This window comes from Chryseobacterium sp. Leaf404 (genome assembly GCF_001424145.1).
Taxonomy (GTDB): domain Bacteria; phylum Bacteroidota; class Bacteroidia; order Flavobacteriales; family Weeksellaceae; genus Chryseobacterium.
Genome location: NZ_LMQM01000003.1, coordinates 57,672 through 100,728 on the forward strand (window position 1 = coordinate 57,672; position 43,057 = coordinate 100,728).

General features: G+C 35.2%; 46 protein-coding genes, 3 tRNA genes and 1 pseudogene (1 of these 50 running past the window's edge). 26 read left to right on the plus strand and 24 right to left on the minus strand.

What is annotated here, in order from left to right:
• The 5 genes from ASG31_RS04480 to ASG31_RS04500 form a co-directional block, all read left to right on the plus strand.
• Positions 1-467, plus strand: the 3' portion of a protein-coding gene (locus tag ASG31_RS04480) for an SDR family NAD(P)-dependent oxidoreductase (RefSeq protein WP_056028669.1). The gene continues 271 nt to the left of window position 1, outside the view; only the last 467 of its 738 coding nucleotides appear in the window; its start codon lies off the left edge, out of view; the stop codon is at positions 465-467.
• Between the two features lie 74 nt (positions 468-541).
• Positions 542-1,453 carry a helix-turn-helix domain-containing protein gene (locus tag ASG31_RS04485; RefSeq protein WP_056028536.1) on the plus strand — a complete coding sequence of 304 codons (912 nt, stop codon included), beginning with the start codon at positions 542-544 and terminating at the stop codon, positions 1,451-1,453.
• 35 nt (positions 1,454-1,488) lie between these two features.
• Complete coding sequence (locus ASG31_RS04490) at positions 1,489-2,061, plus strand: Crp/Fnr family transcriptional regulator (protein ID WP_056028672.1); 573 nt, start codon at positions 1,489-1,491, stop codon at positions 2,059-2,061.
• A 78-nt stretch (positions 2,062-2,139) separates the two neighbouring features.
• Complete coding sequence (locus tag ASG31_RS04495) at positions 2,140-2,529, plus strand: RidA family protein (RefSeq protein WP_056028539.1); 390 nt, start codon at positions 2,140-2,142, stop codon at positions 2,527-2,529.
• Between the two features lie 378 nt (positions 2,530-2,907).
• Entirely contained in the window at positions 2,908-3,654 is a 747-nt protein-coding gene (locus tag ASG31_RS04500; RefSeq protein ID WP_056028542.1) for an SDR family NAD(P)-dependent oxidoreductase, read from the plus strand.
• Between the two features lie 172 nt (positions 3,655-3,826).
• Here the strand turns inward: ASG31_RS04500 and ASG31_RS04505 are convergent, their stop codons facing one another.
• Entirely contained in the window at positions 3,827-4,180 is a 354-nt protein-coding gene (locus tag ASG31_RS04505; RefSeq protein ID WP_056028545.1) for a winged helix-turn-helix transcriptional regulator, read from the minus strand.
• A gap of 139 nt (positions 4,181-4,319) precedes the next feature.
• Between ASG31_RS04505 and ASG31_RS04510 the strand changes: the two genes are divergently transcribed.
• From ASG31_RS04510 to ASG31_RS04525, 4 genes are all read left to right on the plus strand, one after another.
• The gene (locus ASG31_RS04510) at positions 4,320-4,628 is read left to right on the plus strand and encodes an antibiotic biosynthesis monooxygenase family protein (protein ID WP_056028550.1); all 309 of its coding nucleotides are present in this window, start codon (positions 4,320-4,322) and stop codon (positions 4,626-4,628) included.
• Between the two features lie 268 nt (positions 4,629-4,896).
• Positions 4,897-5,472: a TetR/AcrR family transcriptional regulator gene (locus ASG31_RS04515; RefSeq protein ID WP_056028553.1), complete on the plus strand. Its 576-nt coding sequence runs from the start codon at positions 4,897-4,899 to the stop codon at positions 5,470-5,472.
• Positions 5,473-5,528: 56 nt separating this feature from the next.
• Positions 5,529-6,158 carry a nitroreductase family protein gene (locus ASG31_RS04520; RefSeq protein WP_056028556.1) on the plus strand — a complete coding sequence of 210 codons (630 nt, stop codon included), beginning with the start codon at positions 5,529-5,531 and terminating at the stop codon, positions 6,156-6,158.
• Between the two features lie 45 nt (positions 6,159-6,203).
• Positions 6,204-6,980, plus strand: a complete 777-nt coding sequence (locus tag ASG31_RS04525) for an oxidoreductase (protein WP_056028559.1) — start codon at positions 6,204-6,206, stop codon at positions 6,978-6,980.
• A 772-nt stretch (positions 6,981-7,752) separates the two neighbouring features.
• Here ASG31_RS04525 and ASG31_RS04530 read toward each other — a convergent pair.
• The 5 genes and pseudogenes from ASG31_RS04530 to ASG31_RS04545 all read right to left on the minus strand — a co-directional run bounded on the left by ASG31_RS04530 (position 7,753) and on the right by ASG31_RS04545 (position 11,402).
• Positions 7,753-8,997 (minus strand): NAD(P)/FAD-dependent oxidoreductase, encoded by a 1,245-nt coding sequence (locus ASG31_RS04530; RefSeq protein ID WP_056028562.1) that lies wholly within the window; start codon positions 8,995-8,997, stop codon positions 7,753-7,755.
• Positions 8,998-9,135: 138 nt separating this feature from the next.
• The gene (locus tag ASG31_RS18850; protein WP_231433806.1) at positions 9,136-9,501 is read right to left on the minus strand and encodes a helix-turn-helix domain-containing protein; all 366 of its coding nucleotides are present in this window, start codon (positions 9,499-9,501) and stop codon (positions 9,136-9,138) included.
• A 225-nt stretch (positions 9,502-9,726) separates the two neighbouring features.
• Positions 9,727-10,017, minus strand: a pseudogene (locus tag ASG31_RS19155) (AraC family ligand binding domain-containing protein); the annotation flags it as partial.
• A gap of 315 nt (positions 10,018-10,332) precedes the next feature.
• The gene (locus ASG31_RS04540; protein ID WP_056028568.1) at positions 10,333-11,028 is read right to left on the minus strand and encodes an ABC transporter ATP-binding protein; all 696 of its coding nucleotides are present in this window, start codon (positions 11,026-11,028) and stop codon (positions 10,333-10,335) included.
• The gene (locus ASG31_RS04545) at positions 11,022-11,402 is read right to left on the minus strand and encodes a DUF3526 domain-containing protein (RefSeq protein ID WP_157844439.1); all 381 of its coding nucleotides are present in this window, start codon (positions 11,400-11,402) and stop codon (positions 11,022-11,024) included. The genes ASG31_RS04540 and ASG31_RS04545 overlap by 7 nt, the downstream gene beginning before the upstream one ends.
• A gap of 8 nt (positions 11,403-11,410) precedes the next feature.
• Between ASG31_RS04545 and ASG31_RS04550 the strand changes: the two genes are divergently transcribed.
• Both ASG31_RS04550 and ASG31_RS04555 read left to right on the plus strand, forming a co-directional pair.
• The gene (locus ASG31_RS04550) at positions 11,411-12,076 is read left to right on the plus strand and encodes an SDR family NAD(P)-dependent oxidoreductase (RefSeq protein WP_056028573.1); all 666 of its coding nucleotides are present in this window, start codon (positions 11,411-11,413) and stop codon (positions 12,074-12,076) included.
• Positions 12,077-12,150: 74 nt separating this feature from the next.
• Positions 12,151-13,065 carry a helix-turn-helix domain-containing protein gene (locus ASG31_RS04555; protein WP_056028577.1) on the plus strand — a complete coding sequence of 305 codons (915 nt, stop codon included), beginning with the start codon at positions 12,151-12,153 and terminating at the stop codon, positions 13,063-13,065.
• A 335-nt stretch (positions 13,066-13,400) separates the two neighbouring features.
• Here ASG31_RS04555 and ASG31_RS04560 read toward each other — a convergent pair whose 3' ends face one another.
• Positions 13,401-14,129, minus strand: coding sequence for a metallophosphoesterase (locus ASG31_RS04560; RefSeq protein ID WP_056028579.1), 729 nt, complete (start codon positions 14,127-14,129; stop codon positions 13,401-13,403).
• Between the two features lie 351 nt (positions 14,130-14,480).
• Between ASG31_RS04560 and ASG31_RS04565 the strand changes: the two genes are divergently transcribed.
• The 3 genes from ASG31_RS04565 (at position 14,481) to metQ (ending at position 17,165) form a co-directional block, all read left to right on the plus strand.
• Positions 14,481-15,509, plus strand: a complete 1,029-nt coding sequence (locus ASG31_RS04565) for a methionine ABC transporter ATP-binding protein (RefSeq protein ID WP_056028582.1) — start codon at positions 14,481-14,483, stop codon at positions 15,507-15,509.
• Positions 15,502-16,158 (plus strand): methionine ABC transporter permease MetI, encoded by a 657-nt coding sequence (metI, locus tag ASG31_RS04570; RefSeq protein ID WP_056028585.1) that lies wholly within the window; start codon positions 15,502-15,504, stop codon positions 16,156-16,158. The genes ASG31_RS04565 and metI overlap by 8 nt, the downstream gene beginning before the upstream one ends.
• A gap of 197 nt (positions 16,159-16,355) precedes the next feature.
• Positions 16,356-17,165: a methionine ABC transporter substrate-binding lipoprotein MetQ gene (gene metQ / locus ASG31_RS04575; protein WP_056028588.1), complete on the plus strand. Its 810-nt coding sequence runs from the start codon at positions 16,356-16,358 to the stop codon at positions 17,163-17,165.
• A gap of 164 nt (positions 17,166-17,329) precedes the next feature.
• On the opposite strand, the gene ASG31_RS04580 is transcribed toward metQ, so the two are convergent.
• The 3 genes from ASG31_RS04580 to ASG31_RS04590 form a co-directional block, all read right to left on the minus strand.
• Positions 17,330-18,616, minus strand: coding sequence for an adenylosuccinate synthase (locus tag ASG31_RS04580; protein WP_056028591.1), 1,287 nt, complete (start codon positions 18,614-18,616; stop codon positions 17,330-17,332).
• Between the two features lie 70 nt (positions 18,617-18,686).
• Complete coding sequence (locus ASG31_RS04585) at positions 18,687-19,421, minus strand: RloB family protein (RefSeq protein WP_056028594.1); 735 nt, start codon at positions 19,419-19,421, stop codon at positions 18,687-18,689.
• Positions 19,396-20,754 carry an AAA family ATPase gene (locus ASG31_RS04590; RefSeq protein WP_056028597.1) on the minus strand — a complete coding sequence of 453 codons (1,359 nt, stop codon included), beginning with the start codon at positions 20,752-20,754 and terminating at the stop codon, positions 19,396-19,398. The genes ASG31_RS04585 and ASG31_RS04590 overlap by 26 nt, the downstream gene beginning before the upstream one ends.
• Before the next feature lie 311 nt (positions 20,755-21,065).
• On the opposite strand from ASG31_RS04590, the gene ASG31_RS04595 reads away from it, so the two are divergent.
• The 4 genes from ASG31_RS04595 to ASG31_RS04610 all read left to right on the plus strand — a co-directional run bounded on the left by ASG31_RS04595 (position 21,066) and on the right by ASG31_RS04610 (position 24,139).
• Positions 21,066-21,620 carry a phosphoribosyltransferase gene (locus tag ASG31_RS04595; protein ID WP_056028600.1) on the plus strand — a complete coding sequence of 185 codons (555 nt, stop codon included), beginning with the start codon at positions 21,066-21,068 and terminating at the stop codon, positions 21,618-21,620.
• A 153-nt stretch (positions 21,621-21,773) separates the two neighbouring features.
• A complete protein-coding gene (locus ASG31_RS04600) occupies positions 21,774-22,352 on the plus strand; it encodes an adenylate kinase (protein ID WP_056028606.1) in 579 nt (192 codons plus the stop codon).
• Positions 22,353-22,431: 79 nt separating this feature from the next.
• Positions 22,432-23,415, plus strand: coding sequence for a GTPase ObgE (gene obgE, locus ASG31_RS04605; RefSeq protein WP_056028609.1), 984 nt, complete (start codon positions 22,432-22,434; stop codon positions 23,413-23,415).
• Positions 23,416-23,500: 85 nt separating this feature from the next.
• Complete coding sequence (locus ASG31_RS04610; protein ID WP_056028612.1) at positions 23,501-24,139, plus strand: porin family protein; 639 nt, start codon at positions 23,501-23,503, stop codon at positions 24,137-24,139.
• 33 nt (positions 24,140-24,172) lie between these two features.
• On the opposite strand, the gene ASG31_RS04615 is transcribed toward ASG31_RS04610, so the two are convergent.
• Entirely contained in the window at positions 24,173-24,925 is a 753-nt protein-coding gene (locus tag ASG31_RS04615; protein ID WP_231433805.1) for a class I SAM-dependent methyltransferase, read from the minus strand.
• 186 nt (positions 24,926-25,111) lie between these two features.
• On the opposite strand from ASG31_RS04615, the gene ASG31_RS04620 reads away from it, so the two are divergent.
• Together ASG31_RS04620 and ASG31_RS04625 are read left to right on the plus strand one after the other, a co-directional pair.
• The gene (locus tag ASG31_RS04620; protein ID WP_056028615.1) at positions 25,112-25,600 is read left to right on the plus strand and encodes a DUF6438 domain-containing protein; all 489 of its coding nucleotides are present in this window, start codon (positions 25,112-25,114) and stop codon (positions 25,598-25,600) included.
• 165 nt (positions 25,601-25,765) lie between these two features.
• Positions 25,766-27,025 (plus strand): DEAD/DEAH box helicase, encoded by a 1,260-nt coding sequence (locus ASG31_RS04625; protein ID WP_056028618.1) that lies wholly within the window; start codon positions 25,766-25,768, stop codon positions 27,023-27,025.
• A gap of 25 nt (positions 27,026-27,050) precedes the next feature.
• Here ASG31_RS04625 and ASG31_RS18305 read toward each other — a convergent pair whose 3' ends face one another.
• The 9 genes from ASG31_RS18305 to ASG31_RS04665 form a co-directional block, all read right to left on the minus strand.
• The gene (locus ASG31_RS18305; protein ID WP_117585815.1) at positions 27,051-27,482 is read right to left on the minus strand and encodes a methyltransferase domain-containing protein; all 432 of its coding nucleotides are present in this window, start codon (positions 27,480-27,482) and stop codon (positions 27,051-27,053) included.
• A gap of 10 nt (positions 27,483-27,492) precedes the next feature.
• Entirely contained in the window at positions 27,493-27,858 is a 366-nt protein-coding gene (locus ASG31_RS18310) for a hypothetical protein (RefSeq protein ID WP_117585816.1), read from the minus strand.
• Between the two features lie 5 nt (positions 27,859-27,863).
• The gene (locus ASG31_RS04635) at positions 27,864-28,637 is read right to left on the minus strand and encodes a TatD family hydrolase (protein WP_056028676.1); all 774 of its coding nucleotides are present in this window, start codon (positions 28,635-28,637) and stop codon (positions 27,864-27,866) included.
• Between the two features lie 5 nt (positions 28,638-28,642).
• Complete coding sequence (locus ASG31_RS04640) at positions 28,643-29,155, minus strand: DUF4269 domain-containing protein (protein WP_056028621.1); 513 nt, start codon at positions 29,153-29,155, stop codon at positions 28,643-28,645.
• Positions 29,148-30,107 carry a GSCFA domain-containing protein gene (locus tag ASG31_RS04645; protein ID WP_056028679.1) on the minus strand — a complete coding sequence of 320 codons (960 nt, stop codon included), beginning with the start codon at positions 30,105-30,107 and terminating at the stop codon, positions 29,148-29,150. Before ASG31_RS04645 ends, ASG31_RS04640 begins: the two co-directional genes overlap by 8 nt.
• Positions 30,108-30,200: 93 nt before the next feature.
• Positions 30,201-31,172, minus strand: coding sequence for a polyprenyl synthetase family protein (locus tag ASG31_RS04650; protein ID WP_056028682.1), 972 nt, complete (start codon positions 31,170-31,172; stop codon positions 30,201-30,203).
• 313 nt (positions 31,173-31,485) lie between these two features.
• Positions 31,486-32,628, minus strand: a complete 1,143-nt coding sequence (locus tag ASG31_RS04655; protein WP_056028624.1) for an inorganic phosphate transporter — start codon at positions 32,626-32,628, stop codon at positions 31,486-31,488.
• A 15-nt stretch (positions 32,629-32,643) separates the two neighbouring features.
• Positions 32,644-33,282, minus strand: coding sequence for a DUF47 domain-containing protein (locus ASG31_RS04660; RefSeq protein ID WP_056028627.1), 639 nt, complete (start codon positions 33,280-33,282; stop codon positions 32,644-32,646).
• Positions 33,283-33,510: 228 nt separating this feature from the next.
• Entirely contained in the window at positions 33,511-35,241 is a 1,731-nt protein-coding gene (locus tag ASG31_RS04665) for a DEAD/DEAH box helicase (RefSeq protein ID WP_056028630.1), read from the minus strand.
• 271 nt (positions 35,242-35,512) lie between these two features.
• Between ASG31_RS04665 and ASG31_RS04670 the strand changes: the two genes are divergently transcribed.
• The 3 genes from ASG31_RS04670 to ASG31_RS04680 all read left to right on the plus strand — a co-directional run bounded on the left by ASG31_RS04670 (position 35,513) and on the right by ASG31_RS04680 (position 38,706).
• Positions 35,513-36,181, plus strand: coding sequence for a DUF2461 domain-containing protein (locus ASG31_RS04670; RefSeq protein WP_056028633.1), 669 nt, complete (start codon positions 35,513-35,515; stop codon positions 36,179-36,181).
• Positions 36,182-36,426: 245 nt separating this feature from the next.
• Positions 36,427-37,221, plus strand: a complete 795-nt coding sequence (locus ASG31_RS04675) for an FkbM family methyltransferase (RefSeq protein ID WP_056028636.1) — start codon at positions 36,427-36,429, stop codon at positions 37,219-37,221.
• Between the two features lie 9 nt (positions 37,222-37,230).
• On the plus strand, positions 37,231-38,706 hold the full coding sequence (locus ASG31_RS04680) for a lipopolysaccharide biosynthesis protein (protein WP_056028639.1): 1,476 nt from the start codon (positions 37,231-37,233) through the stop codon (positions 38,704-38,706).
• On the opposite strand, the gene ASG31_RS04685 is transcribed toward ASG31_RS04680, so the two are convergent.
• From ASG31_RS04685 to ASG31_RS04695, 3 genes are all read right to left on the minus strand, one after another.
• Positions 38,699-39,724, minus strand: coding sequence for a hypothetical protein (locus ASG31_RS04685; RefSeq protein ID WP_056028642.1), 1,026 nt, complete (start codon positions 39,722-39,724; stop codon positions 38,699-38,701). The genes ASG31_RS04680 and ASG31_RS04685 overlap by 8 nt on opposite strands.
• Positions 39,725-39,801: 77 nt before the next feature.
• Entirely contained in the window at positions 39,802-40,656 is an 855-nt protein-coding gene (locus tag ASG31_RS04690; RefSeq protein ID WP_056028645.1) for a glycosyltransferase family 2 protein, read from the minus strand.
• 113 nt (positions 40,657-40,769) lie between these two features.
• Positions 40,770-41,795 (minus strand): N-acetylmuramoyl-L-alanine amidase, encoded by a 1,026-nt coding sequence (locus tag ASG31_RS04695; protein WP_056028648.1) that lies wholly within the window; start codon positions 41,793-41,795, stop codon positions 40,770-40,772.
• Positions 41,796-41,929: 134 nt separating this feature from the next.
• Between ASG31_RS04695 and ASG31_RS04700 the strand changes: the two genes are divergently transcribed.
• The 3 genes from ASG31_RS04700 to ASG31_RS04710 all read left to right on the plus strand — a co-directional run bounded on the left by ASG31_RS04700 (position 41,930) and on the right by ASG31_RS04710 (position 42,211).
• Positions 41,930-42,016 (plus strand) — tRNA-Ser (locus ASG31_RS04700).
• Positions 42,017-42,030: 14 nt separating this feature from the next.
• Positions 42,031-42,105: transfer RNA gene (locus ASG31_RS04705), tRNA-Pro, on the plus strand.
• A gap of 32 nt (positions 42,106-42,137) precedes the next feature.
• Positions 42,138-42,211 (plus strand) — tRNA-Arg (locus tag ASG31_RS04710).
• A 239-nt stretch (positions 42,212-42,450) separates the two neighbouring features.
• On the opposite strand, the gene ASG31_RS18315 is transcribed toward ASG31_RS04710, so the two are convergent.
• Complete coding sequence (locus ASG31_RS18315) at positions 42,451-42,648, minus strand: transposase (RefSeq protein WP_056028651.1); 198 nt, start codon at positions 42,646-42,648, stop codon at positions 42,451-42,453.
• Positions 42,649-43,057: the final 409 nt, after the last annotated feature.

Here is a 43,057-nt window from a genome sequence, read left to right on the forward strand (position 1 = left end):
GTGGATTTCCTCAGACAGCTCTGGAAGCATCGGCAGAAACTTTTCAAAAAGTAATGGATACCAATCTTTACGGGGTGATAAGGGTTACCCAGACATTTATGGATCTACTCAGAGAATCAAACCAACCGAGAATTGTCAACGTATCATCCAGCGGATGTTCACTAGCACTTCATTGCGATCCGGATTGGAAGTATTACAGTCATAAGGCAGCATTATACCCGGCATCCAAAGCAGCAATGAATATGTACACGATCAATCTGGCATATGAGCTACGGGATACCGCTTTCAAGGTAAATGCCGTCTGTCCCGGTTTTGTCGCGACCGATTTCAATGGTCACAGAGGTACGGGCACCGCCGAAGAGGGAGGAAAAAGAATAGCCAAATACGCAATGATTGGAAATGACGGTGTTACCGGTAAATTTATCAGTGAAGAATATAATCCTGAAACAGGGGAAACACCCTGGTAATTAATTCAGTATTTTTGTAAGATATAGCAGTATCATCCATAATACCAATTATTATCTGTAATTTTTTTTAAAAGATGAAAGGCAAAGAAAATAAAATATACAAATTCAACTCATTATCAGAATTCCATCAGGTATTTGGTCTTTCCAAGCCCGAAAACCCGCTGGTGAGTTTTATTCGTATTGAAGACATGGAAATGCCTAATGAACCCCTGCCCGATTTTCTGGTGCTCGATTTTTATAAAATCGCCTATAAAGATACTATCGGGCAGGCAAAATACGGACAGCATCACTATGATTTCGGTGAAGGAGGCCTGGTTTTTACAGCGCCGGGGCAGTTATTTGAAAAACCCTTGAATAAGAAAAGTAACGGGTACATTCTGTTGGTGCATCCTGATTTTTTCTTGTCTTACACTCTTTCAAAAAAAATCAGGCATTATGGCTTTTTCTCCTACAATACAGATGAAGCATTACGGGTTTCCGAAAAGGAAAAGGAGACCTTGTTTTCCGTTTTTAAAATTCTAGACGAAGAGCTCAAAAGCAGAATTGATGATTTCAGTCAAGATGTTATCGTTTCGCAAATAGAGCTGCTCCTTAACTATAGCAGCCGGTTCTACAAGAGGCAGTTTGCAACCTACAAGGCTGTAAACCAGAATATCATTCAGCGGTTTGAAAATGCTTTGGATATTTATTTTAATAATGAAAATGAGGAACAAAACGGAATTCCAAGTGTTCAGTATTTTGCCGAACAGTTAAATGTCTCTGCAAATTATCTGAGCGATATGTTGCGTTCATTAACAGGACTCAACACACAACAACATATTCATCAGAGAATTATTGAGAATGCCAAAGAAATATTGTCTGCAACAGATCGTTCTGTTTCTGAAATTGCATATCAGCTGGGATTTGATTACCCGCAGTCGTTTACAAGACTCTTTAAAAGCAAGACAAACCAAACGCCGCTGGAATTCAGGCAATCTTTTAATTAATAGAAGAGAAACCTGTAACTTAAAGATAAAAGATGATGGACGACGACTATACTTCACTAAGAAAACATATCGAAAAAATTGTACAGCTCACGGATGAGGAATTTGCTTTTGTAAGCAAACATTTTAATTTTGAAAAATTTAAAAAGAAAGAGTCCCTTTTTACTGGAGGCGATCCGGTGAAATACGTATATTTTGTTATTTCTGGCCTTCTAAAACTTTTTTATACCGATAAAGAGGCTAAAGAGCACATTGTTTCATTCGCTATGGAAGATTGGTGGGAAACAGATTTTCAGGCTTATTATACCGAAAGCAATGCTCTGCTTACATTGGAATGTCTAGAAGACACCAGGGTTCTAAGTTTATCGCTGGAGGATTTTGAAAAGCTTTGTAACGGTTTGCAGAAGATGGAACGTTTCTTTCTAAAAAAATCCATTGCAGGGCATATTGGTTCCGAGAGACGTATTTTATCCTTTCTGACGTCTGGAGCCAAAGACAGATATGAACAGCTGCTTGCGAAAAGTCCATCATTAATGCAGAGAATTCCAAAGTCGCTTCTTGCCTCATACTTAGGAGTTTCAAGAGAAACCCTCAGCCGCTTAATTTCTTGATAGCTACAAATTGTGAGGTTTGTCACACGCCCTGCAGCAAAAATATCCTGAGCTTTGCATTACAATAATTTTAAAACAATGGAAAAGAAAGTAATCAATCCTTGGAAATGGCAGGACGCCAGAAACTATGTGCAGGCAGTAGAAGTTAAAAATAATGAAGGAACGCTTTATGTATCAGGACAGACCGCCATCAGTGATGACGGAATTTCGAGTGATGCAGATATGAGAACCCAAATTTTTCATACGATTGAAAATTTGGAAAAAGTAATTCTTGCAAGCAGTTATGAGATAAAAAACATTGTCCGTCTCAATATTTACCATACCAATTCTGCCGAGTTATTTGAAAACTTTGATGTGATTCAGGAATGGCTGACCAAAAATGAGATACAGCAAACTAGCACTGTTTTGGAAGTCAAGACCCTTTTTGAAACTCTGAAAGTGGAGTTCGAAGCAACTGTGGTGAAGTAATTAGTATTTTTGAAGCTGGTCTAAAAGGTCAGCTTCTTTTTTTTGAATGATTTGCTGACAATTTATGTATTTGCAGATACGTCCGCTTTTTATTTATAACGCCTCAATGACCACCCTTTTCTAATCTTTAGAAATTAAAACATAGTAACATTGAAGTTACAAAGTATGGATTTTGTTACAGTAACTTTTAGTTACAAAGTTACTAAAGTAAATTTAAATGATTTACATTTGCCTCAGAATTTATAACAGCTAAACAGAGCTTCTATCGGATCACAATAAAGCATTTTTACATACTCAGCTTTTTAAATAATGAAGATAAGTGTCAAAAAAATCAATTACCCTGATAAGATATTTCCGTTTAGATTTAATTAAAATAAAATGAACAAATTAAAAGACAAAGTAGCCGTTATAACAGGCGGAACTACAGGAATTGGATTTGCCACTGCGCAAGCATTCATCAATGCTGAAGCGAAAGTTTGGATCACTGGAAGAACCGCAGACAAACTGGAAAAAGCTGCCGCTGAAATCAACAGTCCAAATTTAAAAACCGTTACATCAGATACATCCAAGCTGGAAGAAATTTCCATTTTGGAAAAAGCTATTGCTGAAAGTGGCCATAAAATAGATGTACTATTTTTAAATGCTGGAATAGGAACATTTAAAGGAATTGAGCAAATGACAGAAGAAGATTTTGATGGGCAATTTAACACCAACGTTAAGGGACATTTTTTCACACTACAGAAATTAATTCCTCATTTGGCTGATGGTGCTTCGGTCATAATTACCTCTTCAACAGCGGCAACAGCGGCAAATGTTGGTACAAGTGTATATGCCGCTACCAAAGGAGCCTTAAATAAAATTGCTCAGGTTGCTGCTAATGAGTTGGCTGGAAGAAATATCCGGGTAAATGTTGTAAGCCCTGGATCAACGGCTACTCCCGGACTGACCAGTGTGATCTCTGAAGAAATCAAACAGCACTTTGCTAGCGTGACAGCATTGAAAAGATTGGGAGAACCTTCGGAAATTGCTCAAACCGTTTTATTTCTTGCTTCTGATGCCGCAAGTTTCATCACCGGAACTGAAATTATCGCTGACGGTGGTTATTTAAATTATGCAACTAAATAATTCCTTATAATTAATTCAAGATGGGGAGCGCAAATATTGCTCTTTTTCGGTTTGAAAGAATATTATAAAAAAACAGGAGCTTTTTAAAACAACTTGTTTAAGCGAAACTTGCAACATTAAAGTAGATCCCCAATAAGAAAATGTTGGGGATTTTTACTTTTTTTCGTCTGTTTTAATCTTTGGTAATTTCTTTTCGATGTTCTGTTCCCCAATCTGAAAGATTCCGAATCACCGATGTCAATTTTTTGCCGTGAGGCGTCAGTTCGTACAACACACTCACAGGATGGGTATTCAGAATATTTCTTTGGGCGAGTTTATTAATTTCTAATTCTTTCAATTCTTTACTCAACATTTTATTGGATATTCCGCTTACATCATTAAGCAGATCGGTGAATCTCCTTTTTTCGTTAAAACAGAGTGACGCCAAGATTGAAATTTTCCATTTGCCACTCAGCACATACATTGCGTCATTTACGGCTCTCACGTGCGCGTCACACGAATTGCTTGTTGTTTTTATGTCTGTCATTTGTTACTTTGTTACCTATACGTTACAGTTACTTTTTGATACTTCGTTACAAATTTAAACAAATAGTTGGTATATTTGCATAAGAAAATGAGACGAATTATAAAACGTTGATTAATACAATTATAAACCCTTATAAAAAATGGAAAAGTTTACATTAGCAATTAAATTTACAGCAAGACCGGATAACCACGAACAATTTAAACAAGCCCTTACTGACCTTTTTGAAACAGTAAGCCAGCAGGAAAATTTTGTACACGCAACCATTCATCAGAATATTCAGAAGGCAGAAGAATTTCTTGTTTATGAAGTTTGGAATGAGGACATCGACCACTTTATGAATGTAACCCTTAAACAACCTTACGTCCTGGAATGGGAACAACTATTGGTAGATATGGAAATCGTACGTGAGCCGTCGGTTTATAAGTCTTTTGCAAAATTCAAAAAGTAGATAAAAAACGTCTCAAAATAATTTGAGACGTTTTTTATTTTAAAGTTCGAAATTAACCGATTTTAAAGTTTAGGGGAGATCTTTTGGTTATAGCATCTAAAAAGATGTGCTATTAGAAATTCTTAATGATTGGGCTTATTCTGTACTATACTTTTACATTTTTTAATTAATTAAAAATAGATAGATACGCAGAGTTTGAGATCAAATTGCTTACAAAACACCTATTTAAAACAATCATTTCAAAATAAGTTGTATATTTGTAACCGTTATGGCAAGAAATGTAGAATTCAGCGAGGAACGGGCGATCGATAAAGCTATGGAAGTTTTTTGGACCAATGGGTACACGGCTACATCTATGCGTGACCTGACGGATGCTATGAGAATAAATAGTAGTAGCTTATACAATACCATTGGGGACAAACATACATTATTTATCAGGTGCTTGGAGAAATACACAGAACAACGTCAGCAAAGATTTCTTGAACTGACGCAGGGGCAGGCATCTGCACTGGAGCAGCTAAAAGATCTGATCAAAGTAGTTACGTTAAGTATAGACCAGACACCTGCTGCCTGTATGGCTATCAAAGCTTCTTTCGAGATGGCGGAACGTGATCCACAGATTCATTCGATCCTTAAAACTGATGCTGAATTTTCTTATAACCAAGTCAGAGGTTTGCTAGAAAGAGCAATAGCTGAGGGGCAGCTACATAATGATCTGGATATGGAAGCCACCGCACATTATATCGTCAACAGTTTTACTGGTTGGTACGAAATGTATATTCTAAATAAAGATAAGAAGCAGATCCAAAAGATGGGCGATTTTTTGATCAAAACCCTTCTTTAATTTTTTTTATTAAAATCTGAAACAATCATTTTAAAATACATATTAAAATTATATATATGAAATTATTAGAAAATTTGAACTGGCGTTATACCGTGAAAAAGTTCAGCAACCAAAAAGTAGATCAGGAAAAAATTGACAAGATCATTGAAGCTATCAATCTGTCTGCTTCCTCGGGTGGGTTGCAGCCTTATAGGATCTTCATTATTGAAAATAAGGAACTTCAAAAAAAATTGAGAGGAGAATCTTTTAATGCGCAGATAGAAGAAGCTTCACATGTGATCGTTTTTGCTTCCTATCATAAAATGACAAAAGGATATATTGAAGAATTCATGAATTTGAATGCTAAAGTACGCAATATGCCGATTTCTGAATTGGAAGATTACAAAAATGCATTAGAATTTTATCATCTTAATAAGACTGAAGAAGAAAGTGCTATATGGGCTGCAAAGCAAGCTTATATCGGCCTGGGTACTGCACTAATTGCAGCTGCTGAATTAAAAGTTGATGCCACACCAATGGAGGGTTTCGATTCCCAAATTGTAAACGAAGCTCTAAGTCTGGACGGAAAAAGTTTAAACAGCGTTCTGTTATTAGCCTTAGGTTACAGAGATTCAGAGAATGACTGGAATATAAAGCTTAAAAAAGTACGTCTTCCCATAGAAGAGTTTTCCACAATCATCAAATAATTTTTTTCATTTAATCTGAAACAATCATTTTAAAATTTTCGTTACATGTCAAATCAAAAATTAACTGGTAAGATTGCCCTTGTTACGGGTGGGACCAAAGGAATAGGCAAGGCTATCGCCGATCAATTAAGTGCTCAAGGAGCAACTGTGATCGTCACAGCTAGAAATGAACCTGAACTACCTGATCATGAATTTATAAAAAGTAACGTTACCAATGCGGAATCTGTCGACACGTTAGCAGAAAAGATAATTAGAAAATATGGTAAAATTGATATACTGATCAATAATGCTGGAGGCCTAACTGGTCCCGGAGGTGGTTATCAAACACCAACGGATGAGCAATGGATGAATGAATTTAATTTTAATGTATTGTCCTGTATTCGTGTAGACCGAGCTTTTATCCCAAGCATGGTCGCACAAAAAAGTGGTGTTGTCATCCATATTACAACTGTATCAGCCTATAAGCCATTTCATCAGTTCAATTTGACCTATGCTACAGTAAAATCTGCATTAAACACTTATAGTAAAGGTTTAGCTAATGAATTAGCTTCCAGTGGTGTGCGTGTTAATTTAGTTTCTCCAGGAATAATCAATACAGAAATGACAGAGCTGTTTATTGAAAATAAAGCTAAAGAAAGTAACATCTCAGTGCAGCAAACAACAAAAGAATTTATCGAATCTGCTGGAGGTATTCCAATGGGAAGAATGGCTTCTACAGATGAAGTAGCAAATGTAGTTTCATTTTTAGTGTCAGACGCTGCAAGTTATGTCACAGGTTCAAATTACTATGTGGACGGAGGCCTTTTTCCTGTTGTACAATAATGCTGAATTGATATAATAAGAAAGGTTTAAACATTAATTTAAACCTTTCTTTCCTTTTATTTTTAAGTTGATAACTAAAAATCCATTATGAATTGTCAGTAACAAAAGTATGAAATCCCTATCACACGAATCAGTAAATTTATCTAAGACTTCAAGATTTTATCAAAAGAGGAGTTGTTGGTTTTTATATTGTAATCAACTTTTTTTTAAACCTCCTGAAACTAACTCTAAAGGAATTAGTTTATCAAGCCCTAATTAATAGCATCAATCGTAGAATAATGCCAAATTCTTTCTTTCTGAGATTTTTTTTGACTTTTAATAGGCTGTTGTGCAATACCCGAAACGGAAGAAAACAAAGCAAAAAGAGACAGATTAAAAATTGATTTTTTCATAATAATAAAGGGGTAAGGTTGATTTTTAAACTTTTAGATAAACCTATTTCTTTTCATAATAATTATCCTTTCCCTCTATCCAATCTTTTCTTGCCGGACTGAAAAAATCGATATCGATGGTATCATACTCCAACGCTGTAATTGTTATCTATACACTTTTTTTCTTCTTTTTTTATCTTAGATTTCTTTAAGAGAACACAATATGAAAATAAGGTATTGGTGAATCTTATTTTGGTAGATGCGAATATTGCAATGACCTATTTTGCACGGTATGATCGCCAAAAATACTACACAATTTTTTGGGTCGAATCGATACCTGTTGTGTGGTTGATACTCATCAACATCACAACTTAAAACTAAATGTTGATAGTTTTTAAAGATTAATCTTTTGATTTATGTCTTATCAGCAATCGCAAAGAAGGATTGTTTGTCGTAAAGCTAATTACCCAATTAAGTGCTAATTTCAGACGATTACCGTAACCAACTAACGGAATGATATGAATAAATAGCCATACCAGCCACGCAAAGAAGCCTTTAAGAAATCCTCTTGGTAGATCGACAACCGCTTTATACTTCGAAATGATAGCCATACTTCCCTTGTCGTTGTATCGGAATTGAGAAGTTCTCTTACTTTGACTGATCGCTTCCAAATTTTTTGAGAGCAACAATCCTTGTTGTATTGCAACTTGTGCCAACTGAGGATGACCATTTACAAATTTACTATCATGGTTTTGGATACTCTGGTCACCGATACAAAAAATATTTTTAGTTCCGATAACCTGATTCACCTCATCAACCATAATTCGGCGTCCTCGTCCCAATATTTCAGATGAGAGTCCCGGAGCCTGTTTAGCAATAACACCGGAAGTCCAGATCAGGATCTTTGTTTCAATTGTGAAACCATCGCCAAGAATTACTTTGTTGTCAACATAATCTTTGACCAACGTATTGGTAATAATTTGTACTCCAAGATCTTCCAGAACCTTATGTGTTTCAGACTGCGCTTTTTGGCTCATAGGTCCCAACAGAGTCGGAGAACCTTCGATCAGGTATATCGTGGCTAATTTTGTAGGATCGACCTCAGGATATTCCTTATTTGAAAGATAGTTTTTCATTTCAGCAAAGACTCCCGCAAGTTCTACTCCAGTAGGTCCTCCACCGGCAATGACGATATTGACACTTTCGTTGTTTTCCGCACATTCCTCTATCGTAAGCAATACATGATTTCTCAAAGCCAAAGCATCAGGAATGGTCTTCATTGGCAGAGAGTTTTCTTCGATATTTTTATTTCCGAAAAAGTTAGATTCTGTCCCCATTGCCAGAACGAGATAATCATAATCTAATTTTGTCTTCTCTGTTTCAATGTAGTTTTCGTTTGTATTGATATTTTTTAGAGATCCCATGTGAAAACGCACATTATCATGACCCTGAAAAATTCTCCTAAAGGGATAACTGATATTTGACAGATCTATAAATGAAGATGCTACCTGATACAATAGAGGAGGAAAAAAATGATAGTTATTAACGTCGACCAACTTGATCTCAAAATTTTTGTTTTTAGATAAATTCTTTGCCAGATTCAAACCGGCAAATCCTCCTCCCACAATAACCACTTTCTTTTTCATGCAATTTTAGTAAAGATTTTAATTGATTTTAAAAGTAAATGATCAATTGATCTTTAAACATCAAAGATCTTACTTTCATGATGCAAAGTAACGTACAGAATCAGGGAAATAGAATGTGTATAAGTCGTCAGAATATGTTTAAAGGTCAGATTCCAACCGGTGTTGAGTTGGTGTCTTTCGGGTTTTCCTTTTAAAAAACTGACTGAAATGAAACTGATCTGAAAAACAAAGCTCGTCAGCAACAGACCTAACGCTATTCTGCGGATTATCCAACAGCATTTTCGCTTCCATTATGACCGCATCGTCAATATATTCCTTAGCAGATTTTCCTGTTTTCATGCTGAGCAATTGGCTCAGATATTTCGGGTTGACAGATAGCTTTTCAGAATAAAATTTCACATCTCTTCTTTGTTTGTAATTGATGGAAACCAGATTTAAAAACCGATATATCAGATCATTTTTATTAATAGAGAGGTGTTGATCATCCATATTGAAGTAAGCCATCAATTGCATTATAAATATTTGAAAAAGTAATTCACAAATATTTTGATCTTCCTTTATGTTAGAATTTTCAGCTAGTTTAGCCTGCAATGGTCGAAGAAGTGATATCATAAAGAGCACTTCGTCACCCTTAAGTTTAAAAGAAGATAAGATCTCATGGTTGAAAAAAGGATACAGTTTAAAATGCTTCTGAAAAAACACTGAATTATTGATATATTTCTCAGTAAAAAGAACAGCATAATATTGAACATCTTTTCTAACATTCAATTCCAGATTCTTTCCAGGTGGTATAATAAAGATATTATTTTTTGTCAATTTATAATCCGTCGAGTTTACCTTGACATCCAATTGCCCCTTTTTAATAATCAATATAGAAAAATGATCGGGTCTAAATGATAAAACCTCATATTGCTCCAAATTGGATTTAAATAAAACTGCGAGATTCTTTAGATTTTGTTTTAAACCTAAATGATTCAGAATTTGAGCAATTTGAAAGAAATCACTGTTTATGTCCCTCATTATTGAAATTTATAGTTAAAATAAAGTCTCAAAACTATCAAAATTAAAACATTTTCTTAAATGCAGTTGATGTTTTAAAGACTATTGAATTAAAGGTTACAAAGAGTCAAAGGTTACAAAGAGTCAAAGACTTATAATTCCCTTATATCAATAAATAAGAAAATTTGGTTTTTCAAATAAGAAAGGCACTAAACAAAGGAAACTTAGTGCCTAATCTATAATTAATGTTTTGTAAAAAGATAATTAGAACCATTCTTGGAAATGACAATTTATGAATGATTTACCGCATATAACATTCCTTTTTCACTTCCAATATTAAATTGTTTTTAGATATAAGTCCTGCAATTCCTCAGCAGAAAAAGCTTTTGAAGGAAGATTTTGAACCAATTCGCCCTGTTTCATAATTCCGATATTGGTCGCGACACTTACGGCGTTAAAGATATCGTGCGTCGCCATTAAAATGGTTCGTCCCTCTTGTCCCAATTGGCGAATAATTTCTGTAAATTCTGCGGTTGCGATCGGGTCGAGTCCACTTGTAGGTTCATCGAGAAGGAGAACTTTGGCATCTTTTGCAAGTGCGATGGCGATTCCCACTTTTTGACGCATCCCTTTTGAATAACCGCCCAAAGGTTTTTCGTGAGCGATCTCCTGTAATCCTGTACGTTTCAGTAATTCGGAAAGTTCGTTTTTGTTATAATTGAAACCTGCAATTTTAGAGAAGAAATCAAGATTTTCAATTCCGGTAAGATTTGGATACAGCAATACGGTTTCCGGGATATAAGCCAAATGTTTCTTGATCTTTTCAGGATGGTCTTTTACCGAAATATTATTGATAAAAGCATCACCCGATGTGGCCTTGATTAAACCTAAAAGAATATTGATGGTGGTACTTTTTCCGGCTCCGTTTTGTCCGAGAAGAGCGAAGATCTCACCTTCCTGAATTTCGAGATCAAGGGATTTTAATGCTATAAAATCGTTGTATTTTTTATGGAGATCGATGGTTTTTAACATAGCTTTCTGAATTTTATTTGTGAAAGGATTAGGAGTAAAGAAATGAGAATTAAATAAGGGAAAAACACTATAAAAAGATTGATTTTCTGGAGGTCATTATAGATTTTTACAGTTTGTTTCGCCCAATCAACAATGTTAGCATTGGCATTTTCAAAAATATACGGATAGAAATACAGCCTCTGTTTTTCGTGGAAATTTTTCAGACCTTGGGCATAATTTAATTGGTTTTCCATTCCTGTTTTGGCAATTTGGCTTTGAACCAATTGTGTCTGAATGTTCGGCAAAAGATAGCCTAGGTAAATGGCTGCATCATTTCTGCTTTGCATTTTAGCCTGAAATTGTTTTGAAGACCCGGCAGATTCGACATCTGCCATATGTTGCATTGCATAATACCAAGTGTAGGAATAACGAAGAAAGATTAAAAATCGAAGCTTCACGACTGAAAAATGCGTCTTACATTGTCTGTGACCTCTCTCAACCAGCTCAGCATGAGTCATTGGTAAAAGAAGTGAAGGAGAAATATCCTGATTTAAATATGGTTTTTCTTAACGCAGGTATTGCAACAAATTACACTCTGCTTGATAACGATGACGCGTTTGAAATCAGCAAAAAAGAAATGGTAACTAATTACCATCCCGTAGTTTACCTTACGCATCATTTAGAACCAATTTTGGCATCTAAGAAAAATGCGTCATTTATTATTACAACTTCAGGGGTTGCCTTTGTACCGGATATTCTGCATCCCACCTACAGCGCCACAAAAGCAGCTCTCCATAATTATATTGTGGGACTTCGTCTTGTACTTCAAAGGAAAAACTCATTGATTGAAGTTTATGAATTGATGGCGCCGTTGGTAGATTCTCCTTTTTCGAAAGCTGTAGAATCAGACTTAAAAGTGTCTCCGGAATCAGTTATTGAACAATTAATTCTTGGAATTAAAAATAAAGAATTTGAAATCAGACCAGGCTTGACGCAAGATATTTATCAGACTTATCTCCGTTCACCTGAAGAGGCTTTATTATTACTCAATAACTCGACAGGTGCATAAATTCCGTACATTTGAAACTTTGTTAAGCTGCTTATTTTTAGGCAGCTTACTTCTACATTAAAGATTACCGTGTTATGAAATCTAAACACACTCATCAATTAATTACTAAAAGTGAAAAGCTTGAAGATTTTCAGTCAACTAAACTTGCGGTAAAAAAAGAAATCAGAGATTCAACTCAGTTTCGTTTTTTCAGTTCTGCAGATTGTTTATCGGGAAATACGATTGCCTACAGAAGAAGAGATTTTTTCAAAATCAGTTTACTGGAAGGCGATTACATCGTTCATTACGGTGATGAAAGTATTAAAGTTTCCGGTTTGTCATTATCGTTTTTCAGTCCTAAAGTTCCATATACGATTGACGTACTAAAAGAAGAAAGCAATGCGGGTTATTTAATTTTTACTGATGTATTTTACGACAATTATTTTAAGCAGGGAATCAATCAATTTAGTCTTTTTCTTGAAAATGTTAAACCAATTTTTATTTTGGAAGGTGATCAGGTTAATGAAGTGAAAGATCTATTTTCAAAAATTGAAGAAATGAATCATTCAGATTATCCTCTTAGAAATGACCTGATCCGCAATTATATCAATCAGCTGTTGCATCTTGGCAACAAACTGAGTCCTGTCTCCGAAAGGAATCATCAGTTGACATCAAAAGATAGAATTTATACTATTTTCAATGAGTTGTTAGACCGTCAGTTTCCAGTAGACTTACACAATCAAAAACTTCTGCGTACAGCAAGCGAATATGCAGATTTACTAAATGTCCACGTCAATTATCTCAATCGAATCATAAAAGAAATTACAGGAAAATCTACAAGCACCCTTCTCTATGACCGGCTTTTAAAAGAAGCGATCATTCTTTTAAAACACACCAATTGGACGGTTTCAGAAATTGCTTTCAGTTTAGGATTTAAAGATGTTTCTCATTTTCATCATTTTTTTCGAAAGCAAACAGACAATACGCCTGCAAGTTTTAGAGTCCAGTAAAAGAGTTCCCTTCTTTGTCACGATTTATAATTACTCTGTTGCAATGCCCTCTGATAAAATGTTTGATTGCCGATTTTATGCTTCATCCTTATTAATAAAAAATAAAAAAACTCATCTTGTAAATGACCGATAGAAATTGTGATACCGGCAATGAAATGATCTAATAAAGTTTAATTTTTCGAGTCTGATAGTTGAGAAATTCTTTCTAGATCTTCCACCAAATGTTTCGATATCTCTTCGGTTATGGGTACAAGACCTCTGATTTTTCAGAGGTTTTTTTTTCTCATCTTTTTGTGCTCATTTCCAGACACAAAGGTTCATATTTCGATAATTAATTATTTTTCAAAGCCATTATATTTTTCGCCTATATAACCGTGCGGATTACTGATAATTTCTGTCTTTCCTATTTTATATCTCGAAGATGTGTGAATGTGCCCATGAATCCAGTACAGAGGTTGATGCAGTTCAATAAAATTTTCTAAGTTCGAAGCGTATGCAGAAGTGACAGGATCAGTTTGAAAATGTTCCGGGACAGATTTTAAGCTTGGTGCGTGATGGGTTACGACAACATTTTTCATTCCCTTAGAATTTTCCAGACTTTCTTTTAAACAATGTTTTGAGATTTGATGTATTTTAAATGTATCAATACTTCTCATCTTCGAGTAAGAGAGATCAAGTCTGATTTTCTTGTAATCGTTCATTTCAGACTGACAAAGACTTCCGTAAGCCATAGGACTCCCAAAAATAGAGAAATCTGTCCACAAAGTTGCCCCGTGAAATCTTACATCTTCAATATCAACAGAACAATCTTCCAACACAGACACTTTAGAATTTTCAGCAGCTGCTTTGATTTTATTTAAAGTTTTCGGGTAAGAACCTTTATAATACTCATGATTTCCTAAGACATAAATCACAGGTTTATCCGGAATTTTAGTTTTGATCCATTCAATTCCTCTCGTTCCTAAATCTACGTCTCCTGCCAATATCACCACATCAGCATTTTCAAAAGACAGATCAGTGGAACCAAACTCCCGATGCAGATCACTGATAATTTGAATTTTCATGTTTTAAAAATAATTTAATTTAATTAAGAATCTCAAACAAAAACTAAATTTTAAAATTAAAAATCTAAAAACCAACTCTTTAAATTTAAACATATAAAAAGTCCACTAAAAAAGTAGACTAATAAAAATATATGTTCTATCTTTGCCACCGTAATAAGGTTTAATAATGAAAATGAAGACAAAATTCAGATACAATTCAATGAGGGAGATGCACATCAGTTTTACGATGATGTACTGCTGTATGCCTTTGTATGTGGATTTTTGTGGATGAGCTTAAACTTTATTATGACATTTTTATAAAGGCTTTACCACGTTGTAGAGCCTTTTTTATTTAAAAACTATTCAGGAAACATGATAGAAATTAAAAATATATCGAAAACATTTTATCAGAAAAAACAGTCTTTCAAAGCTTTGGATGATGTAAATCTGAGTATTGAGAAAGGCGATATCGTCGGAATCATCGGATTTTCGGGAGCAGGAAAAAGCACCTTGATAAGGACCGTCAATCTTCTGGAAAGGCCTGATAACGGACAAATGATTATCAACGGAAAAGATTTCACCAAATTAAAATCAAAACAACTCGCCAAAGAGCGCAAAAAAATCGGAATGATTTTCCAGCATTTCAATTTACTTTCTTCGAGGACGGTCTTTGAAAACGTCGCACTTCCGCTGGAGCTGGACAATTTAAGCAAAGAAGAAATCAGGCAAAAGGTAAATGAACTTTTGCAGATCGTTGGACTCGAAGATAAAGCCAATGATTATCCTAAAAGCTTATCAGGAGGGCAAAAACAAAGGGTTGCCATTGCAAGGGCTTTAGCCAACGACCCGTATCTTTTGCTTTGTGATGAAGCGACAAGTGCACTCGATCCGGCAACAACGCAATCTATTCTGCAGCTTTTGAGAGATATTAACCACAGGCTTGGAATCACGATTTTGCTGATCACCCACGAAATGGAAGTCATCAAAGCGATCTGCAACCACGTTGCCGTTATTGACAAAGGACAATTAGTAACAAAAGGAACTTTGAGCGAAATTATTTCCAACAAAGACAATCCTATCATCAAACAATTTTTAAACTCAGGTGTTATGACTATACCACAGGAACTCAATAAAAAACTACAGAAAGAGCCGCAGGCCGGACTTTTTCCGCTGGTTGAAATCGAATTAAACGAAAAAATAAGCGTTGAAAAACTGCTTTCAGTGATTTATGATCAGTATAAGATTCCTTACCAGCTTCTGAAGGCTGATGTGGAATATCTGGGCGATTCCAATTTTGGCAAACTTCTTCTTCATCTGAAAGGAGAAAGCGAAGAAAACCAAAAAGCCATCTATTATTTTAATCAGAATAACATTCAAAATACTTTAAAAGGATATGCTTAGTGACACTGTAATTTCGCTCCTGTCAAAGGGAGTCTGGGAAACTGTTTACATGACTTTTGTGTCTGGATTTTTCGGTTTTGTGCTCGGTCTTCCGGTGGGAATTCTGCTTTTTGTGACTCGCAAAGGACAACTTTTAGAGAATACCATTTACAACAGAATTCTTTCGGTTTTGGTTAATATTTTCAGGTCAATTCCTTTCATTATCCTGATTGTCTGGATGATTCCTTTCACAAGATCTATCGTAGGAACTTCCATCGGAATGAATGCCGCACTGGTTCCTTTAAGCATTGGCGCAGCGCCGTTTATTGCAAGACTGGTCGAAAACAGTCTTCTGGAAATTCCAAATGGTCTGATTGAAACCGCAAGAGCTCTGGGAGCATCTCCTTTTCAGATTATAAAAAAGGTTTTGTTGCCGGAAGCCCTGCCTTCACTTATCAATAATGCAACGATTACTTTAATCACATTAGTCGGCTATTCCGCCATGGGTGGCGCTGTCGGAGCCGGTGGATTGGGACAGATCGGTTATCAGTACGGCTATATTGGCTATGATGCTTTGATTATGAATCTTGTGCTTGGACTTCTCGTGGCTTTGGTGTTCATCATTCAGTTTTCTGGAGATCGATTAGCGAAGAGGGTGGATCACAGGTGAGTTTTTGTGTGGGAGAGATAGAGGGTTTGAGCGTTTGAGCGTTTGAGCGTTCGGCAAATGTGTAGGCGACAGGATTTTTCCCATCTCACTTCTCCCATCTTCAGTCTTCCATCTCCAATCTCCCATCTCCCATCTTCCATCATCCAACACCCAACACCCAACATCCCTCACCCAGCATAACAAAAAAATAATCTACAATGAAAAAAATAAAAATTCTAAGTTTAGCAGCAGGACTGCTTTTGTTTGGAGCGTGTAATTCTCCTAAAAAAGATGATCCTAATTTCATCAAAGTAGGAATCACTTCCGGACCGGAACAAAAGATTGCCGAAACTGCCAAAAAAGTGGCAAAAGAAAAATACAATCTTGAGGTGGAACTGGTTTCATTCAATGATTATGTAGTTCCAAACGAGGCTTTGAACAACGGCGACATCGATGCAAATGCATTTCAGCACGTTCCTTATCTTGATGAGCAGTCGAAGCAGCGCGGGTATAAATTAGCTGTGATTGGAAACACCTTTGTCTACCCGATTATTGCCTATTCAAAAAAGATAAAAAGCATCAGTGAACTTCAAAACGGAAGCACGATTGTCATTCCCAACGACCCAACCAACGGCGGACGTTCTCTCCTCCTTTTGCAGAAAAATGGTTTGTTAAAATTAAAAGACGGCATCGGATTGCTACCGAAAGTTACCGACATTGCAGAAAATCCAAAACAGCTGAAAATTCTGGAAATTGAAGCTCCACAATTACCCAGAGTTCTGGATGACAAAGAAGTTGTGATTGCAATTATCAACAATAATTTTGCTGCCCAGGCAGGTTTGGATGCCGATAAAAACGGAATTTTTAAAGAAGATAAAGATTCGCCGTACATGAATGTTGTTGTTTCAAGAGAAGACAATAAAAATGCAGAAAAAGTGAAAAATTTCCTCAAAGCCTATCAGTCAAAAGAAGTGGAAGACAAAGCCAGAGAAATCTTTAAAGGTGGCGCTGTGAAGGGATGGCATTAGATATGGGTAATGAGTGATGGATAATGGGTAATAATTGATGAATGATGATTGATGATTGATGATTGATGATTGAAATTAATTTGAACACTTTTTAACCCTAAAAATTTGACAACAAAAAACCGCTTTTCGAAAAAAGCGGTTTTTGTATTTTTAAAAAAGATTCCTTAGAATAATTCTTTTCTGATAATGTTCTGACTTCTTTCAGGACCTACAGAAACCAAATAAACATTGATTCCCAGATACTTTTCGATGAACTCGATGTATTTCTGAGCCGTGTCCGGAAGTTCGTCGTAGCTTCTTACTTTGGTAAGATCTTCGTTCCAACCTGGTAAATCCTGATAAATTGGCTCGTAGTTGTACAATTTTTCTGTTGAAGAAGTGAAATAATCGATGATTTTTCCGTCTTCAGTTTTGTAATGTGTAACTATTTTCAGGTTTTCAATTCCTGTAAGAACGTCTAATTTAGTAATTACTAAGTTATTGATACCATTGATCATACAGGCGTGCTTCAAAGAAACTAAGTCTAACCAACCTGTTCTTCTTGGTCTACCTGTAGTCGCTCCGAATTCACCACCGATTTGTCTGATACTTTCGCCTAACTCATTGTCCAATTCAGAAGGAAAAGGTCCGTTTCCTACTCTTGTGCAATATGCTTTGGCAACACCAATCAAATTCTGAAGTGAAGTTGGCGGAACACCAGCTCCTGTACAAACTCCTCCGGTTGACGGAGAAGATGAAGTTACGTACGGATACGTTCCGAAGTCGATATCCAACATCAACGCCTGAGCGCCTTCAAACAACACGTTTTTACCGTCTCTGATCGCTTCGTTCAGTTCCAGTTCAGTGTCAACGATTCTGTCCTGAAGCTGTTTTCCGATTTCCAGATATTCGTTGTAGATTTCTTCAACGTCTAAAGTTGGTTTGTCGTAATATTTTTCGAAAAGAGAATTCTTGATTTTTAAGTTTTTCTCAATTTTGTCTCTTAAAATCTCAGGATTGAGAAGGTCGATCATTCTGATTCCCACTCTTGCGATTTTATCTTCGTAGCAAGGTCCGATTCCTTTTTTGGTCGTTCCGATCTGCGTTCCTCCGTGCTCTTCCTCACGGTAAGTATCCAAAAGAATGTGGTAAGGCATGATGACATGCGCTCTTCTGCTGATGAAAATGTGATCAGTTCTCAGGCCTTTACTTTCGATCTGATTCACCTCCTTAATGAAAGATTTAGGATTTACCACTACCCCATTGGCAATGATACACTTCCCTTTGCACTGAAGAACTCCCGATGGAAGAAGGTGCAAAACGAATTTCTCTTCACCCACATAAACCGTGTGACCAGCATTGTCGCCCCCCTGGAAACGTACAACGTAATCAGATTTTGCCGATAAAACATCCGTGATTTTTCCTTTACCTTCATCTCCATACTGAAGACCTACAACTACGTAAGTTGACATATTTTACTTTTATTTTAGATTCATGCAAAATTACTTTTAAAAAATTGGGTGGGCAAATTTGAGGGGAATTTTATTTTTTGGAGATATTTTTTTTATTTTTTTTACCGTTTTTTATAGATTCTTTGATCAATTGTGGATGCTTTTCTTTAACAAATTCCGTAAATTGTTTTTCGCTTACAAATTTTAGAATAGACTCCGCAAGTTTATAAACTTTTGTTTCCTTTAATGAAGGGATTTCATTAACTGGGTTAGTATCCAAAGCTTTTGCATTAATGACTGCATCTTTTATAAGTGTTATGAAATTTAAAGGATTGTATCCTTCAGAATCGAAACTAGAAATTTCCTCCTTGAACTCGTTACATTGGTTAGATTTAGAATTATTGAAATTTTCTTTTTTATGTAAAAATAACCAAACTTCAAAACAAGGGTTACTTAAAACAATATTCCAAATAGGTTTATCCAAACAATAGTTTATCATTTCTCTTATCTGTTTTAAGCTCCATCTGTCAATATCCATAACAAACCATAGCTCATCTTCGTCAATCAACCCTTCTTGTTCAATGTATTTAACAGCTCTATCTAAAACCCATTTTGGTGCAGATTTAGTTTCAAATTTTTGTAACAATTCTTCATCTTGAATTTTTTCTTCAATTATATCTACTTTGATTCTTGTTGATAAAAATTCAAACAATCGAAAATATTGAGGCTCCCTCTTTCCTCCTTCACAAGCTATTGCAAATAATTTATAATCGCGAAGCAAATTATTTTGAGTTTCTCTTTTATACCCTCTCTTTCTCTGAATCATAATTATTCCAATTTAGTTCATCTAAATTTGCCAGAAATGGTATCCCTCCAAATCGTCCTTTCAAATATCCTTTTCTAATATCTAAATCATATCGAGGTTTATAATCACTTAAAGAATAAATCGCAGATCCTCCAGTTAACTTATTTTTTTCAACAAACCAAATTTCGTCTTGTCTGAAAATATCCAAATCTAATAAATTTGACTCATGAGTAGTGAATATCAATTGTCCTTTTGTGTTTTCTTCCAACATTATTTTACTAATTACTGCTTTTAATAAAACAGGATGCAAACTTTGATCAATTTCATCAATAATAAAAGTCATATCTTGAGTCAGAACTCCATTAAAAGCCGGTATAAAATCTAGTAGTCTTTGCGTTCCATCTGATTCTTCATCCAACTCGAAATTAATAGAATTACCATTATTATCGATATGTGAGGATGTCAGTTTTTTAACTGTAAATTTATTATCTTCTTTGTTAATAAAGATTTCATTGTTTTTATGAAACATTGTAATTCCACCGGAATTTCCTGATTCCAAATCTCGAATTATGGACTCCTTTAAATCTTCATCATCCTCTCCAAAAAATTTATTAAAATCAAAAGTTTCAACTTTCAATTCTTTTATACCAGTATCGAAAGACTTTAATAATGTATTAGAAAACTCATAAAAAACCTTAGAATAAGCCATAAAAACTATTAAATTACTAACTTTACTGTGAGGATAAATAATAATTATCTTATCTGTAATTTTGTATTTAATTTGAGATAATAATTTAATTTTAAGTTCAAATTCTTTAGATAAAAGAGTTTCATTAGGCTTTAATAAATTTTCTTCTAATATTTCAATAATTATTTTCTGTTTATTATTCTTAATATATTCTTCATGAAATCTAATTTTTGTTTTTCCCTTAATTGATGTTGTTCTTTCAAAAATAATTTTATCATCCCTTCTAATGCCAGATTCAATCAACCACTCAGACAATATTATATTATGATCAAAGGTAAAACCATATCTATAGATTTTTCTTCCTAATAAAAATTCGAGTTCAAATGTAATAGGCTTAGTCTTATTTATACTATTAAGTTTGAACTTAAAATTATGTATAGGTTGAAAAATGCCATCATCCTTAATTATATCCTGAAAAAACTCAATCGCCTTGACAATATTTGATTTTCCAGCACCATTAGCACCATAAATTGCTGCTGCCCTTAATGTTTTTACTGAACCTGGATAAACATGGTTTTTGTGAGTCTTAAAATTACCTACTAACATATTAAACTCCGTCTCTTTATCAAAAGATAGGAAATTTTCAACAACAAATCTAATTAACATATCATATAAATTTAAATTTCTTAACTAAAATACGGAAAATTCTCTTAATTAAAACAATAGTAACAAAACTATGAAAAAACAAATATGTTTTAAGAGAAAAAATCACTTCGGTGAAAAATTGATCTGCGAAATCACAACCATATTTCCATGATAATACTTTAAAAATTCGTCAGAATTTCCACATTTTGAAGGTCTAAATTATTCATTGCTTCATCAAAAAGAATTATTGAAAGTCAAGTTTTACAAACCTGATACACCTCACAAAAAACTTTCATCAAAATTCCGTAACTTTGCCGCCTACTAAAAATTTTATGGAAAGTATTCAAGTTCACGACAAAACTTTTGTGCCTTATTTAGAGGATGCCGAAATTCAGGAGATTGTAAAAGCTACCGCTCTGAAAATTTATGCAGATTATAAGAATGAAGTTCCTGTTTTCATTGGCGTTTTGAACGGTGTCATTATGTTTTTCTCTGATCTTTTAAAACATTATCCGGGTGAATGTGAGATTGCATTTATCCAAATGAGCTCCTACGCCGGAACTGAGTCTACAGGAATTGTTTACCAGAAAATGGAGCTTACGAAAGATGTAAAAGACCGTCACATTATCCTGGTAGAAGATATTGTGGATACGGGAAATACGGTTGAAAGCCTTTTCAAATATTTTAACGAAACCCAAAGGCCGAAATCTGTGAAAATCGCTTCATTTTTATTGAAACCTGAAGTTTACAAGAAAGATTTTAAACTAGATTATATCGGAAAAGAAATTCCAAACAAATTTGTTTTAGGGTATGGTCTTGATTACGATGAGTTGGGAAGAAATTTACCCAACCTGTATCAACTGGCTGACGGACAAATCAACCATTAAAATGCTGTTGGCTTTTAGCAGACAGCTTTTAGCCTTCATTTAGAAAAATTGAAAGAAATAAATTTTAATAATAACTAAAAATAAGCTGAAAGCAAAAGCAAATCGCCTAATGTCAAAAGGCAAACTGCCAACTGCCAAAAGCAATTCACTATTATGATAAACATTGTTCTGTTCGGCCCTCCGGGAAGTGGAAAAGGTACACAAGCTCAAAACTTAATCGAAAAATTCAATTTAAAACAAATCTCAACGGGAGATCTTTTCAGATTCAACATGAAAAATGATACCGAACTTGGGAAACTGGCTAAATCGTACATCGATAAAGGAGAATTGGTTCCGGATCAGGTAACAACAGATATGCTGATTGACGAGATCAGAAAACCGACCGATGCGGCAGGATTTATTTTTGACGGATATCCAAGAACAGCTGTGCAGACAGAAGCTTTGGAAAAAATCGTAAAAGAAGAAATGAATGATGAGATCGATGTTTGTCTTTCTCTGGTTGTAGCAGACGATATTTTACTGGAAAGACTTTTGAAAAGAGGCGAAACCAGCGGAAGATCTGATGACAGCAACGCAGAAATCATCGGAAGCAGAATAAAAGAATATTACGCAAAAACTGCAGAAGTTGCAGAATTATATAAGCAGCAGGGCAAATACGTTGAGATCAACGGTGTAGGAGAAATCAATGATATCTCTGAAATGCTTTTTGCTGAAGTTCAAAAATTTTCATAAATTTTTGATTCAATATTCAAAGTTCAATATTCAAGGTTGGGAACTTTGAACTTTAAACCTCAAACCTTGAATTGAAATTATGAGCAATTTTGTAGATTACGTAAAGATCCATTGTAAAAGCGGTCATGGTGGCGGAGGTTCTGCCCATCTTCGCCGTGAAAAATATATCCCCAAAGGTGGTCCTGATGGTGGAGACGGAGGCCGTGGCGGTCACGTGATCATGAGAGGAAATGCCCATGAATGGACTTTACTTCCGCTTCGTTACACCCGTCACGTAAAAGCGGAACGCGGACAGAACGGAGCAAAAAACCAGTTGACAGGAGCTTTTGGTGAAGATGTATATGTAGATGTTCCCATCGGAACAATTGCCAAAAATGAAGATGGCGAAATTATTGGCGAAATTATGGAAGACGGTCAGGAAATTATCCTGATGGAAGGTGGAAAAGGTGGAAAAGGAAATGAGTTTTTCAAATCTTCTACCAACCAGACGCCTCGTTTTGCACAGCCAGGGATGCCGGGACAGGAAGGTTACGTAGTTTTCGAACTTAAAATCCTTGCGGATGTAGGATTGGTAGGCTTCCCGAATGCCGGAAAATCTACTCTTTTGGCATCAGTTTCTGCTGCTAAACCAAAAATTGCCAATTACGCTTTCACCACTTTAACTCCAAACCTGGGAATCGTGGATTACAGAAACTACAAATCTTTTGTAATGGCAGATATTCCTGGGATTATCGAAGGCGCTGCTGAAGGTAAAGGTTTAGGGCACAGATTCCTGAGACATATTGAAAGAAATTCGATTTTATTATTTTTAATTCCTGCGGATTCTGAAGATCATTTTCAGGAGTTTAAAATTCTGGAAAACGAGTTGAAAGAATACAATCCTGAACTTTTAGATAAAGATTTCATTATTTCAATTTCTAAAGCAGATCTTCTGGATGATGAACTGAGAAAAGAAATCTCAGCAGAATTTCCGGAGAATAAAAAACCGTTATTCTTCTCAGGTGTCACCGGTGAAGGCCTCACAGAACTGAAAGATGCCATCTGGAAACAACTTCACGGATGAAAAATAAAAATTGTGCTGTAAAGAGATTTGCAGCACAATTTCTTTATAAAAACTTCGTTAGATTTAATATTAAACTAAAAGAAAAATGACAAAGAATTTTTTTTTGACCTTAGCGGTCACAATTTCGGGACTTATAACTGCCCAGACAACTTCTGAAAGCTCCGGATCTGATTTTAAATTTGGTGCAAAAGCGGGCTACTCATTATCAAACATGAAAATTTTTGATGACAAGCTGGATTCTCAATCCTATTTCTATGCAGGATTTGTTGTGGAAAAACCGGTTTCATCAAACGTAAGTATTCAGGCTGAAGCTTTGTACACTCAGATTGGCGGTAAAGATTCTCTTCCGCTGGTAGAGCTTGTTAACAACGAAATCGTTGAGACGGGAAATGTAGAGTTCAATTATCAGTTTACTCAAATTCAGATTCCTGTTTCAGTAAAATATTATTTTGTTCCAAAATTTTCGGCTTCTGCAGGGGTGAATTTCGGATTTAATCTTTCTGAAAAAATGAAAACCAATGTAATTGTAAACGGTACAGATTCTCAGGATCTGGTAGATTATAAAACTTTAAACCTTTTCCCTTTTCTTGGTGCAGAATATAAAATAACTGACAAAATTTTTGTTGACGCAAGATACAACTTCAACTTTTTTGATACTCACAGGAAAGGTTTTGAAACAAAAATTGGCTTTCTGCAAGCCGGTGTAGGTTACAGATTTAATTAATATATAGAAAAGAGAAGCTGAAAAGTTTCTCTTTTATTTTTTGCACATAATTACCACCTCATTTTGTGAAAATCCACGATAATTATCTTCTTCAAAAATCTGAACATCCGTTATAAAACCGGCATCACTCAAACGTTTTTCAAGTCCTGAAACCGAATAAATTCTTACGTGATCATCCTGTCCGAAATACTTTAACCTTTCCTGAGGCGTTATTTTACTGAAATCTTCATAGATTTCTCCGTCTTTGAAAGGTGTCTGAATTAAAACTGAGCCTTCCGGTTTTAAAACTCTGTACAGCTCTTTCATTGCCGCAGCATCTTCTGTAATATGTTCGAGGATGTGATAGCAGACAATCAGATCAAAAGTATTGTCTTCTGCATCAATTTTTGTGATGTCAAAACGGTAATCAGAAAGAAATTCATTCTCAAAATCAGTGGGAAAGTAGGAAATATCTTTTCTTTTTTTCCATTTTTTGTACAGCATTCTTGACGGCGAAAAATCGAGAAAAAAGTCACTGGATTTTAAAAATTCTGTTTCCAGGAGGAGATTGAGTCTTCTTGTTCGCGGCAGACTTCCGCACACAGGGCAGATGAGATCACCGTTTTCCAGTTTTACAAATTTCTTTAAACCGGTTTCGCAGATATTGCAGCGATGGTTATTTCCACGATAAAATGGTTTTAATAATTTCCGAAACTGATCTTCATTTTTGATGAGAGTTTCTTTGGAAATAATATTTTTCACAACCGATTTCAGAAAATTGTACATACTGTAATTATCAGAATTCAAAATAACAAAATTTAGAAGAAAACTAAAGCAATCAGCATCAAAATCCTCAAAAAAAATCAATGGAATAATTATTGCAAGACCCCACAAAATTATTTTAAAATAAAATTCTCAAAAAAATAAATTCAGGAAAAAATCCAGCTTTATTAGACTTTTCTGTACTTTTTATAAAACATTAAAAATTTAGATATGAAATATTTATTCGCATTATTTGCATCCGTTGTTCTTTTATCATGTGCTTCACAAAAAAACAATTCAAAATATTCTCAAATAGAATATGAGGCGGGGCCATGCTTTGGCTCATGCCCAATGTTTAAAATTATTGTTAATCCAGACCGAACTGCGACTTTTGAGGCTGAACATTTTAACTTCTCCAAAGGCTTTACAAAAGGAGAGTTCGATAAGCCCAGAGAAGGCACTTTTAAAGGAACTGTAAAAGAAGAAGATTATAAAAAACTGACTGCCCTGATTGACGGACTGATCATCAAAACCATGAATGACAAGTACGGAAGCAGAAATATAAGTGACATGGCAACTTCTTACCTGAGAATAAAATTTGCTGACGGAACCTCAAAAGAAGTGGAAGATTACGGCAAAAAAGGAAGCCCTAAACTGATGGAAGTGTACAGATTTTTTGAAGATCTCAGAACCAATCAGGACTGGAAAAAGGTGGAATAATTTTCTTAAAATAATTTAGAGTATCTTTGCAGCATATTTCGCGGCATTCTCAGCCAGACAGTAAATGATTTTACTTAAAAACTCTGTTAAAAAAACTTAGCAGATCTGCTAAAAATGATGAAGTATACTGCTTCGACCGCATTATTTTAATACACAACAAATATTTTGTTATTTACCGACTTAAATTTGATTAAGCCCATCCTTGATGCGCTTCAAGATCAAGGTTACGAAAAACCTACCCCTATTCAGGAACAAGCGATTCCTTCAATATTAGAGCAAAGAGATGTGCTTGGTACAGCACAGACCGGAACAGGAAAAACAGCCGCTTTTGCCATTCCAATTCTTCAGAACCTTACCGAAAGAAAAGGCCCGAAAAACAATCATATCAAGGCACTGATTCTTACGCCAACAAGAGAACTGGCGATTCAGATTGAAGAAAGTTTTAACGATTACGGAAAAAACCTGTCTTTGAGACAGCTTGTTGTTTTTGGTGGTGTAAAACAGGGAAATCAGGAAAAAGCTTTGAGAAGAGGCGTTGATATCCTTGTGGCTACACCGGGAAGACTACTGGATTTTATCGCACAGGGAATTATCTCCCTTAAAAATCTTGAAATTTTCGTTTTGGATGAGGCCGACAGAATGCTCGACATGGGTTTTGTACACGACGTAAAAAGAATCATTAAACTTTTACCTCAAAGAAGACAGACTCTGTTTTTCTCTGCAACGATGCCCACAGAAATTCAGAAACTGGCGGATTCAATTCTAAATACTCCAATAAAAGTTTCGGTAACACCCATATCTTCTACAGCAGAAACCATTAAACAATCTGTTTATTTTGTTGATAAAGATAAAAAGCTGGATCTGCTTTCTCACATTCTTCAGGAAAACATTAAAGAATCTGTTTTGGTTTTCTCAAGAACCAAGCATGGTGCAGATAAAATTGCCAGAAAATTACAGGCTTCAAACATCACAGCAGAAGCGATTCACGGGAATAAATCTCAAAATGCGAGACAGAATGCTTTAAGTAATTTTAAATCAGGAAAAACGCGCGTTTTGGTGGCAACAGACATTGCTGCAAGAGGAATTGATATTGACGAACTGAAATATGTAATCAACTTTGAACTTTCTGATGTGGCAGAAACTTATGTTCACAGAATCGGAAGAACGGGCCGGGCAGGAGCTGAGGGAAGTTCGCTTTCATTTGTTGACGGTTTGGATTTATTAAATTTAAAAGACACCGAAAAATTAATAGGAATGAAAATTCCTGTGGTGAAAGATCATCCTTTCCACACCGATAATCTGATTGTTGAAAAGAGAGACTCCAATAACAAACCTTTTCTTCCAAGACCGAACCCTGCAGGTCAGCAGAAATCTGATCACAGCAAAAAGCCTAAGAATAAAAGTAATTTTTTCAGAAAGAAATAAAAGCAAAGCCTTCCGATGGGAAGGCTTATTTTTTTCTCAGAACCCAGACATCCTGCTGTGGTTTTCCATTATCTATGTAAGATTTTTGATGTTCCATAACCTCAAATTCTTCAAAAAGATTTTTCATAAACTGGTCAGGATGAAATGCAGAATAAGTTCTGTGCCCTTCTTTTACATTTCCACGAACTACCAGTTTATCAGCTTCAAAATTTTTAATTTCAGATTCAGTTAAAATTGTTTTAAACATGTTTCCCTGCATAGTCAATATCAGGATTCCATCTTTTTTGATGATTCTTGATAGTTCACTTCTCCATTCAAAATGCATTTTCTCAGACAAATGTGTAAAAATCGAAATACCATAAACAAAATCAAAAAAAGAATCTTCATACGGAAGAATCGCATCCAGCGTATTCAAATTAAAAATAACATCTTTTATATTTTTCTTGTTCCAGGAAATTGTTTCTGGATTATAGTCTGTTGCATAAACGCCTGTGTGTGTGTGTGTGTAGGTTTAACTTCTTAGGAATATGCCGCACCACTCTTGCCGGACCGCATCCCCAATCTAAAATTTTAGGATCAATTACGTTACTGAATTTTTTATAAAGATTGATCAAAAAATCAGCAGACGAAGCTCCACTGTTATAATATGATTTGTAATCTAAATGGAAGGATTCATACATTAAATAATCAGGAGGAAAAACAAAATCAGGATGCAACATTTGAAACTCTCTGTTTCTTTTTGCATTTTTGTTTTTAGCTAATAAAAATCTTAATTTATCTGCTAAATAAATTAATTTTAAATATCTCAACAATTTTGAAAAGACAGCTTTCATTTCTTTTATATAGGATTTGTTTTAAAAATTCTCTTTGCATTCTCAGTTGTTATTCTGTCAATTTCAGAAAAATCAACTCCGTAAATATCAACCAGTTTTCCTGCAACCAAATCAAGATATGAACTTTCATTTCTTTTTCCACGGAACGGAACGGGTGCAAGATAAGGAGAATCTGTTTCAAGAACGATTTTATTCAAAGGAATTTCTTTTAAAAACTGATCGATCTTGCCATTTTTAAAGGTCACTACCCCACCGATTCCTAAGATAAAATTTAAATCTAAAGCATGATTTGCCTGTTCAAGATTTCCTGAGAAACAATGGAAAATCCCACGTAATTTCGGATGTTTTTTTCTTTCTAAAACTTCAAAAGTCTCGTCAAAACTTTCTCTTGTGTGAATGACAATTGGCAAATATTTTTCAATTGCCCATTCGATCTGCTGTTCAAAAGCTTTCACCTGAATATCCAGAGTTGATTTATCCCAATACAGATCAATCCCAATCTCTCCGATGGCTGGAAAATGTCTTTGGTCGAGATAATTTTTTGCGATTTCAAGCTCTTTTTCCCACGTTTCCGGTTTTACATAGCAAGGATGCAGTCCCATCATGGAAAAAATCTGATCAGGATATTCACTTTCAAGCTGCAACATTTTTTCGTGCGATTCTGAATCGATGGCTGGAATATAAAATTCTGTAATTCCTTTATCTAAAGCTCTTTGAATAGCTTCTGCTCTGTCTTCATCAAATTCTTCTGCGTATAAATGCGTATGTGTATCAATCATCATTTTTAAAATTTCAAAAGATCTTCGTAAGGATTTTCTAAATTTAAAAGAGCTCCGAAAGCGGGTTCTGTTTTAATTCCTTTTTTCTTAAGATCTATTATTTTCTGTTTAAATTCCTCTCCTTTTTCCATCAGAATTTTGTGCTGTGCGATCATGTGGAGAAATGCGTTCTGTTGCGTTGTTTGCTTGTTTTGTCCGAAAATTTCGACTGGAAATTCTTCAATTTTAAAATTACAGACAACCGATGTAGTACCGTTAATTACAATGGTTTCAATATTCAAATCAAATTCAGAAAATGTTTTATTTAAAAAGTTTTTAAACTCAACCTGATCTTTAACCTCGCAAATAATATCCAAATCGCTTCCTTTAATGTCTATTTCAATTGGAATAGTTCCTGCTAATATTGGATAATAACCTTTTAATCTTTCAAAAATTCTGTATTTAATAAGAACTTCAAAAACTCTTTTCTGCTTTTCATTTCCTGTTTTCAGATAATCAGGTTTTGTAAAATCAATCATCTGAAAATATTTTATGCTTTACTTTCAGGCGTTGAACTTCAATTCTCTGATTTAATTTTTCTTTAAATTCAATGAATTTCGGATCTTTCTCATCATCAGTTCTGTGTTCCAAAGCCTGATTGATTTTAAAATTTTCTCTGATAAAATCTTTGGTTTCATCTGAAAAATAAGCATTTCCAAATTTTTCAAAAATATAATTTACTGCCTGAGAATTCGGGTGAATCAAATCGTCTTTATAAAATCGATAATCCCTTAAATCATCCATTAAAATCTCATAAATCGGAAGATAATGACAGTTTTCAAACTGCGAAATGACTTCGTGAACCGCCGTAATTAATTTAGATTTACTCAACTGATTTTCAATCATACCATCTTTGGAGTGACGAACGGGCGAAACAGTGAACAAGATCTGAAGATTTTCCGGACAGATGTCTTTTAAATTGATAATCGTATCGTAAATAGAATCTGTCAGTTCCGGATGCGTCAACAGTCTTTTCTCAAAAAATTTCTGCGGAATTTTGTGACAGTTGGCGACCAGTTTTTTCTTTGGTTGAAATTCATAAATAAATGAAGTTCCGTAAGTGATGATCACCAATTTAGATTCCTGCAAAAACTGATTTCCTTCAACCAATTTGGAATTTATTTTATCTAAAGTCTGATGAATAAACCTCGTGTCAAAACTAGTATGATGATCAAGCGAAATAAATTCATCCTGATAACTGATCAGTTCATCTTCATTATAAAATTCTGAATCATGAAGTCTTTTAACCGAATTATTGATCGAAAAAGGATTAAAAATCGTTCCGAATGGATTGTTAACGGTTTGAAGCTGACCTTTCTGAAACAAATCAGACATTTCAGAAGCAAAGCATGATCCTATTGAAAATATTTTATCTTCAATTCCGATTTTGTTTTCAGATTCTGCGACGTTTACTTCGGTACGGAATTTCATTCTGTCAATTTGAAAATGAGTTAATTTGATAATTTGAAAATAAGAATTGAATTGCTGATAATTTTCAAATTGGTACATTATCAAATTTTCAAACTAGCTTTCTCTTCTCAACAGATAGTTTGCCAGTTCTGCGAAAGGTTTTTTTTTCTCATCATCGATGTCGATTTTGTGAAGGAAGCTTTGCCCGATTTCGTTGTGTTTTTCGATCAGTCTTAAAGCTTTTTCGTCAACACCGGTTCTTCTGAAAATCTTTTCTACGCCGTAGACTTTATCAATATTATCGGTCTTTTTAGAATACCAGAAATCAAGTTCTTTCAGTTCAGCTTCGGTAGCGTACTCTCTTGCTAAAAGGTAAAGTACAGTCTTTTTGTTTTCGTAAATATCTCCGGCATGCTTCTTTCCAAACTGTGCCTGATCTCCGAATACATCCAGATAATCATCCATAATCTGAAAGGCAATCCCGATGTGTTTTCCAAAGTTGAAGATAGCTTTGGCATCCTTAAAATTAGCTTTTGCGATCATCGCACCGATTTCGAAAGATGATGCGCTTAAAACGCCTGTTTTATAGGTTATCATTCTAATGTAATCGTCAAAAGTAACATCTTCTTTTGTCTCAAAATTGATGTCATACTGCTGACCTTCACAAAGAAGCAAACCGGTATGCGTAAAAATTCTGATGCAGGCTTTAAAGATTTCCGGTTCCAGATCTTCGAAGAATTTATAAGCTTTCAGCATTAATCCGTCTCCCGAAAGAATTCCTGTGTTGATCCCGTGAAGGGTATGAATGGTTGGTTTGTTTCTTCTTAAAGGTGCTTCATCCATAATATCATCATGAATCAGCGTGAAATTATGGAAAAACTCTATTGCCAGAGCAGGTTTTATTGCCTCTTTCATATCGCCTCCAAAAAGGTCGCAGGCCATGAGAACCATAATCGGACGAAGACGCTTCCCACCATGAGAAATGATGTAATTCATCGGTTCGTAAAGCTCTGCCGGCTTGTCTTTGAAAGTATATTTGGTAATGGCATCAGCAACAATCTGTTGGTAGGTGTCTAAGAATTCCATAAAATGTAAAATAGTTTGAACAAAAATACGATTTTCTGAGGGGTTTTGAAATAAAAAACTTTGGGTAAACAATACAATTTTACATTCATCAGGAACTTCTTTTTCTTTTAAAATATACAAAATGCAAAAGGTCAGTACGGAAAAATAAAATGCACGCCTGCTTCCTCTAAAAGCTCTCGGGGATTTATAAAAAAGCACGGGAGCTTTTAGCATAATCGTCTAAAAGATTTTTATTTGAGTTCAATACCCTTTATTCAAAACAAAAAACTTTGCCCAAATGAGCAAAGTTCTGATATTTTAAAGTGATCAATTTTTATGTGAAATAAGTAACTGCTAAGTAAGTAATTCCCGCAACGATCGCTGAAATAGGAATCGTTAAAACCCAAGCCCAAAGAAGACTAACAGTGATTCCCCATCTTACGGCTGAGATTCTTTTCGTTAAACCTACCCCGATAATTGAACCTGTAATCGTGTGTGTAGTAGAAACAGGAATACCGAAATGGTCTGTTAAAAACAATGTAATTGCACCTGCAGTTTCAGCACTTACCCCTTCCAGAGAAGTAACTTTTGTAATTTTTGTTCCCATTGTCTTGATGATCTTCCAACCTCCGCTCATTGTTCCCAGTGCGATGGCCACGAAAGACACCAACGGAACCCACAGATAATCTTTCGCAAAATGGTCAAAACGGTCTGCTGAGGCAATTTTTAGATATTCAGGATCCACAAGCATCTGAACGTGATAGTAAATAACTGCAGCACCAATGATTCCCATCACTTTCTGTGCATCATTCAAACCATGTCCTAAACTGAACAGTGCAGAGGAAACCAGCTGCAGTCTTTTAAAAGATTTATCTGCCTTGTAAGGATTTGAGTTTTTGTAAAGGTGTACAATTATTAAAGTGATTAGGATAGAAATAATCATACCTACAATTGGCGCCATGAAGATGAAAAGAAAGATAGGTATCACCTTCTCAAATTTTACGATGTCCTGCGTAGTAACTTTTACCGCTGCATGTTTTATAGTCTCAAACACTCCGAAATCCGGATGTGCAGCTACAACTTCTCGGTAATCCATCATAAAGGCATGCATAAGAGCCGCTCCTAAAAACCCACCGATCAATGTGTGAGAAGATGATGAAGGAATACCGAACCACCAGGTTAGAAGATTCCAGGCAATTGCGGCTACCAGACCGGAAAATATAACTTCAAGAGTAATGAAATTTTCGTTGACGGTTTTGGCAATTGTATTACCAATTTTAAAATCTTTTATTATATACGCAGCAATAAAGAAAGCTGCAAAGTTCCATAGTGCTGCCCAAAGTACAGCCTGAAACGGAGTTAAAACTTTTGTAGAAACGATAGTTGCAATAGAGTTGGCTGCATCATGAAAACCATTGATATAATCAAAGATCAGCGCCAAAGCAATAATCACTATCAGTAAAACAGGAAATTCCATTTATAGATTTATTGTTTAAGCGTATTTAATCATGATATTCTCGATCGTATTGGCTACGTCTTCGGCTTTATCTGTCACAATCTCAAGATAGTTAAGTACAGAAGAAACCTTAATCACATTGATGGCATCATTGCTTTCGAAAAGCTCAACCATAGAGTTTGAAAGAAGATCATCAGCAATATTTTCTATAGAATTTACTTTGATACAGGCCTCTTTTACCTGTTCCATGTTTTTGAAACCTTTAAGATTCTTCATGGCATTCTGAATTTCCACGCAGGCTTTCTGAATTAACAGCGAGAAATCTGCATAGGCCTTCATCTCTGGAGATTTGTAAAGGAAAATATATTTTGCCGAAGCATAGATATAATCTGCAATATCGTCTAAACCTGTTGCCAGAGTGTGAATATCTTCACGGTCAAACGGAGTAATAAAGTTTTTCCCAAGCTCTATAAAAATTTCGTGCGTAAGCTCATCATTTTTATGCTCGTAATCGCTCATTTTCTTCAGAAGAGAATCATCATTAAGATCGAAATCTTTAATTCCTGCGTTGAATTCTTCAGACATGGCCACAAGGTTGTCTGTTACTTTTTCGAAAAGCACGAAGAAAATTTTATCTTTAGGCTGAAAAGCGTGGAAAATATTACCAATTCCCATTGTATGTATATATTATAATTCGAGTGCAAATTTCAGTAAAAAGCTTCTTACCAAAAAGCATCCAGCATTAATTTTTGTTCATATTGGGATAATATTTTCAACAATGGCATTTAATTGGAAAACGGGAAAATTGATGAACAAAAAAAACTTTAAAACGCAGATTTACTGATATTTAAACAAAAAAAAGCCGACAAAACTGCCGGCTAAATTTATATGGTAAGAATAAGATTAGTTCGCTTCTTCAGCTCTCATCTCTTTCCCTTTGAATTTCATAGACTGAATATTTCCTAAAAGCTCGTTTTTGAAAGATTTTTCAATCTCAAAGAAAGAGAATTTCTCAAGGATTTCGATATTCCCGATTTCCGCTCTCTTGCTTCCTTTGCTTGAAGTAGCTTTGTTGATGATTTCTAAAACGTCCAGTTTTTTCAGTTGGTCTTTTTTACCAAGATTGAAGAAAAATCTGGTCATATTTTCGTCTCTCTGTCTTGGTTTTCCGCCACGGTCGCTTCTGCCTCTCTCGCCTCTTCCGTCACGGTCACCTCTTGGGCCTCTGTCACGGTCACGTTCTCTGCCTCTTCCATCTCTGTCACGGTCTCTTCTATCACCTCTTCCGCCTCTGTCGTCGTCTCTGTTGTTAAATTTCTGCTCGTGAAGATCGTCTCTGTCTTTGTAGTAAGCAGCAAGATCTTTCAACTGAAACTGAAGAAGTTTGTGCACCAGTTCTTCTTTTGTAAATTCCGAAAGATCCGGGATTAAAGAATCATCAAACTCAAAGAAATCTTCGTTTACTTCCAAAAGATTTTCAAAAACTCCTCCTACCTGTGCTTTGATAATATCTTTACCTGTAGGAATTCTTGCTTCGTGAATCTCGATTTTAGTAACCGCTTTAATCTGCTTTAATTTTCTGCTTTCTTCAGGTTTAATCAAAGAAATAGAAATTCCGTCTTTCCCGGCTCTACCCGTTCTACCACTTCTGTGAACAAATACTTCAGGATCATCCGGTAAAGAGAAATGCACTACGTGAGTTAATGAATCCACATCCAAACCTCTCGCAGCCACGTCAGTAGCAACCAGAATATCGATATTTTTAAGTCTGAATTTTTTCATTACAGTATCTCTCTGCGCCTGAGAAAGATCCCCATGAAGAGCATCAGCTGCATAACCGTTCTGCATCAGAAAATCGGCAACTTCCTGAGTTTCCATTCTTGTTCTGCAGAATATAATTGAATATTGATTAGGGTTTGAATCGATCAGTCTCTTCAAAGCCTCTTTTTTCTGACGGTAACCAGCCACGTAATATTCATGTTTGATGTTCTTTTTAACTTCGTTAATAGAACCTACAGAAATACGGTGAGGATTCGTAAGATAATTTTTAGAAATTCTTTCAACTTCTTTGCTCATCGTTGCCGAGAATAAGAAAGTCTGTTTCGTTTCCGGAGTTTCGCTCATAATGGTTTCCAGTTCGTCTTTGAAACCCATAGAAAGCATTTCATCTGCCTCGTCTAAAACCAACCAGTGAATTGCTGAAAAGTCTAACGCTTTTCTTTTGATTAAATCAATCACCCTTCCCGGAGTTCCCACAATAATCTGCGGTTTATCCTTTAAAGAACGCATTTGATCCATAATACTGCTTCCACCGTAAACTGCTGTAGATTTAATGTTTGGCATGTACTTCGTGTAATTTTGGATGTCTTTAGCAATCTGAAGACATAATTCCCGCGTCGGACAAAGCACCAAAAATTGGATTTTGCGACTCGTATCGTCAATCATATCCAAAATCGGAAGCGAAAACGCTGCTGTTTTGCCTGTCCCTGTCTGCGCAAGTGCGATCAAATCGCGAATATCTGAAAGAATAAAAGGGATAGTCTGTTTTTGGATTTCTGTCGGGCTTTCATAACCCAGTTCGCCAACGGCCTTAAGAATATCAGGACTTAAATTGGACTCCGTAAATAAATTCATTAAATAATATAAAATTTTTGCAAAGATACAATTATAATTCGGATAATCTTACATGGTATATTACAGATTTAATAATTTAACATCTTAAAAACCATTCATATTTTAAAATAATTAAAAAAATCATCTTTTTTATTCATAATTTTAAAAAATATCTTGCCCCTCAACTATTTAAGAAATTATAGATTTTAACATCATTATTTTATTAATTCTTTAAAAAATTACCGGGGTATGGATTGAAAATTGCTAAATTTGATTTAAAATCATCCTCCTTATGTCTGTATCAATCTCTGAAAACACTTTGACTTTTCTCAAAAATCTTGTCCAAAACAATAACCGTGAGTGGTTTACAGAAAATAAGCGATACTACACCGAATCTCAGGAAAACCTGATTGCGTTTATGGAAACTCTAATTTCTGAAATGGGAACTTTTGATGAAGACATTCTGAAAAATGATGCTAAAAAAACACTTTTCAGAATTTACCGTGACGTAAGATTTTCGAAAGATAAATCTCCATACAAAACCAATATGGGAGCGTCTTTAGGAATGGGAAAAGGAAGCTGGAAAGCCGGCTACTACCTTCATGTGGAGCCGGGAAAATCTTTTCTCGCTTCAGGAATTTACATGCCGGATTCTGCAGCTTTAAAAGCGATCCGCAAAGAAATCTCTTTATATTCTGAAGATTTCCTGAAGATTATTCATCAGAAGGATTTTAAAAAACTTTTTAAAGAACTGGATCAGGACGATAAACTAAAGAAGATTCCTCAAGGATTTGAAAAAGAAGATCCAATGGCAGAATATTTAAAACTGAAAAATTTTATTGTAGTTTATCCTTTGACGGATGATCAACTCACGCACAAAGATGCAGCAAAAAAATTCTCTGAAGTATTCAAAACCGCTAAGCCGCTGAATGATTTTCTGAACAGGGCGATTGAGGAATAGACTATTGTAAAGACAGCAATCTTACGGACTGTGCCGAGGTTTTAAAAATTTTAGGCTACACGGATACCGCTCCTAACGGAGCTGCCTGTATGTTTTCAAAGTTCTAAAAATCATCAGTATTTTTCTCACAAATCTAAAAACCAACATACCCAAACCACGTCTGCCTGAATTTATTTTCTCAAAAAAATATATTAAGAATTTTTTGGCAAAATCATTACCTTTGCCAATAGCAAAATAATCGCAGGATGTCTTTATATCAAAGAATTGCAGAACAGCTGCAGTACATCAGTCCGGAGTTTTATAAGAGAAGATATTTTAAAAAACTTGTTGGTCTTACTCAAAACAATTTTTCAGCAAGAAATATTGAACCGGAACTCGTTTGGATAAAGAACATTTTGTCTACTGATGCAGTAATCTTTGACATCGGCGCCAACGTGGGAACTTTTCTTTATCATTTTGAAAATAAACTAAAGCCACAAAATATTTATGCTTTTGAACCTAACGGGAATCTTTTTACAAGATTAAAGAGATTGTTTCCAAAGGTCAATTTATCAGCCGTGGCTTTATCTGATGAAAATACCACTGCTCAGTTTAAAGTACCTGTAATCAATGGGAAATTAGTCACATCAAGAGGAACTTTAAATACCAATTATAAAGAAAAAGACGAAGAAAATTCTTATACAGAAACCGTAGAAGTTGTAAAACTGGATAACTGGGTAAAATCTAAAAACATCAGCAGAATTGATTTCATAAAAATCGATGTGGAGGGAAATGAGATGAAAACCCTTTTCGGTGGAAAAGAAACAATACAAAAATTCAAACCAACGTTGATGGTGGAAATGGAGCAGAGACACCACGAAACTCCTATTTGGAATGAGATTTCCGAAGTGGAAAATTGGGGCTTTAATTCGCATTATTTAAACCGAAAAACATTCACTCTGGAAAAACTGACTGAAGAAATCCTGCTCAAAAATATCAGCGACGAAAAAAACAAAACCGAATACATCAACAACATTATTTTCCTTCCTAAAAACGTTTAAAAACTGAGTATGAGTGTAGTTGCAAGGCAGGGTTTTAAATATTCGGTGATAGGATATGTGGCGACCTTAATCGGGATGTTTTCGATTTTTATTTTCACCAACAATCTTATTTTTTACGGAAAATTGCGATACATTATGTCTGCGGCAGAAATGCTGGTTCCGTTCGTAGTGTTAGGAATTTCGTATTCCAATGTAAAATTCTTTGGCAAAGCTCAGGAAGACGGCAAAAATCAAAATCTACTCTCGCTTTCTCTGGCTTTGATCTGCATTAATTTTCTTATTTTTCTAATCGTATTTTTTCTCATCCCGAATTTTTATCCTCATTTTACTGAACTGAAAATCTGGGAAAGTAAAAAATATATCCTTCCGCTTGTTCTGACACTTTCGCTTTGTGCCGTTTTCAACAGATACATCTCCAATTACAAAAGGATTGTCGTTTCCAATATTTTTGACAATCTATTGCCCAAACTGGCGAATCTGGGCTCGTTCTGTCTTTTTTTTTATTTTCAGTTTTCGGAACAGATTGCGTTGGCTTTTTTCTTCGGAATGTTTGCCTTGATGCTTTCCGGATACATTTATTACACCAACAAACTTGAAAAAGTACAACTCGATTTCAGTAGAGATTACTTTAAAAAAGATAATTTTTACAAGGAATTTGCCGCCTACAGTTTTTTCGGATTTCTGGGAACTTTCGGAAACCACATGGCGATCAACAATTATATGATTGGCGAGTTTATCGGAGACGAAGAAATCGCTGTTTATAGTATTTTACTGGCTCTGATTTCTTTAATTTCTATTCCGCAACTGGGTTTATTTAATATTTCTGCACCGATTATCAGAAAAAATCTTGCTGATGGAGACATGGAAGAACTCGACAGATTTCACAAGAAAACCTCACTTACAATTTACTTTTTGGGAGCCGTTTTGTTTGGCTGCATCATGGTAGGATTTCCTTATCTGACGCATTTTATGCCCAAAAAAGGAGATTTACTGAGAATGTACGAGCCGGTCATCTGGATTTGGGGTTCTGCGGTTTTACTTGATCTGGCAACGGGTTTCAATGGAAATATTATTTCGCTTTCCAAATATTATAAATTTAACATTATTGTAATGCTGTTGCTGGCGGGATTAACGATAGGGCTAAACTGGTATTTTATCAACCATACAGACCTTTCACTCATAGGAATTGCACTCTCTACGGCAATTTCTGTTACTCTTTACAATATGATTAAAGTGATTTTCAATTACTTTGTATTTAAAGTATTGCCTTTCTCGATAGAAATGATTTTTGTTTCGATTATCTGCACTTTGGCCATTACGGTGGCTATTGTTTTGCCTGTTTTTGAGAATAATTTTGTGAATTTGGTATACAAACCTGCGGTAGTTTTACTGTTGATTTTCATCGGAAACTATTTTACCAAAATTTTCCCTTTAGAGCAGTATATCAATATGAAATTCATTAAAAGTATTCTGAAATTCAAATAAGATTTTTGAGCGTATTTTCTAAATTTCCCAAGACAATCTGCTTGCTGAATTCTTTTTGAAAATTATAATTAATCTTTTTCAAATCATAGAACTGCTGAAATACATCAACTTTTTCTCCAACAATAAAATCGTGGTTTGACAGATAATTTTCAGGAAAAACAGCCATTTTTCCAAACTTGATGGCATCACCGATGTTTCCGGTCATTTTGCTTTTTCCATAAATTTCTTTCTGGCTGAAAAACTCTGTCTCCTGCTGAATCGGGCACCACAAAACATCTGCTTTTTTCATCCATATTTCAAATTCTTCCTGCGAAACTCTCTCGGTAAAATATTTTAAATCAATTTTCTCTGAAACTTTTTTAATATTCTCAAGCTCTTCTCCTTTTGCCTTCCCCAGAAAAACAAACTCAATATTTTCCGCTGATTCTGATTTTTGAATGGTATTTAAAACATGTTTGTAATCGCGCCTTTTTTGAGAAACTCCGCCTGGAAGAACAACTGTCAATTTTTCATTTTCGTTCTGAACAAATTCTTTGGTATAAAAAAGCGATAAAAAATGATATTCTGATGAGGAAAAGCTTTTATCCAAAACAAGTTGAGACGCGCTCTGATAAACTTTGGAAGAATTTGTCAATCCCTCTTTCCATAAAAGTTTTAAACGGTAAAAAAGATCATCCTTGAAAATATTTTTAAATAAATTAAATTTTGAAGCTTTGGAAAAATTGAGATTATGAACGATTACAGCGGTCTTATATTTTTGGATAATTCTTGAAAATGTGCTGAAATAACGGTGTACCGTTCCAATAATTATCAAATCATATTTTTTGGATTTCAGCTGATCTAAAATCATCGAATTATCTGATAACCAGATATTTTTATCATATCGTGGAATCTGATTTTTAATTTTTTCCGAAAAATAATAATCAACAGAAAATTCTTTGGAATCTTTCATTAAATCCAAAAAATCCGCAGCGATTTCTGCGTGGGTGTCGATTTCTATATAAGCGATCTTTTTCAAACTGATGACTTGTAAGTTTTGGCTAAAGCCAATGGAAAATTTTTATTTATAAACGGGCTAAGCACGTTCCTATTGATTTACATTTTAAACCATTTATTTTTAAACATATTCCACCTTTGCTGATTGATGACCTTCTGTTCATCATTAGAAATTTTCAATTGCAGATTTTGAGATTTACATTTTTCATACGAACTGATAATTTGAAACAAAAACGCAGGAGATTTTATTTTCATCGCTTCTTTTGCTGCTGCGACGTAGGTAAGAAAACGGTTTAAACCTAAAAAATAGAAATATCTTCCGTAGTAATCTGCCGGTTTGATGGTATAATCTGAGCCTTTAACCTTAATTAATTTTACATGCAGCTCAGGAATTACAACTTCTTTCCAGCCTAAATTCTGTAACAAAATTGCATCAATATTATCCCATCCTAAAGTTTCACGCAAACCGCCGATTTCAATAAAACATTCCTTCCGGTAAGCTTTCATCGGACCGCGGACATGATGCTTGTTTGAATTCCCTTCATCCACCCATTCGCCGTTTTTTTCTATATACAAGAGTCCACCAACGAGGCCGTAATCTGAATTTCCAGTAAAAGCATCAGCAACTGCCTGAAGGTAATTTTCACTTAAAATAATATCAGAATCAAACTTACAGATGATTTCAAAATCATGTACATTCTCTATTTCTAAACCTTTTTTAAAAGCTGCAACCACTTTTGAACCAGGCTGATGTGCTGATTTCTGTAGATTGATAGTTTCAAATCTTGAGTCATTTTCCACATATCTCTGAACTACTTCAGCAGTTCCATCCGTCGAGCCGTCATTTACAACAACCACTTTAAAATCCCTGCAACTTTGCTGTTGTAAAGAATCGAGAGTGAACGGCAAATTGTTTTCCTCGTTGTGTGCAGGAATAATGATCAGAAATTTCAAAGCGAAAAATTAGTTTTCAAATTTAGTTTAAATCCATCAAAAAGCCTTCTTCTCATTTTTAAAAAAAGTGAAAAGAGGGCTGAATGATTTATCAGTTTTATTTAAATTAAGTATTATTTTGTGGGATATTTTTGAATTAGAGCCTGTAAAATTGCCCATGTTTCAGCATCCATAATTCCGTCGTAATTTGTTGGTCTGAAGTGATATTGAAATGCTTCGATGGTTCTTTTCGTGGCATCATCCCATTTTTCGGAAAGTTCCAGCCCGTAGCCAAATTTCTGGAGATTTGTTTTTACAGAAAAAATGAACGCCGGATCATCATATTTTACGGCGAAATCTGTCATTGCCAAATTGTAGAAATTTTGTTTCGTTGGCTCATCGTACCACATCCCTATTTGATATTCATCATACAGTTTTTTCCATGGGAACAGAGGTCCCGGATCCTGCTTTCTCGTTGGTGCAATATCTGAATGCGCCAGAACATTGGTAGGAGGAATCTGGTATCTGTCAACAATATCTTTTGCCAAAGCTGCGACTTTTTTCACCTGTTCATCGCTGTAAGGTAGGAAGGTTTTCTTGCCGGTAGCATCAGCGGTATAGCCGATGTTTACGATTTCAATACCAACGGAATTGTCATTGAGGTTTTTATCTGATCTCCAGGTACTTATTCCGGCGTGATAGGCTCTTTTATTTTCGTCAACCAACTGGTAAATTTCGTTGTCCCCAAGATTATTCACAAGATAATGAGCGCTTACTGATTTTTGCGTAAGTGCTGTAAGCGATCTGCTGTCATCCAACGCAGTATAATGTAAAATCAAATATCGCTGTCTGAAATTCTGTCCCAAAGAAGGGAAATAAGTCTTGACTACTCTGTAACCCTGAGGTTTTGCAGAAACTATCGAACCGTAACTTGCAGTATTATCGTTATTGGCTGCATTGGCAATATTTTCGCTATAGAATTCTACTCCATTCTGTGTTTTAATCTGTGGTTTCTTTGCCGCCTCTTCGTCACTTTTTCCTACCGTTTTGGTTGTGCCAGAAGCAATTTTAGGTCTGTAAGTAGAAGCAACTGTTTTTTTCTTTGCAGCACACGAAAAAATAAGAGTGCTTAATCCGATGATATATAATGTTTTACGCATCTGTTGTATTTTATAGTCGATTATCAGGGTAAAAATACACATTTTTTTTGTTAAAAATATTTGCTTGTTAATGAAAACTAATCTATATTTGCACTCGCAATAACGGAATAAAGATCTTTAAAATATAAGATAAAGGAGAGTTGCCTGAGTGGCCGAAAGGACATGTTTGCTAAACATGCGTACTGGAAACGGTACCAAGGGTTCGAATCCCTTACTCTCCGCTTTTATCTTTCCTCGGGGCGTAGCGTAGTCCGGTCATCGCGCCTGGTTTGGGACCAGGAGGTCGCAGGTTCGAATCCTGCCGCCCCGACAGTTTTAGATAATTTTCACAAAATTACAAATGGGTGCGTAGCTCAGCTGGATAGAGCATCTGCCTTCTAAGCAGACGGTCTCAGGTTCGAATCCTGACGCGCTCACAGAAAGAGAAATCAGTAGTGGTTTCTCTTTTTTTTGGTTAATACATAAAACGCATCAATCCCGAAACCTAGGGACTATGCAAAAAGTTTTAACAATCTGAAGAGGAAAATGATTTGTCATGCACACATCGAAGCTACAGTCTGAAGTTTTTTATTTTAGAATCGAATGATATGGCAGACGCATAGGTAATTCTTTGTTCAAAATAATTCAGAATGTCGATGTAGTGATTCATAATGGTTTACGTGAGTAGAGAAAACGCTTTGAAGCCAGATTCCTCCACTTCTTTGCACCACTGCGCCAATTTGAGCATGGCTACCGATTTTTGAACGTTTTGATCGTAAATTTTCCTTAATCCATCAACCAAATGGTAGGCTTTTCTAAATCCGGATACTGAGAAGATAAGATTTCGGCTCTCTGATTTTGCGATGCAGTCCATTTTTCTAAGCTTTTGTAGAGCAAATATCGGCCTCTTGCTAAGAGTTGTTTTCTTTTGTCCCCATTTTCAAAATCTTCAATTTTGGTTTTTGTGCCTTTATTTTTTGCTTCTGTCAGCAGATTATTTTCCAGTACAATGCCTTGCCAACGATGCCGAATTCTGAGAGTACTTCAGGCAAAAATAATTTCAGAATTTCGGCATTATCTAGACAAAATTATCAATTTTTATTTTTCTCCCCAAGTTTTGAAACTGAACCCTGAAAGAACTATTCACCTTAGCTATTTGTTTTAACAAAAAAAGAATCCGTCTCACAACAAAATTTGAGGCGGATTTTTTATTTCAGTAAAATGTATATTATTTTGAAAAATAGAAAAAGTTGTCCTCTTTAGGCAACTTTCTTTCTTAGATT

Coding starts and splice junctions, on each gene's coding strand:
- ASG31_RS04675 (WP_056028636.1), top strand. CDS start 36,427: ATGTCTTTATATCAAAGAATTGCAGAACAGCTGCAGTACATCAGTCCG.
- ASG31_RS04600 (WP_056028606.1), top strand. CDS start 21,774: ATGATAAACATTGTTCTGTTCGGCCCTCCGGGAAGTGGAAAAGGTACA.
- ASG31_RS04670 (WP_056028633.1), top strand. CDS start 35,513: ATGTCTGTATCAATCTCTGAAAACACTTTGACTTTTCTCAAAAATCTT.
- obgE (WP_056028609.1), top strand. CDS start 22,432: ATGAGCAATTTTGTAGATTACGTAAAGATCCATTGTAAAAGCGGTCAT.
- ASG31_RS04610 (WP_056028612.1), top strand. CDS start 23,501: ATGACAAAGAATTTTTTTTTGACCTTAGCGGTCACAATTTCGGGACTT.
- ASG31_RS18315 (WP_056028651.1), bottom strand. CDS start 42,648: ATGGACTGCATCGCAAAATCAGAGAGCCGAAATCTTATCTTCTCAGTA.
- ASG31_RS04540 (WP_056028568.1), bottom strand. CDS start 11,028: ATGTTAAAAACCATCGATCTCCATAAAAAATACAACGATTTTATAGCA.
- ASG31_RS18310 (WP_117585816.1), bottom strand. CDS start 27,858: ATGAAAGCTGTCTTTTCAAAATTGTTGAGATATTTAAAATTAATTTAT.
- ASG31_RS04495 (WP_056028539.1), top strand. CDS start 2,140: ATGGAAAAGAAAGTAATCAATCCTTGGAAATGGCAGGACGCCAGAAAC.
- ASG31_RS04485 (WP_056028536.1), top strand. CDS start 542: ATGAAAGGCAAAGAAAATAAAATATACAAATTCAACTCATTATCAGAA.
- metI (WP_056028585.1), top strand. CDS start 15,502: ATGCTTAGTGACACTGTAATTTCGCTCCTGTCAAAGGGAGTCTGGGAA.
- ASG31_RS04490 (WP_056028672.1), top strand. CDS start 1,489: ATGGACGACGACTATACTTCACTAAGAAAACATATCGAAAAAATTGTA.
- ASG31_RS04660 (WP_056028627.1), bottom strand. CDS start 33,282: ATGGGAATTGGTAATATTTTCCACGCTTTTCAGCCTAAAGATAAAATT.
- ASG31_RS04580 (WP_056028591.1), bottom strand. CDS start 18,616: ATGTCAACTTACGTAGTTGTAGGTCTTCAGTATGGAGATGAAGGTAAA.
- ASG31_RS04655 (WP_056028624.1), bottom strand. CDS start 32,628: ATGGAATTTCCTGTTTTACTGATAGTGATTATTGCTTTGGCGCTGATC.
- ASG31_RS04525 (WP_056028559.1), top strand. CDS start 6,204: ATGTCAAATCAAAAATTAACTGGTAAGATTGCCCTTGTTACGGGTGGG.
- ASG31_RS04505 (WP_056028545.1), bottom strand. CDS start 4,180: ATGACAGACATAAAAACAACAAGCAATTCGTGTGACGCGCACGTGAGA.
- ASG31_RS04640 (WP_056028621.1), bottom strand. CDS start 29,155: ATGATTGATTTTACAAAACCTGATTATCTGAAAACAGGAAATGAAAAG.
- ASG31_RS04620 (WP_056028615.1), top strand. CDS start 25,112: ATGAAATATTTATTCGCATTATTTGCATCCGTTGTTCTTTTATCATGT.
- ASG31_RS04665 (WP_056028630.1), bottom strand. CDS start 35,241: ATGAATTTATTTACGGAGTCCAATTTAAGTCCTGATATTCTTAAGGCC.
- ASG31_RS04565 (WP_056028582.1), top strand. CDS start 14,481: ATGATAGAAATTAAAAATATATCGAAAACATTTTATCAGAAAAAACAG.
- ASG31_RS04680 (WP_056028639.1), top strand. CDS start 37,231: ATGAGTGTAGTTGCAAGGCAGGGTTTTAAATATTCGGTGATAGGATAT.
- ASG31_RS04590 (WP_056028597.1), bottom strand. CDS start 20,754: ATGTTAATTAGATTTGTTGTTGAAAATTTCCTATCTTTTGATAAAGAG.
- metQ (WP_056028588.1), top strand. CDS start 16,356: ATGAAAAAAATAAAAATTCTAAGTTTAGCAGCAGGACTGCTTTTGTTT.
- ASG31_RS04555 (WP_056028577.1), top strand. CDS start 12,151: ATGAAATCTAAACACACTCATCAATTAATTACTAAAAGTGAAAAGCTT.
- ASG31_RS04695 (WP_056028648.1), bottom strand. CDS start 41,795: ATGCGTAAAACATTATATATCATCGGATTAAGCACTCTTATTTTTTCG.
- ASG31_RS04560 (WP_056028579.1), bottom strand. CDS start 14,129: ATGAAAATTCAAATTATCAGTGATCTGCATCGGGAGTTTGGTTCCACT.
- ASG31_RS04500 (WP_056028542.1), top strand. CDS start 2,908: ATGAACAAATTAAAAGACAAAGTAGCCGTTATAACAGGCGGAACTACA.
- ASG31_RS04585 (WP_056028594.1), bottom strand. CDS start 19,421: ATGATTCAGAGAAAGAGAGGGTATAAAAGAGAAACTCAAAATAATTTG.
- ASG31_RS04595 (WP_056028600.1), top strand. CDS start 21,066: ATGGAAAGTATTCAAGTTCACGACAAAACTTTTGTGCCTTATTTAGAG.
- ASG31_RS04520 (WP_056028556.1), top strand. CDS start 5,529: ATGAAATTATTAGAAAATTTGAACTGGCGTTATACCGTGAAAAAGTTC.
- ASG31_RS04515 (WP_056028553.1), top strand. CDS start 4,897: ATGGCAAGAAATGTAGAATTCAGCGAGGAACGGGCGATCGATAAAGCT.
- ASG31_RS18850 (WP_231433806.1), bottom strand. CDS start 9,501: ATGGCTTACTTCAATATGGATGATCAACACCTCTCTATTAATAAAAAT.
- ASG31_RS04530 (WP_056028562.1), bottom strand. CDS start 8,997: ATGAAAAAGAAAGTGGTTATTGTGGGAGGAGGATTTGCCGGTTTGAAT.
- ASG31_RS04645 (WP_056028679.1), bottom strand. CDS start 30,107: ATGAAATTCCGTACCGAAGTAAACGTCGCAGAATCTGAAAACAAAATC.
- ASG31_RS04650 (WP_056028682.1), bottom strand. CDS start 31,172: ATGGAATTCTTAGACACCTACCAACAGATTGTTGCTGATGCCATTACC.
- ASG31_RS04635 (WP_056028676.1), bottom strand. CDS start 28,637: ATGATTGATACACATACGCATTTATACGCAGAAGAATTTGATGAAGAC.
- ASG31_RS04545 (WP_157844439.1), bottom strand. CDS start 11,402: ATGGCAGATGTCGAATCTGCCGGGTCTTCAAAACAATTTCAGGCTAAA.
- ASG31_RS04510 (WP_056028550.1), top strand. CDS start 4,320: ATGGAAAAGTTTACATTAGCAATTAAATTTACAGCAAGACCGGATAAC.